50 protein-coding genes (1 of these 50 only partly in view) are annotated in these 57,671 nt (G+C 28.3%); 34 read left to right on the top strand and 16 right to left on the bottom strand.

Annotated elements, in window-relative coordinates; translation table 11 throughout:
- Positions 1 to 302 precede the first annotated feature (302 nt).
- A complete protein-coding gene (locus tag HUU89_RS05230; protein ID WP_175301167.1) occupies positions 303 to 542 on the top strand; it encodes a hypothetical protein in 240 nt (79 codons plus the stop codon).
- A 157-nt stretch (positions 543 to 699) separates the two neighbouring features.
- Here the strand turns inward: HUU89_RS05230 and HUU89_RS05225 are convergent, their stop codons facing one another.
- The 3 genes from HUU89_RS05225 to HUU89_RS05215 form a co-directional block, all read right to left on the bottom strand.
- A complete protein-coding gene (locus tag HUU89_RS05225) occupies positions 700 to 1,911 on the bottom strand; it encodes an ATP-binding protein (RefSeq protein WP_175301166.1) in 1,212 nt (403 codons plus the stop codon).
- Positions 1,912 to 2,465: 554 nt separating this feature from the next.
- Complete coding sequence (locus tag HUU89_RS05220) at positions 2,466 to 3,146, bottom strand: ABC transporter ATP-binding protein (RefSeq protein ID WP_175301165.1); 681 nt, start codon at positions 3,144 to 3,146, stop codon at positions 2,466 to 2,468.
- Between the two features lie 25 nt (positions 3,147 to 3,171).
- Positions 3,172 to 4,581, bottom strand: a complete 1,410-nt coding sequence (locus HUU89_RS05215; RefSeq protein WP_175301164.1) for an ABC transporter permease — start codon at positions 4,579 to 4,581, stop codon at positions 3,172 to 3,174.
- A 145-nt stretch (positions 4,582 to 4,726) separates the two neighbouring features.
- Here HUU89_RS05215 and feoB point away from each other — a divergent pair, with 145 nt between their 5' ends.
- Positions 4,727 to 7,057, top strand: coding sequence for a ferrous iron transport protein B (gene feoB, locus HUU89_RS05210; protein WP_175301163.1), 2,331 nt, complete (start codon positions 4,727 to 4,729; stop codon positions 7,055 to 7,057).
- Between the two features lie 312 nt (positions 7,058 to 7,369).
- On the opposite strand, the gene HUU89_RS05205 is transcribed toward feoB, so the two are convergent.
- Complete coding sequence (locus HUU89_RS05205; protein ID WP_175301162.1) at positions 7,370 to 9,394, bottom strand: glycogen synthase; 2,025 nt, start codon at positions 9,392 to 9,394, stop codon at positions 7,370 to 7,372.
- Positions 9,395 to 9,870: 476 nt separating this feature from the next.
- On the opposite strand from HUU89_RS05205, the gene HUU89_RS05200 reads away from it, so the two are divergent.
- Positions 9,871 to 11,208, top strand: a complete 1,338-nt coding sequence (locus HUU89_RS05200) for an MATE family efflux transporter (protein ID WP_175301161.1) — start codon at positions 9,871 to 9,873, stop codon at positions 11,206 to 11,208.
- 572 nt (positions 11,209 to 11,780) lie between these two features.
- On the opposite strand, the gene HUU89_RS05195 is transcribed toward HUU89_RS05200, so the two are convergent.
- Positions 11,781 to 12,539 (bottom strand): SDR family NAD(P)-dependent oxidoreductase, encoded by a 759-nt coding sequence (locus HUU89_RS05195; RefSeq protein WP_022002084.1) that lies wholly within the window; start codon positions 12,537 to 12,539, stop codon positions 11,781 to 11,783.
- 157 nt (positions 12,540 to 12,696) lie between these two features.
- On the opposite strand from HUU89_RS05195, the gene HUU89_RS05190 reads away from it, so the two are divergent.
- From HUU89_RS05190 to HUU89_RS05180, 3 genes are all read left to right on the top strand, one after another.
- Complete coding sequence (locus tag HUU89_RS05190; protein WP_175301160.1) at positions 12,697 to 14,592, top strand: hypothetical protein; 1,896 nt, start codon at positions 12,697 to 12,699, stop codon at positions 14,590 to 14,592.
- Between the two features lie 177 nt (positions 14,593 to 14,769).
- A complete protein-coding gene (locus HUU89_RS05185; protein WP_175301159.1) occupies positions 14,770 to 14,994 on the top strand; it encodes a hypothetical protein in 225 nt (74 codons plus the stop codon).
- A 1-nt stretch (position 14,995) separates the two neighbouring features.
- A complete protein-coding gene (locus tag HUU89_RS05180; RefSeq protein WP_175301158.1) occupies positions 14,996 to 15,274 on the top strand; it encodes a hypothetical protein in 279 nt (92 codons plus the stop codon).
- Between the two features lie 4 nt (positions 15,275 to 15,278).
- Here the strand turns inward: HUU89_RS05180 and HUU89_RS05175 are convergent, their stop codons facing one another.
- From HUU89_RS05175 to HUU89_RS05165, 3 genes are read right to left on the bottom strand one after another with little or no spacing between them, the layout of a single operon-like run.
- Positions 15,279 to 15,656, bottom strand: a complete 378-nt coding sequence (locus HUU89_RS05175) for a nuclear transport factor 2 family protein (RefSeq protein ID WP_175301157.1) — start codon at positions 15,654 to 15,656, stop codon at positions 15,279 to 15,281.
- 28 nt (positions 15,657 to 15,684) lie between these two features.
- Positions 15,685 to 16,263 (bottom strand): AEC family transporter, encoded by a 579-nt coding sequence (locus tag HUU89_RS05170; protein WP_175301156.1) that lies wholly within the window; start codon positions 16,261 to 16,263, stop codon positions 15,685 to 15,687.
- Positions 16,264 to 16,280: 17 nt separating this feature from the next.
- Positions 16,281 to 16,565 carry an AEC family transporter gene (locus HUU89_RS05165; RefSeq protein ID WP_175301155.1) on the bottom strand — a complete coding sequence of 95 codons (285 nt, stop codon included), beginning with the start codon at positions 16,563 to 16,565 and terminating at the stop codon, positions 16,281 to 16,283.
- 114 nt (positions 16,566 to 16,679) lie between these two features.
- On the opposite strand from HUU89_RS05165, the gene HUU89_RS05160 reads away from it, so the two are divergent.
- The 8 genes from HUU89_RS05160 (at position 16,680) to HUU89_RS05125 (ending at position 25,395) form a co-directional block, all read left to right on the top strand.
- Positions 16,680 to 18,761, top strand: coding sequence for a PTS transporter subunit IIABC (locus HUU89_RS05160; protein WP_175301154.1), 2,082 nt, complete (start codon positions 16,680 to 16,682; stop codon positions 18,759 to 18,761).
- Positions 18,762 to 18,770: 9 nt separating this feature from the next.
- Entirely contained in the window at positions 18,771 to 19,604 is an 834-nt protein-coding gene (locus HUU89_RS05155; RefSeq protein WP_032091071.1) for a PRD domain-containing protein, read from the top strand.
- A 301-nt stretch (positions 19,605 to 19,905) separates the two neighbouring features.
- Complete coding sequence (locus HUU89_RS05150; RefSeq protein ID WP_117480524.1) at positions 19,906 to 20,898, top strand: PTS sugar transporter subunit IIB; 993 nt, start codon at positions 19,906 to 19,908, stop codon at positions 20,896 to 20,898.
- Positions 20,899 to 20,910: 12 nt separating this feature from the next.
- On the top strand, positions 20,911 to 21,726 hold the full coding sequence (locus tag HUU89_RS05145) for a PTS mannose/fructose/sorbose transporter subunit IIC (protein ID WP_175301153.1): 816 nt from the start codon (positions 20,911 to 20,913) through the stop codon (positions 21,724 to 21,726).
- 20 nt (positions 21,727 to 21,746) lie between these two features.
- On the top strand, positions 21,747 to 22,664 hold the full coding sequence (locus tag HUU89_RS05140) for a PTS system mannose/fructose/sorbose family transporter subunit IID (protein ID WP_032091074.1): 918 nt from the start codon (positions 21,747 to 21,749) through the stop codon (positions 22,662 to 22,664).
- Positions 22,665 to 22,696: 32 nt separating this feature from the next.
- The gene (locus tag HUU89_RS05135; RefSeq protein WP_175301152.1) at positions 22,697 to 23,071 is read left to right on the top strand and encodes a DUF956 family protein; all 375 of its coding nucleotides are present in this window, start codon (positions 22,697 to 22,699) and stop codon (positions 23,069 to 23,071) included.
- A gap of 59 nt (positions 23,072 to 23,130) precedes the next feature.
- The gene (locus tag HUU89_RS05130) at positions 23,131 to 23,991 is read left to right on the top strand and encodes a LysR family transcriptional regulator (RefSeq protein WP_175301151.1); all 861 of its coding nucleotides are present in this window, start codon (positions 23,131 to 23,133) and stop codon (positions 23,989 to 23,991) included.
- A gap of 69 nt (positions 23,992 to 24,060) precedes the next feature.
- Complete coding sequence (locus HUU89_RS05125) at positions 24,061 to 25,395, top strand: MATE family efflux transporter (RefSeq protein WP_175301150.1); 1,335 nt, start codon at positions 24,061 to 24,063, stop codon at positions 25,393 to 25,395.
- Between the two features lie 24 nt (positions 25,396 to 25,419).
- On the opposite strand, the gene HUU89_RS05120 is transcribed toward HUU89_RS05125, so the two are convergent.
- The gene (locus tag HUU89_RS05120) at positions 25,420 to 26,310 is read right to left on the bottom strand and encodes a helix-turn-helix domain-containing protein (protein WP_175301149.1); all 891 of its coding nucleotides are present in this window, start codon (positions 26,308 to 26,310) and stop codon (positions 25,420 to 25,422) included.
- Positions 26,311 to 26,469: 159 nt separating this feature from the next.
- On the opposite strand from HUU89_RS05120, the gene HUU89_RS05115 reads away from it, so the two are divergent.
- The 4 genes from HUU89_RS05115 (at position 26,470) to HUU89_RS05100 (ending at position 32,749) form a co-directional block, all read left to right on the top strand.
- A complete protein-coding gene (locus tag HUU89_RS05115; protein ID WP_119364278.1) occupies positions 26,470 to 27,948 on the top strand; it encodes a 6-phospho-beta-glucosidase in 1,479 nt (492 codons plus the stop codon).
- A gap of 132 nt (positions 27,949 to 28,080) precedes the next feature.
- Positions 28,081 to 28,887 carry an HAD family hydrolase gene (locus tag HUU89_RS05110; RefSeq protein ID WP_175301148.1) on the top strand — a complete coding sequence of 269 codons (807 nt, stop codon included), beginning with the start codon at positions 28,081 to 28,083 and terminating at the stop codon, positions 28,885 to 28,887.
- A gap of 9 nt (positions 28,888 to 28,896) precedes the next feature.
- Entirely contained in the window at positions 28,897 to 31,113 is a 2,217-nt protein-coding gene (locus tag HUU89_RS05105) for an alpha-galactosidase (protein ID WP_175301147.1), read from the top strand.
- A complete protein-coding gene (locus tag HUU89_RS05100; protein WP_175301146.1) occupies positions 31,106 to 32,749 on the top strand; it encodes a glycoside hydrolase family 13 protein in 1,644 nt (547 codons plus the stop codon). Before HUU89_RS05105 ends, HUU89_RS05100 begins: the two co-directional genes overlap by 8 nt.
- A 114-nt stretch (positions 32,750 to 32,863) precedes the next feature.
- On the opposite strand, the gene HUU89_RS05095 is transcribed toward HUU89_RS05100, so the two are convergent.
- On the bottom strand, positions 32,864 to 33,826 hold the full coding sequence (locus tag HUU89_RS05095; RefSeq protein ID WP_147580183.1) for an Abi family protein: 963 nt from the start codon (positions 33,824 to 33,826) through the stop codon (positions 32,864 to 32,866).
- A gap of 237 nt (positions 33,827 to 34,063) precedes the next feature.
- Between HUU89_RS05095 and HUU89_RS14720 the strand changes: the two genes are divergently transcribed.
- From HUU89_RS14720 to HUU89_RS05035, 14 genes are all read left to right on the top strand, one after another.
- On the top strand, positions 34,064 to 34,513 hold the full coding sequence (locus HUU89_RS14720; protein ID WP_217498436.1) for an AAA family ATPase: 450 nt from the start codon (positions 34,064 to 34,066) through the stop codon (positions 34,511 to 34,513).
- Between the two features lie 51 nt (positions 34,514 to 34,564).
- Positions 34,565 to 34,753 (top strand): hypothetical protein, encoded by a 189-nt coding sequence (locus HUU89_RS14715; protein WP_217498435.1) that lies wholly within the window; start codon positions 34,565 to 34,567, stop codon positions 34,751 to 34,753.
- The gene (locus tag HUU89_RS14710) at positions 34,738 to 35,499 is read left to right on the top strand and encodes an ATP-binding protein (protein WP_217498434.1); all 762 of its coding nucleotides are present in this window, start codon (positions 34,738 to 34,740) and stop codon (positions 35,497 to 35,499) included. Before HUU89_RS14715 ends, HUU89_RS14710 begins: the two co-directional genes overlap by 16 nt.
- A 102-nt stretch (positions 35,500 to 35,601) precedes the next feature.
- Positions 35,602 to 36,780: a hypothetical protein gene (locus HUU89_RS05085; RefSeq protein ID WP_175301145.1), complete on the top strand. Its 1,179-nt coding sequence runs from the start codon at positions 35,602 to 35,604 to the stop codon at positions 36,778 to 36,780.
- Between the two features lie 263 nt (positions 36,781 to 37,043).
- A complete protein-coding gene (locus HUU89_RS05080; RefSeq protein WP_147580185.1) occupies positions 37,044 to 39,845 on the top strand; it encodes a Z1 domain-containing protein in 2,802 nt (933 codons plus the stop codon).
- On the top strand, positions 39,832 to 41,889 hold the full coding sequence (locus tag HUU89_RS05075; protein WP_175301144.1) for a hypothetical protein: 2,058 nt from the start codon (positions 39,832 to 39,834) through the stop codon (positions 41,887 to 41,889). Before HUU89_RS05080 ends, HUU89_RS05075 begins: the two co-directional genes overlap by 14 nt.
- Positions 41,890 to 41,891: 2 nt before the next feature.
- Positions 41,892 to 42,821 (top strand): hypothetical protein, encoded by a 930-nt coding sequence (locus tag HUU89_RS05070; protein ID WP_175301143.1) that lies wholly within the window; start codon positions 41,892 to 41,894, stop codon positions 42,819 to 42,821.
- 1 nt (position 42,822) lies between these two features.
- The gene (locus HUU89_RS05065; RefSeq protein WP_117864105.1) at positions 42,823 to 43,596 is read left to right on the top strand and encodes a hypothetical protein; all 774 of its coding nucleotides are present in this window, start codon (positions 42,823 to 42,825) and stop codon (positions 43,594 to 43,596) included.
- A gap of 196 nt (positions 43,597 to 43,792) precedes the next feature.
- Positions 43,793 to 45,013 carry a DNA cytosine methyltransferase gene (locus HUU89_RS05060; RefSeq protein ID WP_175301142.1) on the top strand — a complete coding sequence of 407 codons (1,221 nt, stop codon included), beginning with the start codon at positions 43,793 to 43,795 and terminating at the stop codon, positions 45,011 to 45,013.
- Complete coding sequence (locus HUU89_RS05055; RefSeq protein ID WP_175301141.1) at positions 45,010 to 46,515, top strand: DNA cytosine methyltransferase; 1,506 nt, start codon at positions 45,010 to 45,012, stop codon at positions 46,513 to 46,515. The genes HUU89_RS05060 and HUU89_RS05055 overlap by 4 nt, the downstream gene beginning before the upstream one ends.
- Before the next feature lie 12 nt (positions 46,516 to 46,527).
- Positions 46,528 to 47,169, top strand: a complete 642-nt coding sequence (locus tag HUU89_RS05050; RefSeq protein WP_175301140.1) for a hypothetical protein — start codon at positions 46,528 to 46,530, stop codon at positions 47,167 to 47,169.
- The gene (locus tag HUU89_RS05045; protein WP_175301139.1) at positions 47,162 to 48,907 is read left to right on the top strand and encodes an AAA family ATPase; all 1,746 of its coding nucleotides are present in this window, start codon (positions 47,162 to 47,164) and stop codon (positions 48,905 to 48,907) included. The genes HUU89_RS05050 and HUU89_RS05045 overlap by 8 nt, the downstream gene beginning before the upstream one ends.
- Positions 48,907 to 50,337 (top strand): LlaJI family restriction endonuclease, encoded by a 1,431-nt coding sequence (locus tag HUU89_RS05040; protein WP_175301138.1) that lies wholly within the window; start codon positions 48,907 to 48,909, stop codon positions 50,335 to 50,337. The genes HUU89_RS05045 and HUU89_RS05040 overlap by 1 nt, the downstream gene beginning before the upstream one ends.
- Positions 50,338 to 50,358: 21 nt before the next feature.
- Positions 50,359 to 50,766 carry a very short patch repair endonuclease gene (locus tag HUU89_RS05035; protein ID WP_175301137.1) on the top strand — a complete coding sequence of 136 codons (408 nt, stop codon included), beginning with the start codon at positions 50,359 to 50,361 and terminating at the stop codon, positions 50,764 to 50,766.
- A gap of 40 nt (positions 50,767 to 50,806) precedes the next feature.
- Here the strand turns inward: HUU89_RS05035 and HUU89_RS05030 are convergent, their stop codons facing one another.
- Positions 50,807 to 50,959 carry a hypothetical protein gene (locus HUU89_RS05030; protein ID WP_155522374.1) on the bottom strand — a complete coding sequence of 51 codons (153 nt, stop codon included), beginning with the start codon at positions 50,957 to 50,959 and terminating at the stop codon, positions 50,807 to 50,809.
- Between the two features lie 225 nt (positions 50,960 to 51,184).
- On the opposite strand from HUU89_RS05030, the gene HUU89_RS05025 reads away from it, so the two are divergent.
- The gene (locus tag HUU89_RS05025; protein WP_217498433.1) at positions 51,185 to 52,300 is read left to right on the top strand and encodes a 5-methyltetrahydropteroyltriglutamate--homocysteine S-methyltransferase; all 1,116 of its coding nucleotides are present in this window, start codon (positions 51,185 to 51,187) and stop codon (positions 52,298 to 52,300) included.
- Between the two features lie 45 nt (positions 52,301 to 52,345).
- Here the strand turns inward: HUU89_RS05025 and HUU89_RS05020 are convergent, their stop codons facing one another.
- From HUU89_RS05020 to mnmE, 3 genes are read right to left on the bottom strand one after another with little or no spacing between them, the layout of a single operon-like run.
- Entirely contained in the window at positions 52,346 to 53,167 is an 822-nt protein-coding gene (locus HUU89_RS05020; RefSeq protein WP_032091100.1) for a mechanosensitive ion channel family protein, read from the bottom strand.
- Positions 53,168 to 53,172: 5 nt separating this feature from the next.
- Positions 53,173 to 53,430, bottom strand: a complete 258-nt coding sequence (locus HUU89_RS05015) for a hypothetical protein (RefSeq protein ID WP_254697700.1) — start codon at positions 53,428 to 53,430, stop codon at positions 53,173 to 53,175.
- Positions 53,396 to 54,730, bottom strand: a complete 1,335-nt coding sequence (gene mnmE / locus HUU89_RS05010) for a tRNA uridine-5-carboxymethylaminomethyl(34) synthesis GTPase MnmE (protein ID WP_147580193.1) — start codon at positions 54,728 to 54,730, stop codon at positions 53,396 to 53,398. The genes HUU89_RS05015 and mnmE overlap by 35 nt, the downstream gene beginning before the upstream one ends.
- A 161-nt stretch (positions 54,731 to 54,891) precedes the next feature.
- Here mnmE and HUU89_RS05005 point away from each other — a divergent pair, with 161 nt between their 5' ends.
- Positions 54,892 to 56,499 (top strand): VanW family protein, encoded by a 1,608-nt coding sequence (locus HUU89_RS05005; protein ID WP_175301135.1) that lies wholly within the window; start codon positions 54,892 to 54,894, stop codon positions 56,497 to 56,499.
- A gap of 28 nt (positions 56,500 to 56,527) precedes the next feature.
- On the opposite strand, the gene HUU89_RS05000 is transcribed toward HUU89_RS05005, so the two are convergent.
- Positions 56,528 to 57,472 carry an AEC family transporter gene (locus HUU89_RS05000; protein WP_175301134.1) on the bottom strand — a complete coding sequence of 315 codons (945 nt, stop codon included), beginning with the start codon at positions 57,470 to 57,472 and terminating at the stop codon, positions 56,528 to 56,530.
- A gap of 35 nt (positions 57,473 to 57,507) precedes the next feature.
- A protein-coding gene (locus HUU89_RS04995; protein WP_032091104.1) for a protein jag crosses the window boundary here: on the bottom strand, positions 57,508 to 57,671 show its end. Its footprint extends 436 nt past the window's final position; the window shows 164 of its 600 coding nt (coding positions 437-600); the start codon falls outside the window, past its right edge; the stop codon is at positions 57,508 to 57,510.

Here is a 57,671-nt window from a genome sequence, read left to right as displayed (position 1 = left end):
TCAAGCCCTAGAAATAGTCATTTAGTAGGTTTTTCCAACACATCATATTATTTCAGTTATCCATGTCTTCATATTGTCAATCATGCTGGAAAACTTGTTCTATTATTTAACACGTTAGTTGATTATCATTTTATAGAACGTTGAACTTTTCTATCTGTCCTTGATGGGTTCAGATATTTTTTTATATTTCTACTTGGGATGGATCTTTTATTTGATTACGAAAATAGTTTCTTATATTCAATGCTGTTCAACTTAAATTTGAATTACTTTTAAAAGATGGAAAACAAATTACTAAAGAAAAAATGCGAAAAATAGAATCAAATATTGAATCTATTAATCGCACTTTACAACACATAATTGCTCAAAAAGATTATTTAGGAACAGAGTGTTATTATACACGTGCTATCTTTAAAAGATGTTTTATTTCTATTCCTTGCAAAACAAAAATGGATGCTAAAACATATGAAAAGAATTTAAGCCAATTATTTGATCTTGCTAAAGAAAAAATATTCAAGCTTCTTTTCCACATGGTATTATTGTAACTTATGATCATAGAAATCATATTTCTTCTGAAATGTTTTTAGAAGTTTTACCTTGTATCCAAACATTTCCTAAAGCAAATGTCATAACATCATGTATGTCACCTAATACCTATAAATATGATGATGTAACTCTTGAATTTCAAATACAAACTTAATCTTAATAATCTTTACTTAATAAAAAATCTATTATATTCATTGTTTTGATACCTTCATAGTTGCCACCAGCAAAATCATTTGCCATTACAACATACTTAGGATAATTATCTCTTATTTCTAAAAGTTGATCATATTCTCTTTTTTGCGTTTTTTCAGATTTTATCTCTTGTGTTACTTGTACATAAATCTTATTGTTTTGCTTTGTAGCAACAAAATCAATTTCTTTATCATTCATTTTCCCTATATAAACATCATAACCTCGTCGTTTAAGTTCTAAATAAACAATATTTTCTAAAGAAGAAGCAACGCTATCGACACTATAACCCAAAACAGAATATCTTAGAGAAATATCCGCTAGATAAAATTTTTCTTGTGTTTTCAAAATCGCTTTCCCTTGAAGATCATATCGAGAACACTTATGAAGAATGTATGCTTTCTGTAATTTTTCTAAATAATTATATACTGTTTCATTATCAATTTTTCTTTGTTCTGCTTTTAAATAATTAGAAATTGATTTTGCGGAAAAAGTATTTCCAATGTTATTAAAAGTATATTTAACAACTCTTTCTAATTGATCTATCTTTTTAATTTGATTTCTACGCACAATATCTGAAAAAATCGTTGAATTATAAATATCTTTTACAATCGTATAAACTTCATCTTGTGAATAATCTTGTAAATGAGTTGCAGGAAATCCACCCAATCGTACATAGTTACTAAATTCTTGTTTTAAATCTTTAAGAGTTGTATAACTTTTTTTAAATGTTAAATATTCTTCAAAGGATAAAGTATAAATATGAAAAGTAATATATCTGCCTGTTAAATATGTTGATATTTCTGAAGACATCATTCTTGAATTAGAACCTGTGATATAAATATCTACATCAAAGTCAGCAGCAAGCGTATTAACAACTTTTTCCCAACCTTCAATTTCTTGAATTTCATCTAAAAATAAATACATTTTTTTATCTTGTAATATTTTTGATTTCAATTCTAAATATAATTCTTTTGTAGTCATATCTTCATATTCCATTGAATCAAAACGATAATTTAATATTTGTTCATCAACAACATTTCTTTCTTCTTTTAGTTTTTTCATAATCATTTTTAAAATTGTTGATTTTCCGCAACGTCTTACTCCTGTTAGAATCTTCACAAAAGGAGTATCTACATAAGGCATTATTTTATTTAAATACAAAGGTCTATCAATCATATAATCACCACTTTCTTAATTAGATTTTATCGCAACATATATTAGTTTACAATAGTTTTGCGGTTTTAAACCGCAAAACTATATAAAATATATAATTATTACGGTTATGTATTAATATTATATGTGTTTTTATCTCGAATATACAAAAAGTGATAGCATTACATACTACCACTTATGTGACAATTCTATCGGGAGTTATTTATTTTTGAATCTTGATACCCACTCAAGATTAATCAAATTTGAATTGTCATTATATATATTGGTTTTATCAACCAATAATATACTATACATTTTTGAGAAAACTATTCTTCTCACCTTGTATTTTATTATATGGAACAATAAATTTCAAGCTCTATTATTTATTAAAAAATATCTCTAAAGTGGAATTCAACTTTTCACTTTAGCCATCAATTTTAATACCAAAATCTATTGGCAAAGACAATTGCAATGCGTTATAATCATTTTGTTTTGCATATATAAATTATACAACAAAAAAGAACAATGTTTCAGTTTTTGCTGTTTCATTGTTCTTTTTCTATTTTTAGCTGTTTATTTTATTTTGTTACAGCTTCTTCTAATTTTCCTTCTTTAATTCTTAAAGATACATCACACATCTTTGCTAGAGTAGGTGAATGGGTTACCAAAATAACACATTTATGATGAATATGTGCTAAATCTAAGAAAGTATTCATGATCTCTATTGAATTCTTTTCATCAAGGTTACCTGTGGGTTCATCACAAAGGATCAAATCGACTTCTCTTACAATAGCACGTGCAATCGCAACTCTTTGTTGTTGTCCTCCTGATAGTTGTCGAATATCTCTTTTACATTCATCTTTGGAAAGTCCAAGTTGTTCAAGAATAGATAAACAATATTCTTTTTTATCTTTTCTTTTGATCCCTGCAATTTCTAAAGCAGACATAACATTTTCTAAAGCATTCATATAGTAAATGAGGTTATATGATTGAAAGACAATAGAGATATCTTCTCGACGATATTTATTTAAACCTATTTCTTGAATATCTTTTCCTTTGAATAAGACTCTTCCTTCATCTGGTTTATCTAAACCAGAGGCAAGGGAAAGGGTTGTTGTTTTCCCACTTCCACTCGCACCAACAACAGCATATATTTTACCTTTTTCAAATGAATAAGAAACATGTTCTAAAATTTTATTTTTTTCTTTACCATCTTGATAACTATAGCTTACATTTTCTAATTTTAATAACTTTTCCATCTTAACCTTCCTTTCTAGATAAGATTTATCTAGGTGTAAGTCTTAATACATAGGCTGCAGGTACAGCAATAGAAACAATACAGATTGCTGCAGTAACACCGGCAAGTTGAACGACATTTTCACCTGTAATTGAAACATCTAATTCTTGATTTGATGGTCCTTCCATCATATTTCCTAGGAAATTTTCTTTTGTTTGTGTATTGGTTTTTTGTTGATTATCATTTGGTTGATCATCTTTTTGATCCATTTGCATGACATTTGAAGAAGAACCACTTTCTAACATATTACCCATATAATGAGATGTTAATTGTCCTGTACCTAAAGAAATCACAAAAGCAACTACTGCAATTAACCCTATTTCAATAAGTTGTTGAGCAATAATTTTAACTTTACTTTGTCCAAGTGATAAAAGAACACCAATTTCATAATATCTATTTCTAATTGTTAGAGCTAAAATTAAACAAAGAATTGCACTACCAGCAATCACTACGATCCATACAAACATCTTTGCGAATGATTGCATACTTTCAAGAGAAGAAGCATTTTGTTGATAAAGACGATCATTGGCATCTAATGAGAATGTATCAAAATCAATATCACTTTTCTTTTTCGCAAGTTCTACAAAAGCTTCTGCATTTTCTGGATCATCTAAATAATAAATTGCTGATGTAATGTTTTCACTACTTCCAGTAAGTGTTTGCCCAAATGATAAATCAGTATAAATCGTGTTTACTGGATTATTGAAATGGGCAGCACCAATTTCATTTGTTGATTGAATTTCATAAATACCTACAATTGTAAGTTCTTGAATAATTGTTTCATCATTAACTGTGGTTGTAATAGTAAAAGTATCACCAACACTTAAATCATTATCACTTGCAAGATTGGTTTCAATGACACAGTTATTTGTATTTGCATCATCACTTGTAAGCAAACGACCATCTGTTAAGGTATAATTACTGTTTGTAAATGAATCTAAATATTCCATTGTAGTATTAGCACTGATCGTAAAATCACCTTGATTTGAAGCTTGTTCTGGTTGATCATTTGGCTTATTTGTATCTTGCTGATTATTACTATTATCCGATTTATTTTCTACTGCTGAAATAGAATCACTATCAGCTGATGTAGATATTTGATAATTATAACTTTCTACATACTTTAAATTTTTTAAACTATCTGCCATGGTTGTTGTTAATGATGTCTCATTACTTACGGCTGCACCTGGTTCTCTATTTTTCATCATGTTTCTAAAATCAACAGAAAGAGTTACATCATTTCCTAAACTACTACGAATTTGATCCATTGATTTTTGTGTTGCTGATTGAATGGATAAACCAGCAATGACGAGATTGGTAATAACGACAATTATTACAAATAATAAAATCGTTTTTCCTATGTTTTTCTTTAAACTTAAAAGTGCGTTTTTTATCATACTTTCTACCTCCATCTTCAATATAAAGAAAAAGTAAATCTATAAAATGGAATAATTATGTAAAAAAAAGGGGGATACATTATATATTTTATTGCTTTTCTTATTATTTAAAGTTACCCTTATAAAGAAAGAGAAGGGATAAAATATGAAATTAGATAATTTGGCTATAGGAAAAAGTGCTGTAATTATCTCTGTAGGAGGAACAGGAGCATTAAGACAACACTTTTTAGATATGGGACTTATCCAAGGTGTAGAAGTAACTGTGGTAAAATATGCACCAATGGGGGATCCCATTGAAATTAAAATACATGATTATGAGCTTACTTTAAGGAAAGAAGATGCTCAAAAAATAGAAGTTAAAGAAATTACTAAAAAAGAAGAGTTAAAAAATAAAAACATTATTCTTAAAAATAAAAACCATCCAGGGTATGGTGAATCAAGTTACGATAAAATCAATAATCATCAAATCTATCATGAAAGTGATCTACTTACTTTTGCCTTAGTTGGTAATCAAAACTGTGGTAAAACAACTTTATTTAATCAACTAACTGGTTCTAATCAACATGTTGGTAATTTTCCAGGAGTCACTGTTGATCGTAAAGATGGTGTGATTAAAGGCTACAAAAATACCCTTATAACGGATCTACCAGGAATTTATTCAATGTCACCTTATAGTAGTGAAGAAATCGTGACTAGAAATTTCTTATTAAAAGAAAAACCAAAAGCAATCATTAATATTGTTGATGCAACAAATATTGAAAGAAATCTTTATTTAACAATGCAACTATTAGAACTCAATATGCCTATGGTTGTTGCTTTAAATATGATGGATGAAATGTCAGGAAATGGGGGAACCGTTCTTATTAATGAATTAGAAGCACATTTAGGAGTTCCTGTCGTTCCTATTTCAGCCGCTAAAGGAGAAGGTATTGATGAATTAGTCAGTCATGTTTTACATGTTGCTTATTATCAAGAAAAACCTCAATTTTTACAACATTTTGATAATCAAGCTCTTGATCGTTGTATTAATGCAATTGAACATCTTATTGAAGATCATGCAAAAAAAGCAAGAATTCCTTTACGTTTTGCAGCAAGTAAACTTGCAGAAAATGATTCTCTTTTATTAGAACAACTTGATTTGAGTCAAAATGAAAAGGAAATTTTAGAACACATTCGTAAACAGCTTGAAGAAGAAAGTAGTTTTGATTGTTCAGCTGCTATTGCCAGTGATCGTTTTCATTCAATCATTAATATTTGTAGACAAACTGTGAAGAAACCTCATGAAAGTAAAGAAAGATTAAGAAGTCAGAAAATTGATCAATTTTTAACTGGAAAATATACAGGTATTCCCGCATTTATTGGAATTATGGGTATCGTTTTCTTTTTGACCTTTAATGTTATTGGTTCTTTTTTACAAGGTATCCTGGAAAATGGTGTATCTATTGTAACAAATTATGTTGATACTCTTCTAACCCAAGCACAAATCAATGTAGCTTTACATTCTTTGATTATTGATGGGATTTTTAATGGGGTAGGAACTGTTTTAAGCTTCTTACCAATTATTGTTACTTTATTTTTCTTCTTATCTATTTTAGAAGATAGTGGTTATATGGCTCGTGTTGCTTTTATTATGGATAAACTCCTTAGAAAAATTGGTCTTTCAGGAAGAAGTATTGTTCCAATGTTGATTGGCTTTGGTTGTACTGTTCCTGGCGTTATGGCTAGTCGAACTCTTTCATCAAGAAGAGATCGACAAATGACAATTATTCTTACACCATTTATGTCATGTTCAGCAAAACTACCAATTTATGCTTTCTTTACCTCCGTCTTTTTTCCAGGCAAAGGTGCTTTGGTAATGATTTTCTTATATGTTTTTGGTATTTTAACAGGTATTATCTTTGCTTTTATTTTAAAAGGATCCCTTTTTAAAGGTGAACCTGTTCCTTTTGTCATGGAACTTCCAAACTACCGTATGCCAGGTGCTAAAAACGTCTGTCAATTATTATGGGAAAAAGCTAAAGATTTCTTACAACGCGCTTTTACTGTCATCTTTGTCGCAACCATCGTTATTTGGTTCTTACAAACATTTGATTTAAGATTTAATATTGTAACTGAATCTAAAGATAGTATTCTTGCTATTCTTGCAGGATATATTGCTCCAATCTTTAATCCATTAGGATTTGGTGACTGGCGCATTTCAACAGCCCTTATTTCAGGATTTATGGCAAAGGAAAGTGTTGTTTCGACATTATCTATTCTTTATGGTTCAACCCAATCATTGTTGATGTCACTTACAACACCAGCTGCTTTATCTTTACTTATTTTCTGTTTACTTTATACACCTTGTATTGCAGCGATTGCTGCAATCAAAAGAGAACTTAATGGTAAATGGGCATTGATTGTTGTCTTTGGACAATGCCTTATCGCCTGGCTTGCCTCTTTTGTTGTGTATCATTTGATTTTATTGGTATTTTAATATTGTAACATCAGTTTTTGCATTGTAACAATTAGATTGTTACAATGCAATTTTTATTGTTACAACAAAAAAACAGATCCAAGGGAAGGGAAAAGATCTGCTTATTACTATTATCTATTATTATTTTTTAAAAAGGGAAATTGATAATTAAGTTTTGAGTTTAAGTAAGTTCTTGTTCCTCCTTTCGGGTATTATCATAGATAAGTTTTATGAACTTTATTTAACTTTTTCATGTTTCTTTCTTGTTTGTTTTGTCAAAAATTATGGGATAAAAAAATGCAACGTTAAATAATATTGCATTTTTAAATTGCTTTAATATTTTGGTGTTAATTCTACATACATATCTTTGTATTGTTTTGCGCTTTGTTGCCAAGAAACATCTTTATTCATATCGCGAACAACCATTTCATCCCAAGATTTTCTATTTTCAAAATAAAGTGTTTTAGCACGATTAATTGCATCATAAAGAAGTCCACTTTCATAACGATCAAAGGTAAAGCCATTACCTGTATTATCAAATAGATTATAAGGTTGAACAGTATCTTTAAGTCCACCTGTTTCTCTTACAATTGGGATAGAACCATATCTCATACTAATAAGTTGTGTAAGTCCACAAGGTTCAAATCTTGATGGTACTAATAAAGCATCGCATCCTGCATAAATATTGTGAGCGACATTTTCATTGTAGGCAATATATGCACAGAAGTTTCCTTTATATTTATTTTCATAATAACGGAAAGCATCTTCATACATCGCATCCCCTGTACCTAAAACAACAACTTGTGTATGTTCATCCATAATACTTGGAATAACATCATTAACAAGATCAAGGCCTTTTTGATTTGTAAGACGCGAAATAAGTCCAATAACAATTTTATGATCATCAACTTCTAATCCTAAGGATTCTTGAAGTGCTTTTTTATTCGCTTTTTTATTCTTGATAACAGATTGGCTATCATATTGAGCAGCTAAAAGTTTATCTGTTGCTGGATTCCAAATATCTGTGTCAATACCATTAACAATTCCTAAAATCTTACTACTATGATATCTTAAATGTTCTTCAAGACCTTCACCATACTCTTCTGTTTGAATTTCTCCAGCATACGTATTACTTACTGTTGTTAATTTATTACAATAAGTGATACCACCTTTTAACATATTCGCATCTAACCAATTTTGTGTCATACAATCTTTATTGAAGACATAATCAGGAAGATCTGACCAATATTGAATTGTTTTTCGATCATAGATACCTTGGAATCTTAAGTTATGAATTGTAAGAACAGCACCTGCACGTCCTACATTTGTATCTTTAAAGCTTGTTCTTAAATAAAGAGGAACTAAAGCTGCTTGCCAATCATGACAATGTACAATATCTGGTGTCCAATTTAAATAATTAAGTGCCGCAAGAGCTGCTTTACTAAAATAACAGAACTTAGGAATATCATCAATAAGATTCGTATATGGATTTCCCCATGAGAAGAATTCATCATTATCGATAAAATCATAAACAACACCATCTTCTTGATATTCCATAATACCTACATAATATTGTTTTCCATCTGCACATAGATCCATATAAAATGATCCCTTATATTCCATCTTTTCTTGGAACTTTTGAGGAATACATTTATATCTAGGAATAATAACTTTAACATCCATATTTAATTTAGCTAAACTCTTTGGAAGAGCTGACATAACATCCCCTAATCCACCCGTTTTTACAAATGGATAACATTCTGAACCAATAAAAGCAACACTTCTACGAGGTCCTAAATCAATTGGTTGTGATTTTTCAACAGGAACTTCTTGAATAACTTCTGTTGGTTTAGCCTCAACAGGTGTTTCACTTTTTATAGATTTTGGTTTAGCAGTAGTTGTTTTTTTGCTTGTAGCTGTTGTTGATTTAGCAGTTGTTGTCTTGTTAGTAGTTGCTTTCTTAGTAGAAGCTGTTTTTTTTGTTGATGTTGTTTTGGCAGCAACTTTTTCAGTTGTGGTTTCTGATTTTGCAGTAGCTGTCTTTTTACTTGTAGCTGTTGTTGATTTAGCAGCTGTAGCCTTTTTAGTAGTCGCTTTCTTAGCAGGCGCTGTTTTTACAGCTGGTGCTGATTCAGCAGCAACAACTTTTTCACTTGTTTCTTTTGGTTGAACAGTTGTCTTTGGTGTTGATTCAACAGTATCAACTTTTTTTGGTACTTCTACTGGTTTGACTTCAGTTACCTTTTCACTGGTAACTGGTGCCGATTTAACAACCGTATTGGCCTTTACACCCGTTGTTCTTTTTTTATTGGCTCTTGTTGTTCTTTTCTTACTTTTTTGAACTGTTTTTTTACTCATACTTTCTTCTCCCATCTTTAAAATAATATCATGTTTAAAACTCTAACTTCATCATTTTTTCTTATTAACATCTCCTATTATAGTCATTAGAATTTGCGATTTTTGTATCTTTTTAAAACTTTATTCATACAAAAATTATTTCATTTTAATTTACTTTTATATTCAAAATGTTCTTTTATTTATTGTACCATAATCAATGAATGTTGTTTATATATTCTGCACAAAAAAACAGATTCAAAAGGGAGGGGGAGAATCTGTTTTTTATCTATTATTATCTTTTTTAAAAAGGGAAGTTTATAATTAAGTTTTGTTTAAGTAAGTTCTTGTTCCTCCTTTCGTGTATTATCATAAAGAAGAAATATGAACTTTATTTTACTTTTTGATGTTTCTTCTTTGGTTGTTTTGTCAAAAATTATGTGATACCATTATTCCAAGTGATGCACCTTTGGGTGTTTTTTATTATAGGAGGGGAATCTATGAATAAAACACAAGATTTTACTAAGGGAGTTATTTGGAAACAATTACTTTTTTTCTTTTTTCCAATATTAATTGGGAGCTTTTTTCAACAACTATATAATACCGTTGATACCATTATTGTTGGTCAAGCTTGTGGGACAAATGCTCTTGCTGCTGTTGGTTCAACAGGGAATTTGACAAACTTAGTTGTTAACTTCTATGTTGGTTTATCAACTGGAGCTTCTGTTGTTATTGCTCAATATTATGGAGCTCATAATAAAGATAAGATACATCAAGCAGTCCATACTTCATATATGCTTGCTATTGTTAGTGGAATTATCATGATGCTTTTTGGTTTATTCTTTTCTTATCAATGTTTAGATGCAATAGGTGTTCCTCATGATATTTTAAATGATGCCAGTCTTTATATGAGACTTTACTTTTTAGGGATGATTCCTGGAGCTATTTATAATATTGGTTCAGGAATTTTAAGAGCTGTAGGAGATAGTAAAAGACCACTTTATTATTTAATTATTTGTAGTATTGTTAATGTTGTTTTTGATTTTGTTTTAGTTGTTATTTTACATAAAGGTATTGCTGGGGCAGCAATTGCGACTTTTATTGCTCAAACAGTATGTGCTATTTTAGTCACAATTCAACTAATGTTTTCTAAAGATGTTTATCAACTTACATTATCAAAAATTAAATTTCATTTACATGTATTAAAGAAAATTGTTAAAATTGGTGCTCCTGCTGGAATTCAATCAACAATGTATAGTATCGCTAATATCGTCTTACAAACACATATTAATGCCTTTGGAACTCAAACCATTGCTTCATGGTCAGTCTATGTAAAGATTGATGCTCTATTTTGGATGGCTATGGCAGCCATTGGTGCCGCAATTACAACTTTTGTAGGACAAAACTATGGTGCTCATCTTTATGATCGTATTCAAAAAGGAGCGAAAACAGCTTTAGCGATTGCCTTAACAATGGCAGTTTCTTTAAGTGTGATCTTATGCTTTGGGGGAAGTTATATTACAAAACTCTTTTCATCTGATCCAGCCATCATTAATCAATGTCGAAGTTTAATACTCTTTTTAATGCCTTTCTATTTTTCTTACTGTTGTGTAGAAATTTTTTCTGGAACAATGAGAGGTTGTGGGGAATCTTTTAAACCAATGCTTCTTGTCTGTATTGGTATTTGTGTTTTGCGTGTTGCTTGGGTAACCTTTATTTCTCCTCATTATCCAACATTAAAAGGTGTTGTTATTTCTTATCCAATCACTTGGTTTACAACTTCCTTTCTCTTTATTATTTATTATAAACATTTTAAAAAAGATCATTTTGGAGCATAGTTATGCGACGAACAGAACGAGAAATTACAGATTCAAATAAAAGAAATCATTGAAAATAATTAATGTTGCCGTTTATGTTTTATAGATCAAGGCAGTGTTTTGTTCATTTAAATTATTGTTATACTTATAATAATAAACATTCATGTTGCAAAAGTAGGAAAGAAACTCGATTTAATATATTTTGTTGAAAGAAGAACATCTTGTCAATATTCTATGAAATATCAAAATATTATGGGAAAAGGGCATATTGAATTGATAGAAGATAAGGAAAAAAGAAGTTAGAATTACAATTAATCATGAAAAATGCAGCGGATAAAGAAGTCGTATTTAATGATCAAAAGGTAAGTAATGTTGCTACTATGAAATTAATTGTAGATACACTAACTTGTATTCTGCTCTAGGAAGGGTAATGGCATACCCCTATCTTGCACTACAACCTATCAGAAATGAACTGGTCTGCCAACAATGTTGGCAGGTAACAATAATCCCCTGTCTTTAGACATGAGGAGAACATTCATACAATGATTAAAAAACAAATCAATTAAAAACCGCACATTGTGCGGTTTCACATATTATAAATCTACTCCATAATCACTTACAACAACTTGTCCTGTAAGTGGTGCTGCATCATCACTTGCTAAGAAAAGTGCTACTTTTGCAACATCTAAAGGACTACAAGGTTGAAGTGTTAAATCACTATGAGCTGACATAGCACCCATCATTTTCATATCCATTGTATCAGGTGTTAATCCTGCTGCCATATCTGTTGTAATACTTCCTGGACAGATAACATTACATCTAATTTTTTCTTTAGCAAAACGCATTGCTGCATGTTTTGTTACCCCAATAATTGCTGCTTTAGTAGATACATAAACAGCACCACCAGCACCATATTGTCCAGCAACACTTGAGATATTAACGATAGAAGCTCCACTTTTCATCACTTTTAAAGCTTCTGACATACAATACATTGTTCCTTTTTGATTAATATCAATAACTCTATTTAAATCATCATAATCAATTTGATCAATCGCATTTAATCCTTTATCTAAAACACCTGCATTATTAATTAAAATATCTAATTGACCAAAAGTTTCAACTGTTTTACTTACTAAGTTTTTAACATCATCCACTTTAGAAATATCAGTAGGAACACATAAAACAGTTCCTCCTGCTGCTTCAATTTCTTTTGCTGCTTCTTCCAAGACTTGTTGACGTCTTGCTGAAATAACAACTTTTGCTCCTTCACTTGCAAACAATTTAGCGATTTCTTTACCTACGCCAGCATTTCCTCCTGTAATAATTGCCACTTTATTATCCAATTTTCCCATAAAAAATCCTCCTAGGTATATAGTAACACATGTAAGCGCTTAACTCTATCTTTTTCATATCCCAAAATTGTATATGCGTTTACCATATTTTTACACACTGTTCACACTTCCATATGTTAAAGAATGGGTACTATATAGGTGTCAGGAGGAGATAGACATGAAAAAGAAATTATCCGTTATAATCAGTGTAATTTGTATTATTGTTTCCTTAGGTTCTATTTCAGGAACTCTGTATTATGCTAAAAATCATAATACATTTTCTATGATGCAACAAACAGGAGGAACACCTCCTGCAATGCCTAGTCAAAGAGATAACAGTTCACAAGACAGTAATCAAAATAATTCTCAACAAAATAATGAATCTAATCAACAAGATTCATCTGAAAATAGTAACCAAAGTACAAATGATCAATCAAATTCACAAGCTACAACTCAAAATGGACAAGCACCTAGTGGTATGCCAGGACAAAGTGATCAAAATTCAAACGGTACTCAACAAGGTATGCCTGGTCAAAATGAACAAAACAGTAATCAACCAAGTCAAATGAATCAAAATACTTCATCAAATCTATCTTTATCAGCATTACAAATCGTGATTATTAGTGTGAGTGTTTTAGTCTTTATGTTTGCTGTTACTTATTTAATTATGAGTAAATTTGGAAGCAAGACACTTGCTGAAACATTCTATGGAGCTAAACCTACAGCTATCTATGCTGTTGTCAATGTTGTAGGAACAATCTTACTTGTATGTGCTCTTGTATTATCAAGTAATGCTTTGTTATTTAATAACGCTTCATCTTCAAACAATACATCACAAATAACAACTGAAGGTGTTGTTGATGTTTCTGATAGTCAAGAATTATCAAATAAAACATTATCAACCACTTCTTCAGATGAATCCGCCATTGTTGTAAACGATGGCGGTTCATTGAATGCAACAGGTTTAACAATTTCTAAATCAGGTGATTCTTCAAATACTGAAAACAGTGAATTTTATGGTTTAAATGCTGCTGTCCTTGTTCAAAAAGGAAGTGAAGCAACGATCAAAGATACAACAATTGAAACAAATGCCACAGGTGCTAACGCTATTTTCTCTACCGGAGAAAATGCAATAATCAATGTAAGTAATACAAAAATTACTACAACTGAAGATTCATCTCGTGGTTTAGATGCGACTTATGGTGGAACCATTAACGCTAATATAGTAACTATTACCACAAGCGGTCAACACTGTGCTGCTGTTGCTACTGATCGTGGTGAAGGAACAGTTACTGTTAAAAATTCAACTTTAAATACAAATGGAAAAGGTTCACCTTGTGTTTATTCAACAGGTACAATTTCTGTTTCTGATTCTAAAGGAACGGCAACTGATTCTTCATGTGCAGTTATTGAAGGTAAAAACAGTATTACTTTAAATAACACAAAACTTACAAGTTATGGTGTAGGCCGTGTAGATGATGGTATTGATAATTGTGGTGTCATGATTTATCAAAGTATGTCTGGAGATGCTAGCGAAGGAACGGGAACATTCAGTGCAACTGATTCAACACTTACCATTTCAAAAAAATCAAAAGTTTATGAAACATCGCCTATGTTTTTCATTACGAATACAGATGCAGTGATTAACCTAGAAAATACAAAATTAAATTATGGAAGTAATCAATTAGTTACTGTTTCTGGAAATGATGGTGAATGGGGTAGTCAAGGAAGTAATGGTGGAAACTTAACATTTAATGCGACAAATCAAATATTAAATGGAAATATCAGTGTCGATAATATTTCTACCGCTTCATTTATTTTAAAAAGCTCAACTCTTACAAGTACAATCAATAGTGAAAACAACGCTAAAGAAGTTAACTTATCTTTATATAGTTCTTCTAAATGGGTCGTTACTGGAGATAGTTATGTTACTACTTTAACTTTAGAAAACAATGATTTATCTTTAATTGAAGATAATGGTTATACAATTTATTATGATGCTTCTGCCAATAGTTGGTTAAATGGACAAACTATTACCTTATCTAATGGTGGAACATTAACACCAATTAAATAAATACAAGACAGCACAAAATGTGCTGTTTTTAATTTTAGAACAAGTAACTTTTAGAAAAAATTTCATAATATAAAAAATCAATAATAAATGCCAATAAAAATTCATCTAAATATTATTATCTAATGAATACTAATTAAAAATATGGTAGAATAATCTAAATAAAGGAGGAGCTTGAATATGAATAAAATGAATATTAATGATTTTCCTAGTTTAGATGGAGTATCACTTATTCCAACAAAGACATTAAAATTAATGATTGATATTTATAATCAAGAGGTTGAAAAAGAAAGTATTCAATATGAAAATAAGGTAAAATATAAAGCTTCACTTGTAAAGGAAGGAAAATCTAAAGCTTATAACGAAGATGAGTTTCTTGAATTATTAGAAAAAGAAGGCTTATAACTTGAAAGTCTTAGTTGATCAAAGTGTTTTCTTATTTTTAAAAGAAAATAAAATATCTATCTCTAAAGAAATAAAAGAAATAATTTCTTCTTTAAAGAATTTTCCTAAAATGTATCCAAGAATTGCAAATGATGATTCTATTCGTCATTTCTTCATAAAAAATATAGAATTTGGCTATATGATTGATGAAGATAAAATTATTATCGCTGATTGTAAATTCACCAAGTCAAATAAAACACTGAAAATTAAAAGATATTTAAATAAGCTAACAAATCGTTAGCTTATTATTTTGAATAATGAATATGCATTAATTTCCATTGATTGTTTTCTTTAATGACGATTTGTGTTTCTAAACCTTGGATACCATAAGGTTCATGTGTTTCTCTACAAATACATTCTGTATGATATTTAAATACTACAATTGCTTTATTATCATCAATCATTCGAATATCAATATTTTCAACCACTAAATCAATAGATTCATAACATTTTTGGATACCACCAATTAAAAAATCTTGATAGATAGCATCCGTTCCAGTGAATTGATCCGTAATGGAAATCAACATATTTTCTTTTGAAGACCATAAAACTTTAAATTCTTTTTCATTTTGTGAATGCACAGCATGTGCATAGTTATAAACGAGTTGTTTGATTTTTTCCATAATTTTCTCCTTAATATTTTTATACTTATTATACTATTTCTAAAAGATACGTGACAAACGGGATTGTTAAAATGGATAATAATGATGATAAAACTAACACCTTCGTTGCAAATAGAGCATTGACACTATATTGTTTAGCCAAAAGCACTGTCGCTGTTGCAGCTGGAATAGCAGTTAATAAAACACATACATTTCTACATAGTCTATTTACTGGAAATATCAAGAATAGAATCAAAATAATACAAGGAATCATGATTAAACGATAAATACTAAATAAAATAACATGTTTATTGATCAATTCTCTAAATCTTAGATTACTTGCAAATGTCCCAACTACAATGAGACATAATGGTGTTGAACAAGAACCTATCATTTTTATAGTTTTACTAATGCCTGTTGGAAGATAAATATGTAAATTATAAGCAATCATCACAATAATTCCAATGAATATAGAGATAACACAAGGGTGTAATACGATTTTTTTTAAAGATTTTTCTTGCTTATTTTGACTATATAGTGAGATCCCATATGACCACATAAGTATTCTTTGCGGAGGGACAAACAAAGATGCATAAAGCATTCCTATAAAATTTGCATTACTAACCATGGTCCCATATTTCACAATTATTTGTTCATCTTTATCCCATTTTTTGTATAAAAAAAAGAGTTTAAAATAAAATATATAACCTGAATTCCTATAGAAATAATTAAAACCATTCCTGCGGTCACTAATATTTTATGAGTAATCTTCATTTCAAATGTTGAAATGATTCCACATGGTATAATAATTTTTACAATTAAATCAGTTAATTGATCCACTGTATGTCCATCAATAACGTTATTCCTTTTCAAATAAATTCCTAATACAATTAAAATAAAAATTTCACTCAATAAATCCACTGCAATCATCTTTTTTCTCCTATCATTTTGTATAAAAAAAGTATATACTTTTACTGATATTTATATAAGTACGCACTTTGAAGTGATATAGTTTCTTCAAAGAAACCATGGGAAAGGAAATATATGAGAAAAAAAGTCTTTGGTGTTTTACAAAGAATAGGACGTAGTTTTATGTTACCTATTGCTGTTCTTCCAATTGCAGGGATGTTTTTAGGAATTGGAAGTTCACTTACAAATGAAGCAACGATTGCTTCACTTGGTATGGAAAGTATTTTGGGATATGGAACAATTTTAAATCAAATATTAACGTTATTAATGGCTGTTGGACAAACTATTTTTGATAATCTACCGTTAATTTTTGCCGCTTCTGTTGCTTCAGGAATGGCTAAGAAATCAAAAGAAGTCGCTGTTTTATCTTCGATTATTGCTTTTTTTGTGATGCATTCAACAATTCATAGTTTACTTACTTTTAATGGTGTTATTAATGGTAATAAAGTTTTAGTTGATGCCGTAGATGGAACATTGATAAATGTATATGGACAAATGTCACTACAAATGGGAGTCTTTGGTGGGATTATTGTTGGTTTAGGTGTAAGTTATTTACATAACCATTTCTATCAAATTCAATTACCTAATTTTTTATCTTTCTTTGAAGGGGAAAGATTTGTCCCAATTATTTCAACAATTGTTTATATTTTTATTGGTTTTTTAATGTTTTATATTTGGCCTAGTATTCAATCAAGTATCTTTAAGATTGGACAATTGATTGCCAGTAGTGGTTATGGAGGTACTTTCGTTTATGGAATTGTTAAACGAGCTCTTGTTCCTTTTGGTTTGCACCATGTTTTCTATACGCCTTTTTATCAAACAGCTATTGGGGGATCAATGGAAGTTAATGGGGTCTTAGTTCATGGTGCTCAAAATATTTTCTTTGCTCAATTAGCTGATCCAAACCTAAAACATTTCAGTGTTGAAGCAACAAAATATTTCTCTGGTGAATTTATGATTATGATTTTCGGTTTACCAGGTGCTGCTTTAGCGATGTATCAATGTGCTAAAGATGAATCAAAAAAAGTTGTAAGAAGTCTCTTTTTATCAGCGGCTCTTACCAGTATATTGACTGGAATTACTGAACCGATTGAATTCACCTTTATCTTTGTAGCACCTATGTTATTTGTAGTGGATGTCTTTTTAGCGGGTACGGCTTTTGTTTTAGCACAAGTTTTAAGAGTGACAATTGGCTTTACTTTTTCTTGTGGTTTGATTGATTTTCTTGTTTTTGGGGTATTACAAGGCAATAGTAAAACTCATTGGATTTTTATTGTAATCTTTGGGCTTATTTATTTCTTCCTATATTATTTTTCATTCCGTTTTTTAATTAAGAAATTTGATTTAAAAACTCCAGGAAGAGAAGATGATAATAAATTAACGATTTTTAATAAAAAGAAAATGGATTATTCTTTTGATCAATCCTTAATTGATCCTCAAGTTCAAATGATTCTTAAAGGATTAGGTGGTCGCCATAACTTTACAGATCTAGATTGTTGTATTACACGATTACGTGCAACCTTACAAGAACCTGAATTAGTAAGTGAAGCTTCTTTAAAACAAGCAGGGGCTGCAGCTGTATTATTACAAGGAAATGCAATTCAAATTATTTTTGGTCCTAAAGCTTCTTCTTTAAAAACAAAGATTGATGATTATCTTGAAAACGTCCCTGAAGCTTATGATGAAGAAAAAACAATTGTTTATCATACAACAGATTTAGAAATTGGGAATATTGTTGATGGCGAAGTTTTACCAATTGAAGATTGTAGTGATGATATCTTTGCCCATAAACTTCTAGGGGATGGTTTAATGATTCGCCCTCTTCATGGTGTAGTGGTTTCTCCTTGTGATGGAACGATTTCCATGCTTTATCCTACAAAACATGCTATTGGTATAGAATTGGATAATGGAATGGAATTATTGATTCATTTTGGTATTAATACCGTAAAATTAAATGGACAAGGGTTTGAACTTCTTGTTAAAATAAACCAAAGGGTCAAAAAAGGAGATCTTTTATGGAATGCAGATTTGCATTATATTAAAGAAAATGCGGTAGATGATTGTCTTTTAATGATCGTAACCAAAGGACAAGGGTCTCTTGAAAAGATTTATGGAAATAAAAAAAGTGGCGAAACAGTTTTAAAAATAAGAGAGTAGGTGAACAAAATGTATCAAGTCTTAAAAATATTAAATAATAATACCATTCTTGCTAAAGAAGGTAATAATGAAATTATTATTTTGGCTAAAGGAATTGGTTTTGGTAAAAAAGTAAATGATCATTTTGAAATTCCACCTCAAGCTAAAAAATATATGATGCAAAAAAACTATCAAGCCAAAGATAAGTTAAAGAAAGTTATTGATTATATTAATCCAGTTTATTTAGAAATTGCGGCTGAAATCATCAAAGAAGCAACTAATAAATTTCAAAAAGTAAATCATGATATTCTTATTCCACTTGCTGATCATATTCATTTTACAATCAAACGTATGGATGAAAATATCATGCCTAGTAATCCATTTACTTATGATATACGACTTCTTTTCCCTGATGAATATGAAGTTGCTTTAAAATCAAAAGAAATAATTAAATCTTTTATTAATAAAGAAATCAACAATGATGAAGTAAGTTTCATTACTTTACATATTCACTCGGCAATTTCTTCTAATAAAGTAGGAGAATCCATGGAAGCTGCTCGTATTGTTCATGAAAGTATTATTAAATTACAAACGGATTTAAATGTAAAAATTGATATTGAATCTATTTCTTATGCTCGTTTAATGAATCATATTAAATTCCTAATCATTCGTTTAAATACTAATGAACAATTACAAATGGATATTAGTGAATTTACAAAAAATAAATTTCCTTTTGCTTATGAACAAGCAATAAGAATGTGTGATAATTTATCAAAGGTACTTCATAAAGAATTACCAGAATCAGAAGTTGGTTATCTTGCTTTACATTTGGAAAGAATTTTATCAAGTGCATTTCAAAATTAGGGGTCACTCCTTTTTTTATTTATTGATAAATTGTGATTGTTTTATATTATATTTTATTCTTTTCATTATTTTTTGTATGATAAAAAATAATGAAAGAACATAAAAATGCAAAAAAATGATTGACGCTTACATTTTTTGGTGTTAGTATACCACTGTAATTAAATTGAATATTCAATAGTGTGTAACTTTAAGTAGGCATTAACTATTTTAAAAAAGAGCAATAGCTTTATTGTATCTTCTTTTAAATAGTTGGCCTACTTTTTTTGTTATTCAATGTTAATTAAAGAGAGGGAGGAAAAATATGGTAGGAATTATTCTTGCAAGTCATGGTGAATTCGCTAATGGAATTTTACAATCTGGTTCTATGATTTTCGGTGAACAAAAAGATGTAAAAGCTGTGACTTTACAACCAAGTGAAGGTCCTGATGATTTAAGAGCAAAAATGGAAGAAGCTATTTCCACTTTTGAAAATCAAGACGAAGTTCTTTTCTTAGTTGATTTATGGAGTGGTACTCCTTTCAATCAAGCAAACTTATTACTTAACGGTCATGAAGATCATTGGGCAATCGTTACTGGGTTAAATTTACCAATGCTTATTGAAGCATATGCAATGCGTATGTCTACTGACAGCGCACATGAAATCGCAACTCATATCTGTGAAGTTGCTAGAGACGGAGTTAACATTCGTCCAGAAGAATTAGAACCTAAAAAGGAAGAAGCAGTAAAAGCTGAAAAACCAGCACCTGCTGGGGCTATTCCTGAAGGAACTGTTCTTGGAGATGGACATATTAAATATGTCTTAGCTCGTGTTGATACACGTTTATTACATGGTCAAGTAGCTACTACTTGGACAAAATCAACTCAACCAACTCGTATCATTGTTGTATCTGATGCAGTATCTCAAGATGCATTACGTAAACAAATGATTGAACAAGCTGCACCACCAGGTGTTAAAGCAAACGTTGTACCAGTCAAAAAGATGATTGAAGTCGCTAAAGATCCTCGTTTTGGTGCTACTAAAGCTTTATTGTTATTTGAAACTCCTCAAGATGCTTTAAGAGCTATTGAAGGTGGCGTTGATATTAAAGAATTAAATATTGGTTCTATGGCTCACTCAGTTGGTAAAGTAGTTGTTAATAAAGCCATTGCTATGGATCAAAAAGATGTTGAAACTTTAGAAAAATTAAAAGAAATGGGTGTTACTTTCGATGTTCGTAAAGTACCTGCTGATTCTAAAGAAAATATGGACAGTCTTCTTAAAAAAGCAAAGACTGAACTTCAAAATATGAAATAGGGGGAAAATTTAATGTCTGCAATTACTATTATGTTAATTATTTTAGTAGCATTATTAGCAGGTATGGAAGGGATTTTAGATGAATTCCAATTCCATCAACCACTAGTAGCGTGTACTTTAATTGGTTTAGTTTCAGGACATCTAAGTGAAGGTATTGTCTTAGGTGGTTCTCTACAAATGATTGCCTTAGGATGGGCAAACGTTGGTGCTGCTGTTGCTCCAGATGCTGCTTTAGCTTCTGTTGCTTCTGCAATTATCATGGTTTTAGGTTTAAATGGTGGTACTGTTAATACACAAACAGCTATCTCTACTTCAATTGCTGTTGCAATTCCTTTATCAGTAGCTGGTTTATTCTTAACTATGATCTGTCGTACAATCGCTATCCCATTAGTTCACTTAATGGATGGTGCTGCTGAAAAAGGTGATTACCGTAAAATTGAAATCTATCAAATTTTAGGTATCTTATTACAAGGTGTCAGAATCGCAGTTCCTGCTGCTGCACTATGTATCGTTCCTGCTGAAGCAGTAACTAGTGTTTTAAATCAAATGCCTGCTTGGTTATCAGGTGGTATGACTGTTGGTGGTGGAATGGTTGCCGCTGTAGGTTATGCAATGGTTATTAATATGATGTCAACTAAAGAAACTTGGCCATTCTTTGCTATCGGTTTCGTATTAGCTGCATTAAGCGAATTAACATTAATCGCTTTAGGTGCTTTAGGTGTTGCTATTGCTTTAATTTACTTAGGATTAAAAGAAAACGGTGGTTCTGGTAATGGTGGTTCTACTGGTTCTGGTGATCCATTAGGTGATATTTTAAATGACTATTAATCTTGAAGGAGGAAAGAAATATGGCAGAAAAAATTCAATTAACTAAAAAAGATCGTTTATCAGTTGCTTGGCGTCATCAGTTCCTTCAAGGATCATGGAACTATGAACGTATGCAAAATGGTGGTTGGTGTTATTCAATTATCCCAGCTATCAAAAAATTATACAAAGATCCACAAGATAGAGCAGATGCTTTAAAAAGACATCTAGAATTCTATAATACACATCCTTATGTTTCAGCCCCAGTTATGGGTGTTACATTAGCCTTAGAAGAAGAAAGAGCTAATGGTGCTGAAATCAATAATCAAGCTATTCAAGGGGTTAAAGTTGGTATGATGGGACCTCTTGCAGGGGTTGGAGATCCAGTATTCTGGTTCACTTTAAGACCAATCTTAGGTGCTTTAGGTGCTTCTCTTGCTTTAGGTGGAAGTATTGTTGGTCCATTATTATTCTTCTTTGCTTGGAATATTATCCGTATGGCATTTATTTGGTATACTCAAGAATTTGGATATAAAGTTGGTACTTCTATCGCAAAAGATTTATCTGGTGGTTTATTAGGTAAAATTACTCAAGGTGCTTCTATTTTAGGTATGTTCATTATCGGTTCTTTAGTTCAACGTTGGGTAAGTATTTCATTTACTCCTGTTGTTTCTAGAGTTACTCAATCTGAAGGTGCTTATATTGATTGGAGTCAAATCAAAGGTGGGGCTGAAGGTATTAAATCAGCTTTATCTCAATATGCTTCCCTTGGAGCTACTGGATTAGATAAAATTAAAGTTACTACTTTACAACAAAACTTAGATCAATTAATTCCTGGTCTTGCAGCATTATTACTTACATTACTTTGCTGCTGGTTATTAAAGAAAAAAGTTTCACCAATCGTTATTATCGTTGCATTATTTATCGTTGGTATCTTAGCTCGTTTAGCTGGAATTATGTAATTTAAAAAGTTCAATATTTATGGAGGGAATATATGGTACAATCATTAAATAAAAAAGTCGATTTAACAATTAATGCTACGTCTTATTTAGGAATGGCAAACTATGGTAAAGTGTTAGTCGGGGATGAAGCTTTTGAATATTACAATGATAAAAACGTCAATGATTATATTCAAATTCCTTGGTCTGAAGTAACAGAAATCATGGCAAGTGTCATGTTTAAAGGAAAATGGATTCCTCGTTTTGCAGTTGTTACGAAAAACAACGGAAACTTTATCTTTTCGACAAGAGATAATAAAAAGACATTAAGAGCTATTAGAAATTATGTTGATCCAAATAATATGGTTCGTTCTCTTAGTTTCTTTCAAGTAATCTCTCGTGGTTTAAAATCATTATTCAAACGTAAATAAATATTGAGCAAAGGAGCTTCATTGCTCCTTTTTTTTGTTATAATGAAAGAGGTGATATTATGGATCTAAATAAAATACATTATTTCTTTAAAGCTGTTGAATATAAAAACTTTACGCAAGCAGCTAACGCTTGTCATATTGGACAAACAACCATGTCTAAATACATTGCTGTCTTAGAACAAGAACTCCAAACACAGCTATTTATAAGAGAACATAGAACATTAACTCTTACTAAACAAGGAAAACAGTTCTATGAAGGAATGAAAAACATTTATGCTTCTTATCAAACTTTATGTCAAAATATTCAACAAACGAATACTTTACATATAGGCATGAAAACAACAGATTTTACAGACTTTGAAATTCTTGAAAGCTTTGAAAAGAAATACCCACATCTTTCTATTTCTTATTCTTATCTTGAAGAAAATGAATTGATGGAAGGCCTAAAAGCGCATCAACTCGATGCGTTAATTTCTCCAAGCATGCTCTCTTTCTACAAAAACAATCCAATTGAAACAACAACCTTATCTAAAGAAAACGTTTCTCTTGTTTGTTCAAAAGAACTGATCCATAAATATCATACAATAGAAAAGGTCATTCAATCTGTTCCCTATATTACAAAAGCAACAGATCAAAACTATCATCAATTATGTAAAGATGAACTTTATAAAATTTATCATACAACTTTTAATAAAGTAGAATACGTTAAAGAATTTCCTAAACAACTTCTTTTACTTAATCTATCTAGAGGTTTTTCAATCCTTCCTACAAAAGAAGTAGAAAACAGAGATCAGTTCTATTTAGAGGATATTAGTAAATACTTTGCTGATCTTGAAAAAATAAATCTTGTTTATTTAAAACAAAATAAATCAGAGAACTTAAATCTATTATTGCAACATATCCATGAAAAAAAGTGCTAGATTAAGCATTTTTTTTCGTTTTATCTTTTAACATTTATCCTATATAATACAAAGCAAGGAGTTGATGTTATGCAAAAAGATTTAACAAAAGGCAGTGCCTTAAAAAATATTATTACTTTCTCATTACCATTTTTACTTGCTAATTTCTTACAAACATTCTATGGCATGGCTGATTTATTTATTGTCGGTCAATACAATGGAGCTGCTTCTTTATCAGGGGTTTCTATTGGAAGTCAGGTCATGCATATGATTACTGTTATGCTTGTAGGAATTGCAATGGGTTCAACGGTCATGATTGGTCGTTATGTTGGTGAAAGAAAAGAAGAAGAAAAAAGGATGACTGTAGGAAATACAATCATTATCTTTATGATTTTATCTCTGATTGTTACTTTGATTTTATTATTCTTTATTAATCCGATTGTTTCTATTATGTCTACACCTGTAGAAGCAATTCAAGAAACAACGATTTATTTAAAAATATGTTTTATCGGTATTCCTTTTATTACTGCTTACAATATTATTAGTTCTATTTTTAGAGGATTAGGGGATTCTAAAAGTCCTATGTATTTTGTGGCAGTTGCTTGTTTTTTTAATATCGTGTTAGATTTTATTTTCATTGGTTATTTCAATATGCATGCCATTGGAGCAGCATTGGGGACAGTGATTTCACAACTTATTAGTGTAATTGTTGCTTTATTTGCAATTATTAAAAGAAAATTGATTGTCATCCATAGACACCATTTTAAATTACATAAAAAGATTATTAAAGATATCTTTAAAATTGGTTTTCCTATTTCTATGCAAGATGGTTTGATTCAAATTTCATTTATCATTATTACGATTATTGCTAATAGCCGTGGCGTTGATATTGCCGCAGCAGTTGGTGTTGTAGAAAAAATCATTAGCTTTTTATTCTTAGTACCATCAAGTATGTTATCTGCCATCTCGGCAATCTGTGCACAATGTGTTGGAACAAAACAACATCAAAGAGCAAGACAAACTTTACGCTATGGATGCTTTATTGCTTTAGGATTTGGAATTTTCTTTGCGCTTACTTGTCAATTTATTTCCAAGGAAATTCTTTCGTTATTTACAAGTGAAGCTGCAGTTATTATGTATGGTAGTCAATATTTAAAAGGATATGTTTTAGATTGTGTCTTTGCTTCTATTCATTTTTGTTTTAGTGGATTCTTTACAGCTTATGGTTATTCCATTATTTCCTTTATTCATAATGTAATTTCCATAGCCCTTATAAGAGTTCCAGGAGCTTATATTACTTCTAAACTTTTCCCTGAAACATTACTACCAATGGGACTTACACCCGCTCTTGGTTCTATTTTATCAGCAATTATTTGTGTAAGTGTTTTTATCATTATGAAGAAAAAAAATAAATTTGATTATTAAAACGTCATCCAAGTGATGACGTTTTTACTTAAACTTAATTGAAAGAATACATGTATAATCATTCTTTATCTTTTTGTTTGTTTCTAACCCTTTTATAGGAAGAGATGTGACATGATTTTTTCCATAAGATAATGCCACTAACATTTGTTTTTTACTATATTTAATAGATGTTTTTTCTTCAATTTTATCATAATCCCAAACATCATAGTTACTAATGTTTTCTAAAAATGAAATACCTTCAGCTACATAATACCCATCTTCAAAAGCATCTATAATCTTCAAAGTAGAAGCTTCATAATCAACTAATAAAGCAATATTTCCGGTATTTGTTCCTTTTGAAGGATTATTATAAAATGTACAGATTTCTTTATCAGATATCTTTTTACCTTTTTGATATTCTGTTAAATACATAGTTAATGAATCATAATTCTTTTTTGAATTATAATGAAATAACAAAATATTCCCTGGACGACTAGAAAGCATATTTGCCGTTTGCATTTCTGTGCTTTTTTCTAAATAAGGTTCTATATAGTTTTGTGGTTGTGTTAATTTTTTGTAGATAAATATGCTTGTAATAAATATGAAAACAACAAGCATAACTATTAATAATCTTATAATTTTCTTTAGATACTTTTGTTTGTTTTTATTATCTTTTGTAATCTGAATAATATTTTCTTCTGCTTTTTGTTCAATTGTTTCTTTAGGTATATCTTCGCCAGCCAGAAACTCATTAATGCTTATTCCTAATATTTTACATAATTCAAGATAGACTGTTACATCTGGCAAACAAATACCTCTTTCCCATTTAGATACAGATTTATCAGACATATTTAATTTTTCTGCAAGTTGTTTTTGAGTCAAACCTAATGCTTTTCTTTTAGCTGCTATATATTTACCAATTTTAATAAGATCCATATAACCACTTCCTTTATCAAATCATATCATTTTAAATAGAAAACAACACCTCTTATAAGTAGAATTTATATCTTTTTATATTTTGAAAAAATAAACAAATAAAAAGTAATTTAGATATAATAAAATTAGGAAAATAAGATAAAAAGAGGAGAACATAATATGAAACAATTTCCAGAAGGTTTTTTATGGGGTGGAGCTACTGCTGCTAACCAATATGAAGGTGGTTGGAAAGAAGGCGGAAAAGGTGTAAGTTGTAGTGATGTACAATTATTCACTGATCCTAAATCTATGAAAGATTTATTGAATACGCATGGTTTATGTGATATTTCTGATGAAATGATTGAAAAAGCTTTAAGTACAGATGATGAAGTTTATTATCCTAAACGCCATGGGATTGATTTTTATCATCATTATAAAGAAGATATTGCTTTACTTGCAGGTATGGGATTTAAAGTTTATAGAATGTCTATTGCTTGGTCTCGTATTTTCCCTAGAGGGGATGAATTAGAACCAAATGAAGAAGGTTTAAAATTCTATGATGATGTCTTTGATGAATGTTTAAAATATGGGATGCAACCATTAGTTACTATGTCCCATTACGAACCACCACTAGCATTCTGTATGGACTATAATGGTTGGTATGATCGTCGTTCCATTGAATTCTTTACACGTTATGTTGATGTTATTACTAAAAGATATAAAGATAAAGTAAAATTATGGTTAACATTCAATGAAATTGATTCAATCATTAGACATCCATTTATGACCGGTGGACTTATTGAATCAAGATTCAAACCAGAAGAATTTGAAGAAGTTGAATATCAAGCAATGCATCATCAATTTGTGGCAAGTGCTTTAGCGGTAAAAATTACACATGAAAATATTCCTGACGCTAAAGTAGGATGTATGCTTACTAAATTAACTTATTATCCATATACATGTAAACCAGAAGATGTATTAGAACAACAACAAAGAATGAGACAAATCTATTGTTATAGTGATACTCAAGTTCATGGTGAATATCCTAAATACTTATTACAAATGTATAAAAATAAAGGATTCAATATTAAAATGACTGATGAAGATCTAGAAATCATGAAAAAATATCCTGTTGATTTTATTTCATTTAGTTATTATTCATCAAGTTGTGTTGCTGCGGATACTAAAGGATTAGAAATGAGTGCAGGTAATACTGTTACAGCTATTAAAAACCCTCATATTCCTAGTTCTGATTGGGGATGGCAAATTGACCCTATCGGTTTAAGAATTTCTTGTGTAGATTTATATGATCGTTATAGAAAACCATTATTTATTGTTGAAAATGGTTTAGGTGCTAAAGATACGGTAGAAGCTGATGGGTCTATTAATGATGATTATCGTATTGATTATTTAAGAGAACATATTAGACAAATGTATAAAGCTATTGAAGAAGATGGTGTTGAATTAATGGGTTATACAACTTGGGCACCAATTGATTTATTATCTAATTCAACTAATCAAATGTCTAAGAGATATGGATTTATTTATGTAGATGTTGATGATTATGGTAATGGAACTTATAAACGTTCTAAAAAGAAATCATACGATTGGTATAAAGAAGTGATTGCTACAAATGGATCTTCTATTTTAGATGATTAATTCAAAAGGAATCGCAAGATTCCTTTTTTAGTACATTTTATCTTGCGTACTTTCTTACGTATTTATCTATTTTCTTTTCTTGAAAACTATTGATTATTGCTTTGTGATATAATTAACGAAAGGAGAAATGTTATGAAACAAAAGGTATTATTTTTTGATATTGATGGAACATTAATATGGTCTTATGGTGGTATTCAAGAAATTCCTCAAGGTGTACAAAAAGAACTAAAAAGATTAAAGGAACAAGGACATAAACTCTTTATTTGTAGTGGACGTCCTAAAGCCATGTTAGATCAAAAGTGGTGGGATGGTACTTTTGATGGTTATGTTTTAAATAATGGTGGTTATGTAGAAATTGATGGAAAATCTATTTATGAAAATAGAATGGATTATGAGTTATGTTTAAAGACAGCAAATATGTTAGAAGAACTTCATTGTGATTATATGATTGCGACAGCGAATCATTTATACATTGATCCTTCTTATAAAGAACTTTATAACTTCTTTGTTCAAAATGGACATTTTAAAGATCTATTTACAACAAAGTTTGATCGTAATGAGGTATTAAAAAGAGCGATTAAAATAGAAGCAAATGTCACAAATAACGATCGTGAAAAGATTGAAAACTATATTAAAAATGATTTTGGTTATGTCATTAATTTTGATGAACATGGCAGTGATAATGCTTTTGAATTTTATTCACCAACAATTTCAAAAGCAACAGGTATTCAAAAAGTTCTTGATTATTATCATTTAGATCAAGATGACACATACGCTTTTGGTGATGGAGAAAATGATTTAGAAATGATTGATTTTTGTCGTGTAGGGGTTGCCATGGGAAATGCCTGTGATGTTTTAAAAGAAAAAGCAAATATTGTTTGTAAATCTATTGTAGATGATGGATTAGAAGATGTTTTAAAAATTTTATTTAGTGAGTAGGAGAAATTTATGATTCAATTTCATGAAGAAAGTAAAACTTTTCATTTATATAATGATCAAATCAGTTATATCTTTAAAATCTTAAAAAACAATCAATTAGGTCAACTCTATTATGGGAAAAGAATTCATGATCGAGATAACTTTGATCATCTTTTTGAAACAAGTCCTCGACCAATGTCATCTTGTAGCTATGAAGGTAATCTCACTTTTTCATTAGAACATATTAAACAAGAATATCCTGTTTATGGTTCTGGTGATTTACGTCATCCAGCAATCGATATCACCCAAGAAAATGGCAGTCATATTTTAAACTTTGAATATGTAAATCATCAAATAATTCAAGGTAAACCTCAATTAGATCATTTACCTGCAACTTATGTAGAAAAAGAAGATGAAGCACAAACATTGATCATTACCCTATATGATGATGTTATTGATACAAAATTACAGTTAAGTTATACCATTTATCATGATTTACCTGTTATTACAAGAAATGCTTTTATTATTAATGAAGGAAAACAAAAATTAAGACTTAATCAAATGATGTCTATGTCTTTAGACTTACCTGATCAAGATTATGAAATGATTGAACTTACAGGATCATGGGCAAGAGAACGTTCTATTAAAACAAGAAAACTTACTGAAGGTATTCAAAGTATTTATTCTTTAAGAGGCTGTTCTTCTCATCAATTTAATCCTTTTATTGCTTTAAAAAGAGAAAATTGTAAAGAAACAAGTGGTGAAGTTTTAGGTTTTAGTTTGGTTTATAGTGGTAACTTTTTGGCCCAAGTAGAAGTCGATAATTATCATGTCTCACGTGTATCTATGGGAATTCATCCTCATTGTTTTGAATATCTATTAGATCATTTAGATTCTTTTCAAAGTCCTGAAGTTGTAATGGTTTATAGTAATCAAGGTTTAAATAAAATGTCACAAACATATCATCAACTTTATCAAAAAAGACTTGCTAGAGGAAAGTATCGAGATCAAGTAAGACCTATTTTGGTGAATAATTGGGAAGGAACTTATTTTGATTTTAATGAAGATAAGATTGTTTCAATGGCTAATACAGCAAAAGAATTAGGAATTGAGTTATTTGTGTTAGATGATGGTTGGTTTGGTAATAGAAATAATGATCATCAAGGATTAGGAGATTGGTTCCCTAATTTAGATAAACTGCCTCATGGAATTCGTGGTCTATCAAAGAGAATTCATGATTTAGGTTTAAAATTTGGATTATGGTTTGAACCAGAGATGGTCAATGAAGATTCTAACTTATATAGAAATCATCCTGAATGGATATTAAAAACTCCTCATAGAAAGAGTTGTCATGGAAGAAATCAATATATTTTAGATTTTTCTAATCATGAAGTTGTTGAATACATTGCCAAGGCAATGATGAATGTGATTGATGATTCCTATATTTCATATATTAAATGGGACATGAATCGTTGTATGTCAGAAGTCTATTCAAGCACTCATGATGTTTCATCACAAGGAAGAGTCATGCATGAATATATCCTAGGTGTTTATCATTTATACGATGTTCTAACAACTAAATACCCTGATATACTCTTTGAATCCTGTGCAAGTGGAGGAGCACGCTTTGATCCAGGAATGCTTTATTATGCCCCTCAATGTTGGACAAGTGATGATACAGATGCAATAGAAAGATTAAAGATTCAATATGGAACTTCTCTTGTTTACCCACTTTCTTCAATGGGATCACATGTTTCAGCAATTCCTAATCATCAAACATTTAGAAATACACCACTTGAAACACGTGCTAATGTAGCTTATTTTGGTACTTTTGGTTATGAATTAGATGTTAATCAATTAACCTTTGAAGAAAAAGAAATTATTAAAAAACAAATTAGTTTTATGAAACAATATCGTTCTTTATTTCAATTTGGAACATTTTATCGTTTAAAAAGTCCATTTACATCAAACGAAACAGCTTGGATGGTTGTCTCTCATGATAAAACACAAGCAATTGTTGGTTACTATCGACCTTTACAAGAAGTTAATGTAGGTTATCGTCGTTTACCTTTATTAGGTTTAGATGAAGATAAGATGTATCATGTTAATGGTTTAGATTTATATGGAGATGAATTGATGAATGTGGGACTTATTATAAGTGATAGTTCTTGTGGTGAGAATAAGGATGGTATTGGAGATTATTATTCTAAATTATATATTTTAAAGGAGAAAAAAGAAAATGAGTAATGAATGGTGGAAGAAAGAGATAGCTTATCAAATTTATCCTAAAAGTTTTAAGGACTCTAATGGAGATGGAATTGGTGATTTAAGAGGGATTATTGAAAAGCTTGATTATTTAAAGGATTTAGGAGTGACTTTGTTATGGTTATGTCCTATTTATAAATCACCTATGGATGATAATGGATATGATATTTCTGATTATTATGATATTAATCCTGAATTTGGAACAATGGCTGATTTAGAAGAATTGATTGAAAAAGCTAAAAATAAAGGAATTAAGATTATTATGGATCTCGTTATCAATCATAGTTCAGATGAACATGCTTGGTTTCAAGAAGCTTTAAAAGATCCTCATAGTCCTTATCATGACTATTATATCTTTAAATCCTCTAAAGATGGTAAAGAACCAAATAACTGGAGATCAGTTTTTGGAGGTTCAGTATGGCAAAAGGTTGAAGGAAGAGATGAATATTATTTCCATGCTTTTTCTAAAAAACAACCTGATTTAAATTGGGAAAATCCAACTTTAAGACAAGAACTTTATAAAATGATTAATTGGTGGTTAGATAAAGGAATTGCAGGATTTAGAGTTGATGCAATTAACTTTATTAAAAAGGATCAAAGATATTTAGATGGTCCTGTTGATGGACAAGATGGTTTAAGTGCTTGTTTTGCTTATTCTAGAAATCAACCAGGAATTGAAGTCTTTTTTGATGAATTGAAGAAAGAAACATTTGAAAAACATAATTGTATGACTGTTGCAGAAGCAGTAGGGGTTCAATATAAGGATTTAGGTATTTTTATTGGTGAACAAGGATGTTTTTCAATGATGTTTGATTTTAATTATTGTAATTTTGATATTAGTGAAGATGAAGAATGGTTTAAAAGAAATGATTGGACAACTAAACAATTTAAAGAACTCTTATTTACAAGTCAAAGAGAAGTACAAAAACTTGGATGGATTGCTAGTTTCTTGGAAAATCATGATCAACCTAGAGCAATCGATAAATTTGTCTTAGATAAGAAAAATCATAATTATTATTCTCAAACAATGCTTGCTGGTATGTTCTTTAACTTAAGAGGAACACCTTTTATCTATCAAGGTGAAGAAATCGGTATGGAAAACTTTGAAAGAAAAGACATTAGTGAATTTGATGATATTGGAAGTCATGGACAATATCAAAGAGCTTTAGAAGAAGGCTTTACTAAAGAAGAAGCGATGCATTTCCTTAACCTTAGAAGTAGAGATAATACCAGAACACCAATGCAATGGGATAACAGTAAATACGCAGGATTTAGTGATCATGAACCATGGTTAAAAATGACAGGAAGCCAAGATAAAATCAATGTTGAAAATCAATTCAACGATCCAAATTCAATCTATAGCTTCTATAAAAAAATGATTTCTATTAGAAAACAAGAAGATACTCTTGTTTATGGAGATTTTGAAGAAGTAAATACTGTAGATGATGTTATTGGTTATAAACGTACTTATCAAGGACAAGAAATTATTTGTTTATGTAACTTTACAAACACTGAACAATCAATTCCTGATATTCAAGGAAATATCTTGTTAGATAACTACAACAATTACAACCCAACAACCTTAAAACCTTATCAATTTATTATGATCAAAAAATAATAACAGCCCTTTAGTGATAAACTAGAGGGCTTTTTATTGTAAAAAAAATAGAACCATGTATTACTACACGGTCCTTACAAAATATATTTATATATTTTTTTATGCAATTTCATTTTAGTCAACTGGATACCAATTGTCAATAACAATATTCAAAAATTCAAAAGTTGTCCTAATCAAATCATTATTATCATAATAGTGACCGTTTCTTTTTATTCTATCACTAAATTTTTGCAAATTTATAACAGCATTCTTTCTAACACCTTCGCTTGGTATTAGTTTTTTATGCATATAAAGCAAAGATATTACTTGTTGTATTCTACCATTACTCATTTTCTTAATTCTAGTAACCTTCGAAATTTTCTCTATATTTGCCAATTCTTTTGTAACTAAATAACTTGTTGATAATGATGTTGTTTTTGCATTTAAATCATTTATTATACAATTACTATGTGCCGCTGCATTTCTAACACTTTTACACATTTTTAATATAAAATGATCTTTTGACATCATTTTATCATTGTATCTTTCCCCACAAAATTTATAAAATGATATTAGTGTACCAAAAGAAATTACTTCGATAAAAACCCATATAGGGTATTTTTTTAAATCAGGATAGCTATTTATTAAATCTTCACAATAAATTGAATTTCGATTTCTTAATACTTCATTTTCTAATCTATCATACTGATTTTTATCTAAACTATCCAAAAAATCATTTACAATTTCATAACCATCTTCATTATGTAATTGAATTAAATTTAATAAATATATTTTTGTCCAGTGTTCAATATCTAAAGACAAATCTACTAACAAATACCTCAATTCCATATCAATGATTGCTAAATCTTGTAAATATGCAAAATCCAAATCAATGTACACCTTTTTACCATCGACTTCTTTTTTTAAGAAATTCTTTCTATATGATGTTAACTTAAAATAATAGTTATTTTTCCTTAAATATTCTTTGGCATTATCTTCTGAAACATATTTAAAAGTTACACCATTTTCTTTTAATTTATCTATTTGCTCATCAACAGACAATATAGGTTTTGTTTTTTCTTGAAGTAAGACACTCACTCATATCCCTCTTTTCGATAAAATATTATAAAAATAAAAGTATTTCTTTTTTTATTGATAACATTATATTACCATACTTTATTACCAAAATAATCTTATATCATCTATCTGTTTTAAAATTTATTCACTATTTAAAAAAATGTTTTTTTATCTATGCTTGCTTAGGTAAATTTGTGGACTATTTGTCCATTGTTTCAATTATATATAACCTTATAATTATAAAAAAGGTGAAGATATATGTTTATAGGTAGAGAACAAGAATTAAATTTTTTAAATAGTCGTTATCATTCAAAAAATGCAGAACTTATTTTTTTATATGGGAGATACCGCATTGGTAAAACAGAAACATTACATGAATTTTGTAAAGACAAAGAACATATTTTTTACTCATGTCAAGAATGCCCTGATAATATTCAATTAAGAAACTTTTCTCAGTCATTATTAAAAGAAAATATTAAAGCAAGCCAATATTTAAGTACTTTTCATGATTGGAAGCAAGTATTAAGCTCTATCATAGAGTTACCTTATAAAGAAAAAAAATTAATTATTATTGATGAATTTCCTTATATGTGTAAAAATAATAAATCTATTCCTTCTATTTTACAAAATTTATGGGATACTACTCTAAAAAATGAAAATGTAATGATCATTTTATGTGGCAGTGCTATGAGTTTTATTGAAAAATAATTACTTGCAAATAAAAATCCATTATATGGTCGTGCTACTGATATTTATAAAATGAAAGAAATGAATTTCTTTGATGCTAGAAAATTCTTTCCAAATTATTCTTTAGAACAACAAATTATTATTTATTCTATACTAGGTGGAATACCTCATTATTTAAAACAATTCAATAGTGACTTAACTATTGAAGAAAATATAAAATACAATATTTTAACAAAGGTTGTATTTTGTTTAATGAAGTAGAATTTCTTTTACATCAAGAATTAAGAGAAACTTCTTTATATAATTCTATTATAGAAGCCATTGCTTTAGGAAATACAAAGATAAATGAAATATCAACACAAACTCTTATTAACAACACTTCAAAAACCAGCGTTTACTTAAAAAATTTAATAGAACTTGGTATTGTAGAAAGAGAACTCTCTATCGATGCTGGTAATAAAGAAATAGCAAATAATAATCGTGGAATTTATCAATTAACAGATCAATTCTTTAGATTTTGGTACACCTTTATATTTACTAACTATTCTAGTCTAGAAGATGGTGATGTAGATGGTATTTACCAGTATGTTATTGCTGATAATCTAGATAGATATGCTTCTATTACCTATGAAAAAGTATGTCAACAATATCTTACAAGATTACAATTAAAAAATAAGCTTCCTTTTAGATATGAAAAAATAGGGCGATGGTTTGGAAAAACAACTGTTAGAAGCAAAAACAATAATACTGAAATTAAAGAAATAGAAATTGATATTCTTGCTTTATCTAAAAAAGAAAAATGTTATTTAATAGGTGAATGTAAATTTAAAGAAAGTCCATTTTCTTATTCAGAATATTTAGATACTCTTGCAAAACTAGAACCATTAAAGAAAAATAATAAAATCTATTATGCATTATTTTCAAAAAATGGTTTTGATGAAAAAATATTACAAGAAAATAATGATCACTTATTATTATTTAATTTAAATGATATGTCATTTGATTAAGCTGTCGTAAGACAGCTTTTAATGTGCATCATAAAATATAATGATTAAATTAATGTAATACGATAAAATAGAATTATAAAATATTTAGAAAAGAGAAAGAACATGAAAACTTTATATGAAACAATGTCTAATTATTACAAATATAACAATATTGATTGGAATTATTATTTAAACGATTTAGCATTTCCAAAAAATATAAATGATGCTAAAAAATTTATAGATGATTTTTTCGCATATGCTGGAAAAAGTTATTTAATTCGCGATATATTACAAGAATGTGAAACATTAAGAGTAAATCATACACTGTCAGTTTTTTTTATTGGCCTTCTTATAAAAAACAGTTCATTTCATGATTTGAAAATAATTGATAATGATCAAAATGAAATTTTTGAATTTAGTTATCTTTGGTTTTTAGTCTCTTTATTTCATGATATGGGATATATTCAAGAAAAAGACTGGACATACAAATTTGATTATAGAAAAAAATCTAAAGATTTTGAAAAGATTATGAAAGAAAATAAAATTTATTATAATCATTCATTTTATAAACGTATGCCTTTTACAGCATATTATGATTTAGGAATTACTTTTCCAGTTCCTTCTCGCTATGTAAGATATCATACACCAACAGTTAGAACAAAATATGAAATACCTTACTATAATGGAACTACAATTAAGAAAAGTATGTATACAAGCGGAACTATTTTTAATTATTTAGAATATTGCAAAATGAATCCAAAGATTAATCATTATGATCATGGAATAGTAGGAGGATTATGGTTATATGATAGCCTAGTTAAAAATTATTATTTATCTTTCTCAAGAAACAAATCTGCTGATTTTAATGATTTCTATATTAATGATTTACATTTCAGTACCTCTCAATTTCCTATATTTGCATATTTAGCTGATTGTATTATTTCACATAATATGTGGTTTGCAACTGATGACTATACTATAGAACAATATGAAAAATATGGTTTAAAACAATTGACCCCACCTTACGCTCAACCGGTTCAATTTAATAGGAATCCTATATTATTTATTCTAGCTTTAGCTGATACTTTAGAACCTATAAAAACATGTTCTAATTTAGATATATCTCCTTTAGATGTTTTAAATAATATAGAATGTGAATTTAACCATAAACAAATAACATTAGCATTTAAAAATAATGATATGTTTAATAAAATGACTGATAAAATTAATAGGTCAACTAATTGGTTGGATATCAATGTTCACATAAATAATAAAAATAATGAAATTGTTGTAATATTTTGAAATTAATACTAAGTTCCTTCTAGATTTAAAATTATATACTACTGAATACAATTCCTACATATACCTTTTTATTGTTTTTAGCTTTAAAATCCATTCGCTTAGTCCATTTATATAGAATACATTCCTATCAGGATGTATAATTATATCTATAAAACATTTTTAAATTTCACAATTCAATCTTATATAAAATGATATAAAATTTTAATATTTAATAAATTATAAGTGACTAATTGAGATGTTTAATAACTAAAGAGGTAAAGAATATGAATGATAATATTATAATAAGCTGTGAAGAATTTATTGAAAAAAGGATCTCAACAAAATTTTTATCTAAAGGAAAAGAAATTGATTGGCAATTTATTAGAAATTTCAATTATAAGAATTTAGATGAAATAAAAGAAAAAATCGAAGAAATGATAGATGATGGTTTACTAGAAGACAATACAACATATGACGACTATATTTTTGCTTGCGATAGAATTGAACTTATCTATAAAGAATCTAAAGAATGCAGAGATTCAAGAGGCTCTTCAATCATCACTGATAAATTACTAGATAATGAAAGTAGAACATCTACAAGCAAAAGAAGTGCTTGGGTATTATATAAAAATAAACTGCTTAACGAAAAACATTTTTCAAAAGTATCTATAAAAATAATTGAAAATGATACTGAAATAATAAGAAAAAGATTATCCACTGAATACTCTGAAGATATAGGGGCTATAAAAGGGATGGTAGTAGGTGCTATTCAATCAGGAAAAACAGCTAATATGGGTGCATTAATAAGTCAATGCGCTGATAATGGATGGAATTTCTTTATTATATTAGGAGGAATGCTTGAAAATTTAAGAATGCAAACAGAAAAAAGATTAATAAATGATTTTTCTGGTAAAGGTATGTTTAATTGGGTTTCCCTTTCATCAATAACCAATAAAAAAGCAGATCCTGGTCAAGAACTAAGCGATTTGGATTTAAGTAATCATTCGCATACAAAATATTTATGCGTTACTTTAAAACAAAAGGATAGATTAAATAACTTACTTAACTGGATTAAAAGAGATACATCAAATGCAAAGAATATGAGAGTTCTAATAATAGATGATGAAGCTGATCAAGCAAGTATCAATACCAAAAAATTAGATTCAGGAGAACAAACTACAATTAATAAATTGGTTAATGATATCGTAAATGGTCCAAAAGGTAAACAATTGTGTGGAGCAATGAATTATATTTGTTATTCTGCTACTCCTTATGCAAATTTCCTAAATGATAGTAGCGAAGATGGATTATATCCAAATAATTTTATAACAACACTTACTCCTCCAAAAAGTTATTTTGGCCCTCAAGAAATTTTTGGAGTTGATGAAGATGGGTTAAGCGATGGTCTTTCAATTATCAGAAATATAGATAGTGATGATGAATCAAAAATAAATAAAATACTTGAAGAAACAAGTTTAGACATACCAAATAATTTAAAATCCGCAATTTGTTGGTTCTTATGTTCTGTCAGTGCATTTAGATTCAAAAAAATAAAAAAACCTTTTAGTATGCTAGTAAACATTTCATATAAAACTGATGAACATTCTCGTATATCTAATGCTATAAACAATTGGATAAGTACCACAAAAATAGACGCCATTATAAATGATTGTAAAAAAGTTTGGGATAAAGAAACTAATTTGTTTTCTTATGATACTTTAAAACAGGAATTTCCAGATTATGAAATGATTGATAACGTGGAAGAATATCCTAACTTTAATGAGATAAAACCTTATTTAAAAAAACTAATTGAACAAAGAATTAACTATATTCTCTTAAATGATGATAATTCGTTCGAATATAGCAACGGTATACATCTATGTATTGATAATTATAAAAATAATAAAATTAACGAAGATAATGAATACAAACGCATAATTTATCCAGAAAAAAAACAATTAGATGCAATGGAAGCACCTGCTTTTATTATTATAGGGGGAAATACTCTTTCTAGAGGACTTACATTAGAAGGCCTGGTTAGTACATACTTTTTTAGAAAAGGAAGACAAGCTGATAGTTTAATGCAAATGGGGAGATGGTTTGGTTATAGATTTGGCTATGAATTATATCCTCGAATTTGGATGGACGAAATTACGTATGAACAATTTACCTTTTTATCTAAACTTGATTATGACTTAAGAATGAATCTTGAACAATATATGATACAAGGAATTTCTCCTAGACAAGCAGGTCCTTTAATAAATAATACGCCTTCTGTTAGTTGGCTTAGAATAACTGCAAGAAATAAACAACAAAGTGTAATCGAAGCAGACTATAATTTTTCAGGAGTTCAGGCGCAAACAATATCATTTGATACAAATGAAGATATTATGAATAATAATATTGACTTAACAAAAGCTTTTCTAAATGATATTCCTTGTGCACCTATAAAATCAAGGTCAAATAGCTCATTTGTATGGAAAAATGTAGATTATAAAATGGTGTATCATTTTTTAACAAAATTTAAATTTTGTCATAACAATAGGGTTTTCAATAATATTGAATTATTATTAGAATGGCTAAATAAAAAAGATACAACTGAACTATCAAAATGGAATGTCGTTTTGGTTGGGGTTGAAAGCGGTAATTCTTGGAAATTATCTAACAAAGTATCAATAAACAAAGTAAACCGTTCAAAGAAAAGCAACATAAAAGATTATATAAACATTGGAATTTTAAGAACTTATCGTGATAATTTTGAAGATATTGCTTTTAACGAACTAAAAAACAAAGAAAAAGTTATTCAAGCTAAGATTAAAAATCCTGATGAAAGACACAGTGAATCATTTTTTGAATTTAAAAAGTCCATTGGTTTTGATATTAATCCAATGCTTGTTATTTACATAATAGATAAAAATTCAAAACCATTAAACGTAAAGAATCAAAAAAGATTAGCTTTGAATACTTCTCAAGACTTGGTAGGTCTATACTTGGCAATACCTGGAGATAAAAAATATAAGGATTATGTTTCAAAATTAACAATTAAATTAGATAACAAAGGAGAAGAATATTATGATGAAAATTAATATTCCTGAACAAACACCAATGTCTATGTCAGGTTCATCTGTCCTTTCATCAATCCAAAATAATTCTATGTCAACTATTGATTTAATGATCAGAGAATCTTTACAAAATTCTCTTGATGCTGGTATAGATAACATCGGAATATATAGAAGTGTAGATGTAAATTACACAATTGGTAAATTTACCAAAACAAATTTAACCAATGAATTAGAAGGTATATCAGTTGATTTGAAAAATAAAATAAAAGAAACTGAATGTTCTTTTATATCTATTGAAGATAAAAATACTGTTGGATTAAACGGTAAAATAAAATATTCTGATGCAAAAGAAAAGTATGGAAATTTTAGAAAACTAGTGTATGAGATTGCAAAACCACAAACCAAAGAAGATGCTGGTGGATCATGGGGATATGGCAAAACAGTATATTTTAGAGTTGGAATTGGATTAGTCGTTTTTTATACAAGATTTAAAGAAAATGGCGAATACATAGAGAGATTAGCTTGTACATATATTGAAGATGAAACAAAATATAATAGTCTTTTACACAATATTAAAAGAAACGATAGAGGAATAGCATGGTTCGGAGATGAACAAAACGGATCTCCATACCCAATAGAAAATCATGATTATATTTCAAACTTTTTAAAAATATTTGATTTGAGATGTTATGCAGGAAGAGAAACCGGTACAAAAATTATTATTCCATTTATAAATAAAAAAGAACTATTAAATGATATTAATTATAAAAAAGAATATTGGAACAATAATTGTTTTTGGAAAGATAATTTTGAAGAGACACTGGAAAATTCTATTTTACAATGGTACGCCCCTAGAATTAATAACAAAAATTATAAAGAGATGTTTGATAAACCTTTTTTGAAAGTATATATCAATAATCAAAAAATAAAATTTAATGACGATGAAAATTATTTTTTCAAAGTTATTTCAGAATTATACAATCTTGCTTTGCTTAATAATTATAATATTTCATACAATCCTGATATTAACCACATATTAGATTATGATGTCAAAACAGTAAAATATTCAAAATTAAAAGGTCAAAACTCAGGTAGTATCGCTTTTTGTAAGATTCCAATAAAATCTTTTGAACTAAGTCCCTATACCTATATTGGAATAGAAAATAACACTTCAAATGGTAATAGACCCATAATTGGATTTTGTAGAAAACCCGGTATGATTGTTGATTATCAAATTTCAAATAAATGGGCCGATAAAATTCCAAATACACCCGAAGACGAAATATTAATAGGAATTTTTGTATTAAATAGTAATGCTATTTTTAAAGACTATTTCAAGTTAGAACTGTATATCAGAAAAAGCGAAATGGCCGATCATAATGCTTGGGATGACGTTTATATTGAAGAAAAAAATTATGGTAAAGTAGTTGCAACAATATGCAAAAATACTAAAAAAATAATTCAAGACTCACTTAAAGAAAATGAATTAAATAAACCTAGAAGAATTATAGGTATTTCTCAAAAATTAGGTAAGCTATTTTTACCAACCATCGGTTATGGTAGTACTCCACAAACAGGCATTAAACCTAAACCAAAAGAGAGATCTACAATAACACGATCTAGAAACGGGAGCACTTTAAAAACAGGAAATGTTATTAATATAAATAATACTTTATCTAGTATTGACTTTGAGTTGAATCTTTTAAATCATAATGCATCAATTGATATAAGTATTCTTGGTATCGGTAATTTAAATACATGGAATAACTTAATGAACAAAGATAATACAATACAAAAAAAGGCTTTCCCAATAAATATAAAACAAATTCAAATATCTACCATTTCTATAAACAAAGGATCAAATGAATTAAGAATTCCAGTAGATATAAAAGATAATTATTTATATGATGAATTAGAAATAACTCTAAAAGGCGATGAAATTAATAATTCATCAATAGTATTTAAAAATCATGGAAACAACAAGATTCTAATAGAAGGTAAAATTACATTAGAAACTCAGGATAAAGGCTTTGTATATTCTATAAAACTAACTAAAGGTGGTGAATAAATGTGAGCAGTTTCGAATTATTCCCAAAACTTAATAATGATTTATTTGAAGAATCAAGTATATCAATTGAACCTTATTCTTTTTCATATATATCCGATAATATTGAATATGATCTAGATTACGATTTTGAAAATAATGAATACATAATTCTTGATCAAAAAAACATATGGAATGTTAAAGACTATAACTTAAAATTCAAAACAAATTTAACTATCGATAATCCTCAGGTACTATTTGGAAAAAATGGAATAGTTCCTCATAATGCATCTATTAATATAGCACTTCAATGGATGTCTAAACCTTCTCAAAAAAGAGATACAAGAAAAATAGGAGCATTTTCAATTAAAGACACTTTTGTTAATAAAACAATTTCAATGGATATTAAGCCAGACAGATTGAAAGAATATGTAAAAATAAGAGTAATTTTTACTGTTGGGGATTGTGAAAATATATTACCTAATGAAATGCATTTAGCTAATAAAAAAGGGATGATTGTTGGCATGTTTAATGAGGCAAAAATTATGCTAGAAGGAAAAGGATCTGAATTCCCAATTGCCACAGTGTCCAACGGAGTAACCAAACCATTGTGGATGCTTGAATATTCTTCTATCAACCCAGAAATAGACAAATTTAGCGCAGAAAATGTATGCCTATTATTAAATACTGATCATCCCGATTACAAATACTTAGATGAAGAGAACCTTGAAAGTTCAACGCCACTATTTAAAGAAATATTTTCATCAGCAATTCTAATGATATTATTAAATTTAGATAAGGATGGCTATTTAGAAAAAGTGAAAGATAACGAAGATTTTGAGGAAGGAAGCATTTGTGCCGCCATGCATTACTTTATAAGAACTTTTAATATTAAAGTAGATACTATTATTTCTATGATGCAAAGCGTTAAAGAAAATGTTTATAAGGAATTGTAATATGGAATGGTTGGAGTTAAATCAAGTTGATGCTAGAGAAAGATATGAATCCTTATTAGAAAATGATTTTAGAGATTCTTATATATTATCAACACTTACATCTCAATCAGAAAAAAAGTTAAGATATCAACTTACTGATGCTTATGAAGAAATTATTTCTCAAATAAATGATGGCATCAACAATGGAAAACTGAATTATTCAAAAAAGAAATATTATACTGACTGTTATTTTGGAATTGAATTATTTAAAATTTTAAGATCTTTCAAATTTCAGTTACATGACGCTTCAAATATTAATATATGGAGATACATTTCACTTTATATTATTCCTGATTTAGTCTTAGAAAGACATGGACAAAAAGAAAAATATTTTTATTCTATACCTAATAGAATTTGGTTAAGAACGATATGGTGGTATTGCATGTTATCAATGCAAACACAAATTGTAGATAATAAGAAAGTCTATGCTTACGATAAAACATTAAAAGTAATTCAAGAATTTAATACTGATTACATACTAAACATAGTAGATAGATCAGGAAGTGATGGCTTTAGGATTCAGCTTGTAAGAGAAATTATTACACAGTTCTATGAAAGACGAGAAGAAATTAAAAAGTATTTTAATAATGATGCTTCCATATCTGATAAGGAATTTCCAAGAAAAATAATGTTATTAAATGTTGCAAGACTAGAAGTCTATGAACCTATGACGTATGATGGTGGTATTAAAGGGTATGTAAAAGATTTATTTGACTTTTACTTAGTTAATAGTTAGAAAATCAATTACCTCCATTTTTATTCCCAAAAAACATATAAATATTTATTATATGATATAAAATATATAATAAAAAATAATTCATACTTTATTACCTATCATATATTTTATAATTTTAAAAAAAATAATTCCACTCTCATAAATTTATGATATAATACTCATTATTATGTTTTAATTTTATTTAAAGGAAGATAGTATGAAAAGATTTACTTTTATTGATTTATTTGCTGGATGTGGTGGATTGAGTGAGGGATTTTATCAAGAAAATTTTAAAGCCGTTGCTCATATTGAAATCAATTCAATTTGTTGCAAAACACTAATTGAAAGGATGAAATTCTACAATTATAAAAATGCTGAAGATGCCGTAATAAACGAAGATATAACTAATAAAAATATAATTACTCTAATAGATAAAATATCTAACAATGAAGAGATTGATGTTATTATAGGGGGCCCTCCTTGTCAAGCTTATTCTACTCTAGGAAGAGCAAAAGATAAAAATAGCATGCAAAATGATCCAAGAAATTTTTTATTCGAAAATTATGTTAAAATTTTGAATTATTATAAGCCAAAAGTTTTTGTCTTCGAAAATGTTCTAGGAATTTTAACCGCAAAAATCAAAGATAAAAAAATTATAGATCTTGTAATGAAAGAATTATCAAAAAATTATAATATTCTTTCAAATCCCAATGATATGGTGTTAAATGCCGTAAATTACGGAGTCCCTCAAATCAGAAAAAGAGTTATAATACTTGGAACTAGAAAAGATCTATGCATTTCTCCTGAACAGCTATATAAAGATATTATATCAACACATTATGCACCTGATGCAAATAATATTGAAAAGGAAGAATTAAAAAAATACGTAACTGTTAGAGATGCTATTTATGAACTTCCAAAATTAAGACCTGGTGAGGGAAAAAGTATTATAAATTTTACTTCAAATACTAATAATGAATTTCTTGCACAAATTAGTTATAATACATCAAATATTTTAATGGATCATGTTGCAAGAAGACATAATGATCTAGACATTAAAAGATATACAGAAATGGCAAAAAATAAATGGACATTTAAAGAACTATTAGAACATAGACCAGATTTAAAACATAAAAAAGCACGTGTTTTTAACAATAGTTATGTTGTTCAATGGTGGGATCAACCTGCAAAAACTATTATAGCTCACTTATATAAAGATGGAAATCAATTTATACATCCAGACTATACACAAGGAAGGACATTAACAGTTAGAGAAGCAGCAAGACTACAATCCTTTCCAGATAACTTTGTTTTTTGTGGGCCAAGAACAGAACAATACAAACAAATTGGAAATGCTGTACCACCTCTCCTATCAAAGGCAATCGCATTGTCTATAAAACAAAATTTAAATTTACTAGTTAAACGAGGTAGTTTATGATTTTCACACCTATTACAAATATAAATGAAAAAAAAGATAAACAATTTTTTAAAGAACTAATTAATATATATATTGATTTTGTTAATAAATATAGAAAAAAGTATAACCTAAATGACAGTATTAAAATATTCGATTGCACTGATGAATTAATAAATATTGGTGTTATTGAACAAAAAAAAGATATTACTGATCTAAAAGATTTTTTAGGAAATAAAACATTTCAAGAATTTATTGAGTCCGTATGTTTTTACAAAGAAAATAAAAATGATTTAAAAAATATTTTATATAAATTATCAAATACCGAAAGACTAAAATTACAACAAAAAAAAGAGCTGGCAAACGAACCAACTCTTATCGATTTATTCTGTGGTGCAGGTGGATTAAGTCTAGGATTCATTCAAAATAATTTTAAAATTGAATTAGCAAATGATATAGAAGAAGTATGTATAAATACTTATAAATATAATCATCCGGATACACCATCAAAAAAAATAATACTTGGTGATTTAAAAAAAATTGTTGATAATATTGATCAATTTGTTTCTAAAGATATAGATGTTATTATTGGTGGTCCTCCTTGTCAAGGCTTCAGCTCTGCAAATCAACAAAGAATAATTGATGACCCGAGAAATCAGTTATACAAATATTTTTTAAAAGCTGTTGAAAAAATCGCTCCAAAATTTGTTGTAATGGAAAACGTAAGAGGAATGTTAAAAGTAGCCGACCAAGTGATAGAAGATTTTAAAAAAGTAAAATCTTCAAAAAATAATATTGATTATCATTACACTGTATCGTATAAATTATTAAACTCAAAAGATTTTGGAGTGGCTCAAAGCAGGGAAAGACTTATTTATATAGCTATACGAAACGACGTTGTTGATAAGAAAAATATTTCTCCAAAATCATTATTTGAAGAAATTGAATTAAATTGTAAAAAAATAGATGGCTTTAATTTATCTGATGCTCTTGAGTTTATAAAACCACTTGAAGCCCAAAGAGAAAAAAATAAAAATGAAATAGATTCAGATATATCAGGAAAAAAAATTGATATTAATGAGTTTGGAAATAACAATGACTATTTATCTTTAATTAATATGAATCGAAGCACTCCATTTACTTTCAATCATAAAGCCAGATATGTTTCCGATTTAAATTACGAAATATATAGACGTCTAGATCCAGGAGATGACGCAACAAATGAAAAAATCAGTGATATTATGCCTTATTCTCATCGAAATCATATTTTTAAAGACAAGTATTTTAAATTGATCCCTGATAAACCTTGTAGAACTATTACTGCTCACTTAAGAATGGATTGTCATTCTCATATACATCCATATCAAATTCGTAGCATAACTCCTCGTGAAGCGGCTAGAATTCAATCATTTCCTGATGATTATTTTTTCTTAGGAGCATACTTAAAAACATATATGCAAATTGGGAACGCTGTCCCACCTCTTATGTCACGAGGAATTTCCTCAGTTATAAAAAAATATTTATAAAGGAAAATATATATGAAAATTATTCAATTTATTAAAACTCTAAATAATACTGAATTAGGCAAAGGAACAACACATGAAACCTATATCTTAATTCCAAAAAAAGCCGAGATTAATGATATCTTTGAAAATGAAAAAATAAATTACAAATTTATTTGCAAAAATAATAATAATGAAATAAATCTAAGGTTACGTGCTACTGCTAAAAGAAAAGAATTACGCATTTTAGGGTTAGGAAATTATTATAGAGAAAATAAATTAAACCCAGGGGATTCTATTTTACTCGAAAAAATTATTAACAATGGTGAAAACAAATTATATATTTCTCACCGTAAAGAAGAAAATATCCTTTTTTTCCAAAAAGTAAAAAACAGACTAGAAATTTTTAGCCCAGAACTAATAAATGACTATCATAATCAAACAGATGCTTATAATCATTTAATAAAAATTGAACATGTTGCTTCTGAAAAAAAGAGAACAGACTCACCAACAAAAACGAATTTTTATGAAATAATGATTAACAATATCAATGTTGTAGATGAATTTAATGATAAAGAAATTGGTGGCATAACAATTTTTAATAATAAATTAATTATTTTACATCCATTTGTTTTTGAAAAACATATTATAGATACGGAGGTTAATATACATGAATAATTATTATATTTTTTATACAAACAATTTATTTTCAGAATTTGAGATTATTAATTCAGGTGAATCATTTACATATAAATTTATTAATAATAAAAATTTAAATTTTACTAAGAAATTTGAAGAAAACGATATACTTTTTATTTGTAAAAAAAAAGATATATATATAACTCAAATGATTTTAAAAATTATAAATATAGGTAATGAAATAATTTTAAAAAAATTATGTGACTATTCTAATCCATTAGATATTTCCAAATATATTGCGTGCAAAATAGAAAATGATATTATCCAACAGATAGAATATCAAAATTTTATAGAAATTTATAGCTCATTAAAAAGAATAAATGATATTAGTAGAAATATTGATTTATCATATTTATTAAAATATGATAATAACACATTTGCAAATAAATGTTTTGATTTTTTAGAAGCACATAATCTAATAGATAAACATGTTATATTATTACTAACAAACTCTGATTTTTGCAATAAACAATTTAGTAACTTCGGTAAATATTCAATACTTAAAGAAATCGATACTAATCAAAATATTGAAAATCAATTAAAAGATTCTGGAAACTCAAGATATTATAAAAACACTAGAAATTATCTAAAAAAAACATACGCTATATCAAATAACTGGTTCTATAATCCAGAAAAGAAAAAAGATAATAGAACACCATTTATCAATTGGTTAACTAAATTATTTTCAGCAATTAAATATAGAAATTTTTCCTTAAATACCGATTTGAAATATGACTATAATCGTATTATTTTTGGAGCAACAGGTACTGGTAAAAGCTATACACTTAATAAAGATAAAGAGGATTTAATCAAAAAAAATGAAAACTATGAGCGAGTTACTTTTCATCCTGATTATTCCTATGCAAATTTTGTTGGAACTTATAAACCTGTGAACAATGATAACGATGAAATTTCTTATAAATATGTTCCTGGCCCTTTTTTAAGAATTTTAGTAAAAGCTTTAGAAAGCAATATGAGTGATACACCTGAACCATTTTTATTAATCATTGAAGAAATTAATAGAGCAAATCCTGCTGCTGTATTCGGTGATATATTCCAATTATTGGATAGAAATAATGGAGTTAGTGAATATCCTATACATACTTCTGAAGATATGAAAAAATACATTTCTGAAGAATTAAAAATTCCTGCGGATCAATGTGCTGAATTACGAATCCCAGATAACATGTTTATTTGGGCAACTATGAATAGCGCAGATCAAGGTGTATTCCCTATGGATACCGCTTTTAAACGTAGATGGAATTTTGAATATTGCGGTATCAATAAAAAAGAAGAAGAATTAAATAAACAAACAACTCTTGATATTATAATAAACAATGATCCTGAACCTATACATTGGAATAGTATTAGAAAAGCTATTAATTGCGAGTTGACAGAAATAAAAGTTAACGAAGATAAACAATTAGGTCCTTTCTTTTTAAATGTTAATGATCTAATGGATAGATATTCTGATAATAAATCTAAATTACAAGAAAAATTTAATGACTTATTTAAAGATAAAATAATCATGTATTTATTTGAAGATGCTGCAAAACAAAAAAAAGATTTTATTTTTAGCGGAATTGAAAATCCTCGTATTTATTCAGAAATATGTAAAGAATACGATGAAAAAGGATTAAAAATCTTTGGTGAAGATTTCACAAATAAAGTAAAAGAATTTGAGGCTAAAGCTAAATCATCTGGAGATGATTTATAATGTTATCTGTTTTTATCAAAGAACAAAAAAGGTATTCTCAGGATGATTTGAAAAATTTATTTAAATGTTCAGAAGAAAAAATTGTTCATTATATTAACATTTTAAAAGAATATTCTATAATTCGTACTGTAAAGAAAAATAATAAGCAAAAAGATATAACAGATCTTGTAGAAGAAGACATTGAAATATCTGTTTCTCAAAAATTTAACGATGACTATTATTATATATTTAAATATGTTGGTATAACAATAGTAGAGAATATGGTTTTAAAAATATATCCAAAATATATCGATAGTACTGATGAACCAATTAAAGAGTTAAAACAAATTTTATCAGTTTTAGAAAAATACAATTCAAAAGAACAAATTATCAAGATATTCAATAATAGCGAAGATAATAATTATTCCTTTAATTATTTGGCACTTCTATTATTTTTTATAAATGACTATTATGATAATGATCTTTATTCTAATGATATTAATATTACTGAAGAAAATGGTAATGGTGAAATAAATTGGGATAGGACAATAAATGATGGTTTCTCAATCATAAAAGGAAATAAGCCTTACTATTTAAATTATTATACAAATAAAAGAATATCTAATAATCTTGACTATTTTAGGCAATTACATGCTTGGATAATTTCTATGTGCTCTAAAGAATTAAAAAATGCAGATCTTCTATATCTTTTCAATATAGAAGAAATTGAACTATCTAATTACAATTTAGATGACTTTGGTGACATAGATTATATTTTATATCGTATTGAAAATGAACTTGATAAACAATTTAATACGCGAAAAATATATTTATTAAAAGCGATGTATGCATATATTTCAAAAAAAGGCAATTTTGATAACATCAGTTATTTTAGTACATATGGAACGGCTAATTTTAATTTAGTATGGGAAGAGGTTATTGCTGTAATATTTGATAATCAACTTTACTCTCCTTTATACAAACTAAATATTGAAAATAATAATTACACAAAAGATGACGAAAAAAAACTTATAGATTTAATTGAAAAACCTATTTGGAAATTAAATAATACTTCATCATTTTTAGCTGATACTTTAAAACCAGATACAATAACTTTTCAAGATAATATCATGTACATATATGATGCCAAATATTACAAATTATTGATCAAAAATAACAAAATAATTAATCAACCAGGTATAGAAAGTATTACTAAACAATATTTATATCATTTAGCATATAAAAAATTTATTGAGAAGCATAATATAACAAAAGTTGAAAATTATTTTGTTTTACCAATTGAAAATAAGAACTTATCAAATCATTTCAATGTTTCTCTTGAAATGATGAATGAATTAGATTTACCATCTATTGAAGTTATATTTATAGAAGCCTCTGATGCTTTTGATCATTATTTGAAAAATAAAATTTATGCTATAAAAAATAAATAATTAAAGTCCAGGAATAATATCATGGTTTCAAAGCAAAGATCTTATAATATGTCTATAATTAAAAGTAAAGATACTTCTATCGAACTTAAAGTAAGAAAGTATCTTTACCATAAAGGTTTTAGATATCAAAAAAATGTTAAAACATTACCTGGAACACCTGACATATACATATCAAAATACAATGTTGCTATTTTTATTAACGGTTGTTTTTGGCATCATCATTATAATTGTAAATATGCTTATATTCCCAAAACAAATCAAGATTATTGGATTAATAAATTTGAAAAAAATATGAAAAATGATATTGAACACTATAAACAATTAAAACAAATGGATATTAAAGTAATTGTAATATGGGAATGTGAATTAAAAGAGTGTTTTGATTATCGTATGGAAAGTTTACTAGAAGAAATAAAAAATGAAGACTAAAAAACCTGCATCACGTGCAGGTTTTTCGTATTATTATATATTATTTAAATAGTTTAGAGAAATAGTTTTTAACAACGTGATTTTTAATTTTTGATAATGTTGTGTTGCTTGAATCGAATCTGTCTTTTTTAGCCCAACCTGGTTGAGAATCTGCTTGATTAGTTGTTAAATATGAATAGTAATTTACACACATGATTTTGTTCCTCCTTAGTATTTTATATCCCTTTTGTTACTTATATTATATGTAAGAAAGTTTAAAAATTATATGTGTTGAGGTTATGAGAATATTGCATACATTTGTGCATTATGCACAATGGTGAATATAGTTTAAAACTATATCTAAGTAGTTATTATTTGTATTATTCAAACTATGTTTTGATTGATAAAATAAAAATATAGTTTGAAAGGAATGAATGATATGAGTCAATTAAATAGATATGAATTTGTAGGAAGTTTTTTACGTCCTGAAAGATTAAAAGAAGCTAGAAAAAATTATGAATTAAATAATATAACTAAAGAAGAACTTACTAAAGTTGAAGATGAATGTATTGTAGAACTTGTAAATAAACTTAAAGAATTAGGTTATCATACCATCACAGATGGTGAATTTAGACGTTCTACTTGGCATTTAGATTTTATGTGGGGATTTAATGGGGTTGAACATAAAAAGACTGTAGATGGAAATCAAACGTTTGATGGTGAAGCTGCTATGATTGATGATACTTTTATGACAGGTAAGATTTCTTGTAAAGATCATCCTTTTGTAGAACATTTTAAATTTGTTAAAGCATTAGAAGATGAAAATACTGTAGCTAAACAAACAATTCCTTCACCTGGTCAATTCTATGCTTTCTTTACAGGAGCTGATTTATTAGATAAAACATTAGGTTTCTATGGTAGTGAAGAAGCTTTTGCTGACGATGTTGTTAAAGCATACAATGAATTTGTTCAAGAAATTTATCACGCTGGCTGCCGTCAATTACAATTTGATGATTGTGTATGGGGTGGTATGGTTAATCCTGAACTTGCTGTAAGTTTAACAGGAAGAAAGGGAGAAGAATTAGAAAAATATAAACAACTTTTATTAGATTTAAATAATAAAGTTGTTGCAAGTGCACCTGTAGATTTAACAATTAATACTCATGTATGTAGAGGAAATTATCATTCTACTTACTTTAGTTCAGGAGCTTATGATGGTGTAGCTGATTTACTCTTTGGTGAAGAAAATGTAGATGCTTATTTCTTAGAATATGATGATCATCGTTCTGGTGGTTTTGCTCCATTAAAGAAGGTATCAGGAGATAAGAAAGTTGTTTTAGGTCTTATTACAACAAAGAAACCTGATTTAGAAGATAAAGAACTTGTTAAAAGAAGAATCTATGAAGCAACTAAATATATTCCTTTAGAACGTTTATATTTAAGTCCTCAATGTGGTTTTGCTTCATGTGAAATTGGTAATAAATTAACGGAAGAACAACAATGGGCTAAACTTAAACTTGTAAAAGAAATCGCTGAAGAAGTATGGGGAGATTAAAAGAAAAGGAGAATAACATGATAATCCATGTTTTCTCCTTTTACACTATTTTACAATATGCATATGAGGGTAAGGTATTTCAATACCTTCCTTTTTAAATTCAGTGACTAAATCTTTACGAATATCTGCCAGCATTTGGAAACCTTGTACATTATCTTCACTAGTGATTGTTGCTCTTAATTGAATACTGCTATCTTTTAAATCAGAAACAATCACAGGGACTAATGGATCCTTTTTATCTTTTCTTCCATCAATGAATAAAGGATGTTTTACAACAAGATCTTGAATCACTTTGATTGCTTGATCTATATCACTTTCATAAGAAATATCGATATAAAGATAATTTGCTTTAACATGTTCGATTTGTGAAATATTTTCAATAATTGCTTTATTCATAATATCATTAGGAACAATCATTTGTGTCTTTTCTAATGTTTCAATAACACTATGTCTAAGTGAAATATCAATAACAGTTCCTCTAACATTATGCCCTGTAACAACAATAAAATCACCAATCTTATAAGGCTTATAAGCCATAATCATGGCACCATTAATAAGATTACCTGCAGCTTCTTGACTGGCAAGTCCAATAACTACGGCAACGATTCCTCCAGATGCAAGTAGGGCAGTCGCAAATGATTTTAAAAACTTCACTTCACTACATACAATTGCTAAAAAGATTGTAATGAGAATAATCTTTTTAATTCTTTTTTGTAAAACATAATTATCAGGCCATTTCTTTTTAATAAACTTATTTAATAATTTATTGATTGCAATTAAAACAATCCCTGCAATAACAATTGAAATAATACCATTAATAACCCCATTTACAAACAAATTATCAATTTGTTCAAATATTTTTTCCATTCAAATTACCTCTTTTTATAATACTTTGAAAGAACATACAACAAAACTGATTGCATTGCTCCTACAATAGAAACCATTAAACATCCATAACAAATCCAATATAAAATACTATTTCCTGTATTAATTGCATTTAATATAAAGAAAACAATAAACGTAATTAATGCTACATTTCTTGTATACTTAAAAAAACGATAAAATCTTTGTGCTAATATTTCATTTGTATTCATCTTATTTACCGATGCAAAAGCGTTTAAATAATTCATCTAATAAATCTTCTTTTGCTTGTTCTCCTAATATTTCTTTTAAACAAGACCAACTATCATAAAGATCTTCTACAATAAGATCTGATGGTATAGACATCTTCATCGCATCAATTGCTATTTGTAAAGAAGAAGCTGCTTTTTCTAATAATTGTGTTTGTCTAGCATTAGTAAGATAATATTCTTCTTGATTACTCATAAGTCCTAAATTAAATTTCTTTTTAATTTCTTTAGTAAGCGCTAAAATATCTTGTTCTTTAGCCGATATTTCAATTCCTTCTAAATCAACTTTCTTACCTAAATCTGCTTTATTAATAATAATAATACGATTTGTATCTTCTGTAAGTTCAAGTAACTTTTGATCTTCTTGATCAAGTTCTTTACTTCCATCAATAACTAATAAAACAAGATCTGCTTTTTTAATCATTTCTTTTGATTTTTCAACCCCAAGACTTTCTACAATATTATCTGTTTCTCTAATTCCTGCTGTATCGATCATATTTAATAAAATACCATCTACTGTTACTGATCCTTCAACGACATCTCTTGTTGTTCCAGCAATATTTGTGACAATCGCTTTTTCTTCTTTTAACATCGCATTTAATAAACTAGATTTACCAACGTTGGGTTTACCAATGATGGCTGTTTGAATTCCCTCTTTTAATAATTTAATATTTTTAGAATCTTCAATGATTTTATTCATCTTTTCAATTAAAGAAGTAGACATTGGTAAAAGCTTATCTGCTGTTAATTCTTCTACATCTTCATATTCAGGATAATCAATATTGACTTCTATTTGCGTAATAATTTGAATTAAATCTTCTTTTAAATCTTTAATAAAATGACTAATACTTCCTTGAATTCCTTTTAAAGCAAGAGAAGAAGCATAACTATTTTTAGCCGTAATAATATCACTAATAGCTTCTGCTTGCGATAAATCAATACGTCCATTTAAAAAAGCACGTTTACTGAATTCACCACGTTCTGCCAGTCTTGCTCCATGATGTAAACAAAGATCAACTACTTTATTTGTAATATAAACACCACCATGGCAATTGATTTCAACCATTTCTTCTCCTGTAAAAGTTCTTTTCCCACGATAGATATTTACTAATACTTCATCTATTTTTTCACCATTATCTTTTATATAACCGTATGTAATGGTATGACTCTCTTTATTTATAATCTTTCCTGTAAAAAACTGTTGAACAAATGCAATAACATCTTTTCCTGATAAACGGATAATTGAAATTGCTGCTTCTAGTCTTGATGTTGCTACTGCAACAATAATATCATCATTCATTTTCATACCACCTTTCTTTTTGATACTATCTTATTTTGTTGATTTTATCAATAAATAACTCTCTCATTATAACAAATATTTTTTATTTTTGATATATGATTTTTTTCGATTGATTTCTATATTTTAATCATATATTATTATGTACAAATAGGGGTGAAAAAATGAAAAAGCTGAATAAAAAAGTTCCTATAATCGGAGGTGCTGTTATAGGAGTGATATTGGTTATTTATATCATTTTATGTTTTCTAGCATCAGGTAATGGATTTATCAAGAATATGACAATTAATGGCATAAAGGTCAATAATATGTCTAAGGATGAAATTGTCACTCAGCTTGAAAAACAGTATCAAAAGGATGAAAAAAATCTATTATTGAATTTATCATTGAATGATCAAAAGTATCAAATAGATATGAAAGATAATGTTAAAGTTAACATTAAAGATCAAGTTAATGATATTCAAAAGAAATACAGTAATTTCTTTACTAAAGGTTATCATTATTTATTAAAACATAATGAAAATATTTCTATAGATATTAAAGATCAAAAACAACTTAATAAAGATATCAAAAAATCAGGTATTTTAGATTATTCAACTTTAGTACCTACTACTTATAAAGTTGAAAAAACAAAAGTTATCTTTACTAAAGGTAAAAGTGGTGAAGCAGTTAAACAAAAAGATGTTTATAACACAATTCAAACTGCTTTAAATGAATATGATTTTAATAAAACTTTAAAGATTAAACCTTCATCTGTTTCAGAAGATGAAAGTGTTATGAAAACAATTTATAAGACTTTATCTAAGGAAGGTAAAAATGCGACTTTAGATAAAAATAATGATTATAAAATTGTAGCTGAACAATATGGTGCTAAATATGATTTAGATGATTCAATTAGTGCTTTTAATAAAGCTAAAGAAGGAAAAGAATTTGAAGTTAAAGCAAAAGCTATTGTTCCAAGTATTACTAAAGAAGATTTAGAAAAGAATTTATTTAAAGATGTTTTAGGTGAATATACAACAACTGTTAATGGTTCATCTGTAAGAAAAAACAATGTCAGACTTGCTGGTGAAAAATGTAATGTGATCTTACTTCCAGGTGAAGAATTTTCTTACAATCAAACAGTTGGAAAAAGAACAAAAGAAAATGGTTTTGGTGAAGCAGGAGCTTATTTAAATGGCGAAACTGTTCAAGAAGTTGGAGGTGGCGTTTGTCAAGCTTCTTCAACATTATATAATGCTGTTGTTTTAGCTAATTTAGAAGTAACTGAAAGAACAAATCATACGTATATTTCAAGTTATGTACCAATAGGAAGAGATGCCACTGTTTCTTGGGGTGGTCCTGATTTTAAATTTAAAAATAATAGAGATTATCCAATTAAAATAGAAGCAAGTTATGCTGGTGGTAAGTTAACATGTAAAATTATTGGAACTGATGTTGATGGAAGTTATGTGAAGTTTACAAGTGAAAGAACAGGGGATGTCGCATATAACACAAAATATGAAAATGATGCAACTATTCCTGAAGGACAACAAGTAACTAAACAAGCTGGATCTAATGGTGGTAAAGCCGTTTCTTATCGTTTAGTTTATGATAAAGATGGTAAATTACTTTCAAAGAAAAAAGAAGCCAATAGTTATTATAAAGGTCATGAAGCAATTATTGCTGTGGGTACAATGAAAGTTGAACAAGCTCCTGAAGCACAACCTGAAGCAACTCCAGCTACACCGGAAACAACAATTCCAGCTGAACCTACTACTACACAACAGTAAAAATGAGTGACTAAAATCACTCATTTTTTTATAAGAATTGTAAAGTTTTTAAAATATAAAGCCACATAGTAATAGAAAAACCACTTATTAAAGTTGTCAACATGACCACTGTACTTGTAAGAACTCCTTCATGTCCCATGTTTTTAGCCATCACATAGCATGATACTGTGGTTGCTGAGCCAAGCATAACAAGAATAGCAATCAGTTGTTCTTGTCTAAATCCAAAGAATATAGCTAATGGTAAAAAGAGAGTACAGAAACCAAATAATTTAATGAAAGTAGCACAAAGGGCTGGTTTTAAATCTCCTAAAGCTTTTTTATAATTAAATGTAGCACCCATTGCCATTAAACCAAGAGGAGTAGCTACATTCCCAATCGAAGTGACTGTTTTATCTAACATTGTAGGCATTGGTAAATGAAGTAATGACCAACAAAGTCCAATCACAATTCCAATTAAAATAGGATTGGTGATAATACCTTTTAAAGTTTTCATCCACATTTCTTTACTTATTCCTTTTCTTTCAGGTGAAAAGAAAGAAAGGACAACGACAGCCATAATGTTATATAAAGGTACACTTCCAATAATCATTAAAGGCGCCATTGTTGCTTTTCCATATACATTTTGAATTAATGCAATTCCTAGTAATGCCGCTGAACTACGATAACTTGCTTGAATAAATTCTCCCTGATTCTTTTTATTTTTTAATAAAAAAGAAAGTATTGTTACTATTAAAATACTAAAAATGGTAATAAAAAAACAAAATAAGACGAACTTCGTATCCCAAATTTCCTTAAAATCTAATGTCGCTAAGTCTTTAAATAGTAATACTGGTAGTGGTATTAAAAAGACAAATTTATTCATTTTTGATGCAAAAACATCATCAATAATTCCTATTTTTTTAAATAATATCCCTAATATAATCATCGCAAAAACAGGAACCGTCGCATTTAAACTAAAAATTAAATTTTCCATTATTTCCTCCCTAAAGAAAAAACCGCATAAGCGGCTTAATCTACATATGAGATTGTCATATATCTATTTTTTCCTTCACCTTTAGATTCAGTTTTTAAATGATCCATCTTTGCAATCTCTTGATGCATCACTTTTCTTTCATCTGCAGGCATTGGATCTAATTTTAAATCAGCTTTTGTTCTTAAAACTGTTTTACCAA

It is taken from the genome of Faecalibacillus sp. H12 (genome assembly GCF_013361255.1).
Taxonomy (GTDB): Bacteria; Bacillota_I; Bacilli_A; order Erysipelotrichales; family Coprobacillaceae; genus Faecalibacillus; species Faecalibacillus intestinalis.
Note: the sequence above shows the minus strand (reverse complement) of the source record. Positions and strands in the feature narration are given on the sequence as shown.

What these genes read in the sequence shown, in the direction of transcription:
- HUU89_RS05025 (WP_217498433.1), top strand. Translation starts at nt 51,185, where the DNA reads ATGAGTCAATTAAATAGATATGAATTTGTAGGAAGTTTTTTACGTCCT.
- HUU89_RS05115 (WP_119364278.1), top strand. Translation starts at nt 26,470, where the DNA reads ATGAAACAATTTCCAGAAGGTTTTTTATGGGGTGGAGCTACTGCTGCT.
- HUU89_RS05135 (WP_175301152.1), top strand. Translation starts at nt 22,697, where the DNA reads ATGGTACAATCATTAAATAAAAAAGTCGATTTAACAATTAATGCTACG.
- HUU89_RS05080 (WP_147580185.1), top strand. Translation starts at nt 37,044, where the DNA reads ATGAATGATAATATTATAATAAGCTGTGAAGAATTTATTGAAAAAAGG.
- HUU89_RS05160 (WP_175301154.1), top strand. Translation starts at nt 16,680, where the DNA reads ATGAGAAAAAAAGTCTTTGGTGTTTTACAAAGAATAGGACGTAGTTTT.
- HUU89_RS05130 (WP_175301151.1), top strand. Translation starts at nt 23,131, where the DNA reads ATGGATCTAAATAAAATACATTATTTCTTTAAAGCTGTTGAATATAAA.
- HUU89_RS05205 (WP_175301162.1), bottom strand. Translation starts at nt 9,394, where the DNA reads ATGAGTAAAAAAACAGTTCAAAAAAGTAAGAAAAGAACAACAAGAGCC.
- HUU89_RS05055 (WP_175301141.1), top strand. Translation starts at nt 45,010, where the DNA reads ATGATTTTCACACCTATTACAAATATAAATGAAAAAAAAGATAAACAA.
- HUU89_RS05015 (WP_254697700.1), bottom strand. Translation starts at nt 53,430, where the DNA reads ATGAATTATTTAAACGCTTTTGCATCGGTAAATAAGATGAATACAAAT.
- HUU89_RS05145 (WP_175301153.1), top strand. Translation starts at nt 20,911, where the DNA reads ATGTCTGCAATTACTATTATGTTAATTATTTTAGTAGCATTATTAGCA.
- HUU89_RS05120 (WP_175301149.1), bottom strand. Translation starts at nt 26,310, where the DNA reads ATGGATCTTATTAAAATTGGTAAATATATAGCAGCTAAAAGAAAAGCA.
- HUU89_RS05105 (WP_175301147.1), top strand. Translation starts at nt 28,897, where the DNA reads ATGATTCAATTTCATGAAGAAAGTAAAACTTTTCATTTATATAATGAT.
- feoB (WP_175301163.1), top strand. Translation starts at nt 4,727, where the DNA reads ATGAAATTAGATAATTTGGCTATAGGAAAAAGTGCTGTAATTATCTCT.
- HUU89_RS05170 (WP_175301156.1), bottom strand. Translation starts at nt 16,263, where the DNA reads ATGGTTAGTAATGCAAATTTTATAGGAATGCTTTATGCATCTTTGTTT.
- HUU89_RS05195 (WP_022002084.1), bottom strand. Translation starts at nt 12,539, where the DNA reads ATGGGAAAATTGGATAATAAAGTGGCAATTATTACAGGAGGAAATGCT.
- HUU89_RS05040 (WP_175301138.1), top strand. Translation starts at nt 48,907, where the DNA reads ATGTTATCTGTTTTTATCAAAGAACAAAAAAGGTATTCTCAGGATGAT.
- HUU89_RS05150 (WP_117480524.1), top strand. Translation starts at nt 19,906, where the DNA reads ATGGTAGGAATTATTCTTGCAAGTCATGGTGAATTCGCTAATGGAATT.
- HUU89_RS05060 (WP_175301142.1), top strand. Translation starts at nt 43,793, where the DNA reads ATGAAAAGATTTACTTTTATTGATTTATTTGCTGGATGTGGTGGATTG.
- mnmE (WP_147580193.1), bottom strand. Translation starts at nt 54,730, where the DNA reads ATGAATGATGATATTATTGTTGCAGTAGCAACATCAAGACTAGAAGCA.
- HUU89_RS05215 (WP_175301164.1), bottom strand. Translation starts at nt 4,581, where the DNA reads ATGATAAAAAACGCACTTTTAAGTTTAAAGAAAAACATAGGAAAAACG.
- HUU89_RS05165 (WP_175301155.1), bottom strand. Translation starts at nt 16,565, where the DNA reads ATGATTGCAGTGGATTTATTGAGTGAAATTTTTATTTTAATTGTATTA.
- HUU89_RS05140 (WP_032091074.1), top strand. Translation starts at nt 21,747, where the DNA reads ATGGCAGAAAAAATTCAATTAACTAAAAAAGATCGTTTATCAGTTGCT.
- HUU89_RS05225 (WP_175301166.1), bottom strand. Translation starts at nt 1,911, where the DNA reads ATGATTGATAGACCTTTGTATTTAAATAAAATAATGCCTTATGTAGAT.
- HUU89_RS05125 (WP_175301150.1), top strand. Translation starts at nt 24,061, where the DNA reads ATGCAAAAAGATTTAACAAAAGGCAGTGCCTTAAAAAATATTATTACT.
- HUU89_RS05065 (WP_117864105.1), top strand. Translation starts at nt 42,823, where the DNA reads ATGGAATGGTTGGAGTTAAATCAAGTTGATGCTAGAGAAAGATATGAA.
- HUU89_RS05000 (WP_175301134.1), bottom strand. Translation starts at nt 57,472, where the DNA reads ATGGAAAATTTAATTTTTAGTTTAAATGCGACGGTTCCTGTTTTTGCG.
- HUU89_RS05220 (WP_175301165.1), bottom strand. Translation starts at nt 3,146, where the DNA reads ATGGAAAAGTTATTAAAATTAGAAAATGTAAGCTATAGTTATCAAGAT.
- HUU89_RS05030 (WP_155522374.1), bottom strand. Translation starts at nt 50,959, where the DNA reads ATGTGTGTAAATTACTATTCATATTTAACAACTAATCAAGCAGATTCT.
- HUU89_RS05175 (WP_175301157.1), bottom strand. Translation starts at nt 15,656, where the DNA reads ATGGAAAAAATCAAACAACTCGTTTATAACTATGCACATGCTGTGCAT.
- HUU89_RS05085 (WP_175301145.1), top strand. Translation starts at nt 35,602, where the DNA reads ATGAAAACTTTATATGAAACAATGTCTAATTATTACAAATATAACAAT.
- HUU89_RS05185 (WP_175301159.1), top strand. Translation starts at nt 14,770, where the DNA reads ATGAATAAAATGAATATTAATGATTTTCCTAGTTTAGATGGAGTATCA.
- HUU89_RS05230 (WP_175301167.1), top strand. Translation starts at nt 303, where the DNA reads ATGCGAAAAATAGAATCAAATATTGAATCTATTAATCGCACTTTACAA.
- HUU89_RS05075 (WP_175301144.1), top strand. Translation starts at nt 39,832, where the DNA reads ATGATGAAAATTAATATTCCTGAACAAACACCAATGTCTATGTCAGGT.
- HUU89_RS05005 (WP_175301135.1), top strand. Translation starts at nt 54,892, where the DNA reads ATGAAAAAGCTGAATAAAAAAGTTCCTATAATCGGAGGTGCTGTTATA.
- HUU89_RS05200 (WP_175301161.1), top strand. Translation starts at nt 9,871, where the DNA reads ATGAATAAAACACAAGATTTTACTAAGGGAGTTATTTGGAAACAATTA.
- HUU89_RS05035 (WP_175301137.1), top strand. Translation starts at nt 50,359, where the DNA reads ATGGTTTCAAAGCAAAGATCTTATAATATGTCTATAATTAAAAGTAAA.
- HUU89_RS14720 (WP_217498436.1), top strand. Translation starts at nt 34,064, where the DNA reads ATGTTTATAGGTAGAGAACAAGAATTAAATTTTTTAAATAGTCGTTAT.
- HUU89_RS05100 (WP_175301146.1), top strand. Translation starts at nt 31,106, where the DNA reads ATGAGTAATGAATGGTGGAAGAAAGAGATAGCTTATCAAATTTATCCT.
- HUU89_RS05190 (WP_175301160.1), top strand. Translation starts at nt 12,697, where the DNA reads ATGAAAAAGAAATTATCCGTTATAATCAGTGTAATTTGTATTATTGTT.
- HUU89_RS05155 (WP_032091071.1), top strand. Translation starts at nt 18,771, where the DNA reads ATGTATCAAGTCTTAAAAATATTAAATAATAATACCATTCTTGCTAAA.
- HUU89_RS05020 (WP_032091100.1), bottom strand. Translation starts at nt 53,167, where the DNA reads ATGGAAAAAATATTTGAACAAATTGATAATTTGTTTGTAAATGGGGTT.
- HUU89_RS05050 (WP_175301140.1), top strand. Translation starts at nt 46,528, where the DNA reads ATGAAAATTATTCAATTTATTAAAACTCTAAATAATACTGAATTAGGC.
- HUU89_RS05045 (WP_175301139.1), top strand. Translation starts at nt 47,162, where the DNA reads ATGAATAATTATTATATTTTTTATACAAACAATTTATTTTCAGAATTT.
- HUU89_RS14715 (WP_217498435.1), top strand. Translation starts at nt 34,565, where the DNA reads ATGAAAGAAATGAATTTCTTTGATGCTAGAAAATTCTTTCCAAATTAT.
- HUU89_RS05110 (WP_175301148.1), top strand. Translation starts at nt 28,081, where the DNA reads ATGAAACAAAAGGTATTATTTTTTGATATTGATGGAACATTAATATGG.